Genomic DNA, 57385 nt, shown 5'->3' with positions numbered 1-57385 from the left:
AGTTTGTAAAAACAAACGGCAAAACCCTTACTTGGGAAGGCGGCAACAACCATACTTACACCGCTCCTTCCAACGGGACTGGAACCGTGACGGTAAACTGGCAGAATTAACTCGTTGTCGCAACGGATTTGGCGCCTCCCGGCCGAGCTTGGTATAATGGCTTTGTATCTTCATAAATTTGTGCAGCATGAACTTGCTCAGGGAACGGAGGAACATTTGTGAAGCTGAAAGCGATACCAATTCAAAAACGCGGTCTCGAGGTCAGCCAATTAGTGCTGGGATGCATGCGCATGGGCGGCGACTGGGACAAAAACAGCCCGATCACGGATCAGCATTACCGCGAGGGACAGGAGGCGCTCGAAGCCGCCCTGGAAATCGGCATTAACATGTTTGACCATGCCGATATTTACACGGCGGGGAAAGCCGAGAAGGTATTCGGCCGTCTTTTGAAAACCAATCCGGGGCTTCGCGAGAAAATAACGATTCAATCCAAATGCGGCATCCGCTTTGCGGAAGGGACGAGCCCGCATCGGTTCGATTTTTCCGAGCGGCATATTTTGAACAGTGTGGACGGCATTTTGGAGCGGCTCGGCACGGAATATCTCGATATTCTGCTGCTGCATCGGCCCGACGCTCTGATGGAGCCGGAAGAAGTGGCCAGCGCTATCCATCAGTTAAAGGCCTCGGGAAAAGTCCGGCATTTCGGCGTATCGAACATGAGCCAGGGGCAAATCAAACTGCTGCAGGCCTACTGCGAGGAACCTTTCATCGTCAACCAGCTCGAAATGAGCCTGCATAAGTACGGCTTCCTGGAGGTCGGCACGCATGTCAATCAGGAGGAGGCCAAAAACAATGTGTTCCCCGAGGGCACATTGGAGTTCTGCCGCCTGGAGGATATTCAGTTGCAATCCTGGGGGCCGCTGGCCCAGGGATTATACTCGGGACGGCCGCTAGAGGGACAGAGCGAGAGCGTCGTCAAGACGGCGGAGCTTGTCCGCAGGCTCGCCGACGAGAAGGGCACGACCGCGGAAGCCATCGTGCTGGCCTGGCTGATGACCCACCCGGCCGGCATTCAACCGGTCATCGGAACGATCAATCCCGAGCGGATCCGCGCCTGCCGCGACGCGACGGAGCTTCGTCTCAGCCGGGAGGAATGGTATTCCCTTTATATCAGCACGCGCGGCAGAAATTTACCGTAACCCCGCTCCAAAGAAAGAGCAGCCGATTCCATCAACGGATCGGCTGCTTTTCTCTGTTATTGGACTTCACTTCCACGACCCGATACAGATGGCTTTGTCTTACCGGTTCAGCAAACTTCCCACATACCGGAGCAGCTCATTCGCGCAAACCGGGCAGTACCCGTGCTCGTCGATCAGCCGCTTGCTGACTTCATTGATGCGTTTCAGCTGATTTTCATCCGGCGTTTTCGTGGAGGTCGTTATTTTTACGATATCTTTCAGATCGGCGAACAGCTTCTTCTCGATCGCCTCACGCAAACGGTCGTGATGAATATATTCAAACTTCCTTCCCTTGCGGGAATAGGCCGAAATCCGGATCAAAATCTCCTCGCGGAACGCTTTTTTGGCATTTTCGGAAATCCCGATCTGCTCTTCGATCGACCGCATCAGCCGCTCGTCGGGGTCCATCTCCTCGTCCGTCAGAGGGTCGCGGATTTTCGTCCAATTGCAGAAAGCCTCGATATTATCCAAGTAGTTCTCGAACAGCGTTTTGGCCGATTCTTCAAAAGAATACACAAACGCCTTCTGGACTTCCTTCTTGGCCAGTTCATCATACTCCTTGCGGGCGATCCCGATAAAATTGAGATACCGCTCCCGCTCTTCTTTCGTGATGGAAGCGTGTTGGTCCAGGCCGTCCTTGATCGCCCGCAAAATATCGAGCGCGCCCATGCAGTGCAAATCCTGTTTGATCAGCGCGCTGGAGATCCGGTTGATGACATACCGCGGATCGACCCCGGACATCCCTTCCTCCAGATACTCGTTCTGGAGTTCCTTTAAGTCGGCGTCCTTGTACCCCTCCACCTCCTCGCCGTCGTAGAGCCGCATCTTTTTCACCAGATCGACGCCTTGTTTCTTCGTCTCTTTCAGCCGGGTCAGAATAGAAAAAATAGCCGCGGAACGCAGGGCGTGCGGAGCGATGTGGACATGGTTCATGTCGCTCTGGCCGATCAGCTTGGCGTAGATTTTTTCTTCCTGGGACACTTTGAGATTATAGGGGATCGGCATGACGATCATCCGGGATTGGAGCGCTTCATTCTTTTTATTGGCGATAAAGGCTTTGTACTCCGATTCGTTCGTATGGGCAATGATCATTTCATCCGCGCTGATAAGCGCAAACCGGCCCGCTTTAAAATTCCCCTCCTGCGTCAACGACAGCAGGTTCCACAGAAATTTCTCGTCGCATTTCAGCATCTCCTGAAATTCCATGAGCCCGCGGTTGGCTTTGTTGAGCTCACCGTCAAACCGGTACGCGCGGGGGTCCGACTCCGAGCCGTATTCCGTGATTGTGGAAAAATCGATGCTTCCCGTCAAATCGGCAATGTCCTGGGACTTCGGATCGGACGGACTGAAAGTGCCGATGCCGATCCGGCCGTCTTCGGACAGAACCACCCGTTCCACGGCCACCTGTTCGATATCTCCGTCAAATTCCGTTTTTAGCCTCATTTGGCATACGGGACAAAGATTGCCTTCAATGCGTACGCCAAGCTCCTTCTCCACCTCGGGCCGCAGTTCGTGCGGGACCAAGTGAAGCGGATCCTCGTGCATCGGGCAGCCGGATATGGCGTATACCGCCCCTTTGTCCGTACGCGAAAATTTTTCGAGTCCCCGTTTCAGCAGCGTGACCAACGTGGATTTGCCGCCGCTGACCGGTCCCATCAGCAGCAAAATCCGCTTGCGGACATCCAGCCGTCTTGCGGCGGAGTGAAAGTACTCCTCCACCAGCTTCTCAATGGCACGGTCCAGGCCGAATATTTCCTGCTCAAAAAATTTATACCGCTTCCGGCCGTTCACTTCCTCTACGCCGTAAGACTCGATCATTTCATATACCCGGGCATGGGCCGTCATGGCAGGCGCAGGATCTTTGGCGAGCAGCTCGATATACTGTTTGAATGTGCCGTTCCAAGCCAGCGAATCGCTTTCCGCCCGGTATGCCGCTATACGTTCAAAAATATCCATGTTCGGTACCTCCTGTCCCCTAGCTCTACACCGTTGCCGGCGCGGCAGTCCATCACCGCGATTTTTGGAAAAAGTGTATTACATACCTATGCAAAAAGGGCGGATAAGTTGACCTGCGGATATGATATAATTTTCGGATAAGACCCATGGCATAATATTGTGGAAAAGGAAGATCCCGATGGCTGTTCAGCATGAGACGGAATTATACCCGCCTTTGAAAAAGTTTTTTGAGGAACGGGGATACAGCATCAAAAGCGAGGTAAGGCACTGCGATCTGGTGGGGATTCGGCCGGGGAGCGACCAGCCGCTCATTGTGGAAATGAAAAAGACCTTCAACCTCCCCCTGCTGCTGCAGGGCCTGGAGCGCCAAAAGCTGAGCGCCGATGTTTACCTGGCCGTCGAACGCAACCGGGCGAAGCGCGGGGCCCATAATCAGCGCTGGAGCGAAATCACCCTGCTGTGCCGGCGGCTCGGGCTCGGGCTGATCACCGTGACGCAGTACAAGACCAAGGCCCCGTTCGTGGAAATCCTCTGCTCGCCCGGCGACAAGGTGATCGTGCCGTCGGCCAAAGTCATCAAGACGCGGGCCAGCCGGCTCATCACCGAATTCAACGAGCGCAGCGGCGATTACAACGTCGGCGGCAGCCACGGAACCAAGCTGGTCACCGCGTACCGCGAGAAAGCCCTGCGCGTGGCCCTCGCCCTCCAGGAGGGCGGCGAGATGGCGCCGCGCGAGGTCCGCGACCGCAGCGGCATCGGCAGCGCCGCGGCCATCCTGCAGCGGAACTACTACGGGTGGTTCCGCCGCATCGCGCGCGGCCGCTACGCCTTGACGCCGGAAGGGCACGAGGGCCTGGCCCTCTACAGCGGCGTCACCGAAGGCTGGGCGCGGGTCGCCGGCGCGGCGGAGGAAGCGGCCCCTGCGGCGGAGCCGCCGTACCGCCCGGGCGCACATTAATCGCCCGAGCGCGCGGTAAACTCCGCGAGGGCGGCCGCGATCCGGGCCAAGCCCTCGCGGATCCGCTCCGGCGGCAGCCCGGCCATGTCGAGCGCGATGGCCTCGCGGCTCTCTGCGGCCATCGCCGCCTCCTCCGCCGCCTCCTCCGCCTCCGGCTCCGCGGCCTTACCCCGCGCCGCAGCGCCTGCCTGCCGAAAGGCCACCCCTTTTGGCAGGCAGGCTTTCAGCAGCGCTTCGGCCGGCAGCCCCGGCGGCAGGAACAGGACCAGCCGTTCGCCGAAGGGGGATGGCGGGGGATCGGAAATCTTCCCCTCTCGATCCGGTCCCCAAACCTCCGACGCACGAAGTATGTCGAAAACCTCCCGTACCTTCCCTTCCGTGATCGGCCCTTTCGCACCTTCTTCGGTAAGTTCGTTGTTGACCCAATCCTCCTCTGAATCCGCCACACCGAGAAACGAAATGAAGTCCCCCTCTCCGATCATTCTTAGTGCCTCTTCCCTCAATAGCGGCGGCAGCCCGCTGACCAGCCGGTCCAGCTCTGTTTTTGCTTCCTTCATGCCTGTTCCGCTCCTTCCGAATGCGTCTCTTGAAGCGATTTTACAGGAGGACAACTTTTTCCGGCAATGCCCTGCCATGCTTCTGAAAAACCGCGAGTTTCCGCCCGAAATCCGGATTTGTCCGAATCTAGCAATTTTTGCGATAATAGAAGCCCCGTGATAGAATGTAGTCTGGAAATAAGAACACCGAGGTGATCAAATGTCTTACAACACGGAGCTCGCGACCGGACCAACCCGCAGCAGGAAAACCCGCAAGCCATCCGCAAAAGGGATTATCCTGATCTGGTTTCTGCTCATTGGAGCGGGAGGGACCTCCGCTTATTTATACAGCAATCATTTAAAGGATGCCATGATCCGGCAGATGGATGCCCGCGTCCAAGAGAAAACGGCGGAGCTCAAGGCCGATTATACCGCCCAACTGTCTGCCCTGAATACCGAAATCGCCACGCTGCAGAGCAAAGTGCAAACCTTTAACGAACTGCTGGAATTTACGAAGGACAATACGACGAACAAGACGGACAACAGCAACAAGCTTTACACGCAATTAAACGAAGTGAAAAAACAGCTCTCCGTCCTGCAAAAGAAGATGGATTTACTGAAATGATTACACCGATGAAGCGAATCAACCGTTTTTTTCTGCTTGCGACAGGGCCGTTGCTCGGTCTGCTGATCGCCATGCTCGTCAGCGGCTCCGCCCTGAGTTGGCAAGAGGAGAAGGTGCCGTTCGCTCCGGCTTCAGACCTGCCCGCGGTCACCGGAGCAATCGGCAAGAAGCTGGACGAGGCCGAAGGCGCGGCGAGACTCACCTCCTCATCGCTCAAGAAGACCGCCGAGCTTTACCGGAAAACGACGTCCACGATGTCTTCCATCGTCAATACGGCCCAAAATTCGGCAAAACGGCCGGAACAGATCTACAACCGGAGAATTACGCTGAAGCTGGGGACACCTTACCAAACGATTCAGAGCGATAAAATCCGGATCGAGCTGTACAAGGTCAACCCGGGGACTTATAAAGGCTACGCCATGAAGGTCAAGCTGAAATCGCCGGACGCGATGAAGATGACGCTGGGCAAGGACATGCTCGGCGGCGCGGAAACGACGCTGCGGGCCGCCGAGCGCCATGGAGCGGTCGCCGGAATCAACGCCGGAGGCTTCGCCGATTCCCAAGGGAAACGCTATCCGCTCAGCACAACCGTGTTGGAAGGAAAGTATGTAACCGGCTTTGAGCCTTCCTACAAAGACTTGTTCTTTGTCGGTTTGAACCGGTCTGGGAAGCTGATCGGCGGGGAGTTCCGGAACAAGGCGGACCTGGACCGGCTGCAGCCCTCCTTTGGCGCATCCTTTGTGCCGGTGCTGCTACAGAACGGTCAAAAGACAACTATCCCGTCAAAATGGCTGACCTCTCCGCTGCGCGCTCCCCGGACCGTCATCGGGAATTATAAGGATGATCAGTTGATCATCCTCGTGATTGACGGGCGCGACGAGAACGGAAGCTCCGGCGCAACGCTGACCGAGCTGCAAAATAAACTGCAGATCATGGGCGTCCAGGATGCCTATAACCTGGACGGAGGCGGCTCCTCCTCCCTTGTCGTCAACGGGAAGGTCGTCAACCATCCGTCGGACGGGCAGCTGCGGCCCGTGCCCACGCACTTTTTATTTTTTAAGTAAACCGTCCAAACCAAAGAGCCTCTCTTGCAATGAAATAAATCACATTGAGATTTATTTTTGCGCAAGGTACGGGTATAATGTAAGCAGGAATTATCCGTAACATGGAGGTGTTCGCCTTGAGTTTCTCGCTGACTTTCTGGATTATCACGCTCGTGTTTGCCCTGTTCCTGTGCGGCATTCTGACCTCAGCCTACAACGATGACAAAACAAAAGGCCTGTAAATAAATGAGCTTCCCGACCGGGAGGCTTATTTATTTGCAGGCCTAATGACAACCGGCGTTTAACGCCACAGAGTTTCTTGGTGTTCACGCCGGAATTAGTGATCGGCTAGGTCAATCGGTTCATTTCAATCAGACATTGGTTGCAAATGCAACGCTCTCTGAAATCGCTCACTTGTTCCATAGAACCGCAGAACACACATTTGGGACGATATCTTTCGAGGATAATATGATCGCCCTGTACCAAAATTTCAACAGGGTCCCCTTCATTCATTTGATATCTCTTTCGCAGCGATTTGGGCAGAACGATTCTTCCCAGCTGATCCACTTTTCGGACTACACCAGCAGGTTTCATAAAACTTACACCTCTCCTGAAAAAATAATATGCAAAAAAATAGAACCAAATACCTATGCCTATTTATTTCGCTATTTTTTTCAGGATTCCTGCTGTTCTCCTACATCTCGACGTATTTTATTATTTTCGCCGGATTTTCGCAGACCACCGCTCCGTAGGGAACATCCTTCGTTACGACCGCACCGGCGGCGATAACGACATTATTCCCGATGGTTACACCCGGAACGATCACCGCCCGGCCGCCGATCCATACGTTGTCGCCGATCGTCACGGGTTTGCCGAACTCCGCTCCCGAATTGCGCTCCGCCGGAACCGAACAGTTCCTTGAGGATGGCGTTCCGTTTCTCCCGCTCCTCCGTCGTCTGGTTATACAGGCGCGTCAGTTGACGGGCTCTCTGTCTGTCCGCCGTTGTGAGTTATAAGATCATTTGAGACATAAACAGCCCATTTTAGGCTGTTTTTTTTAACATCAATGTATAGACTGTTTATAATATCCGATTGGACAAACCTTATATTTTTATAAGATACCCTTAGACAAACATCATTTTCTTAGTCATCTTGATGCTTGCTTCCCGACATAGGAATCAGGTTCGGCAGTGGCAGCTATCATCCGGGTTTATGCGATGATTCCAAGTTCCAAAGCTTTCATAACAGCTTCTTCCTTGTTGCTGACGCCAAGCTTAGTATTTACTGAGCAGGCGTAGTTTCTGACCGTGCCGACCGACAAATACAATTTGGACGCTATCGTCTTGTACCGGTGACCTTTGGCGACAAGCTGCAATATTTCGATTTCTCTGGGTGTCAAATGATAGGTATCGGCCGTATTCGATTGCGGTAATGCGCTGCTCTCATCGGGCTTTTCAAATATTTTGCGGGAAATTCCCTGTTCGATTAACGTGTCTCCACGGTGAATAATCCGTATCTTATTGGCTAACTCAAGCGGCTCCGTCGTTTTCAGCAGGAAACCGTCCGCGCCGTTGCGCAGTAAATCCCGCGCTTGCTCGCTATCCTGAAACGTGGTGAAAATCAATACCCGGATATGAGGCCACTGCTCCTTGATGATCGTGGTCGCTTCCGCTCCACCCTTGCGCGGCATGTCCAAATCCATAAGCACCACGTGAGGCTGAAGACGTCCGCACAAGTCGACAGCTTGCTCGCCGTCCTCAGCCAAGCCGACTATGACCAAATCCGGGAATTTGTCCAGCAGCATCCGCAAACTTTCTCGAATAAACGGTTGGTCATCGACAATCAGCAAGCGTATCTCCTCTTCCAACGTCTCCGCTTGTCGGGGCAAAGTACAAGCGACCCGTGTCCCGTCCCCCGGTTTCGTAAAAACGGATACTTGGCCCTGCAAATTCATCGCTCGTTCCTTCATCGCGTTAATGCCAAACCCCTCCCGCCACTCTTCCATCCCTCGCCCGTTGTCCTGCACCTCGAGCCTCGTAAATTGCTGTTCGAATTGTAGTGAAACGGTCATTTCCGTCGCCTCGCCGTGACGAACGGCATTTGTAAGCGACTCTTGCATACAGCGAGTCAAGGCCATTTTCGCTTGACGTGACAACATATACTCCTCTCCCAACACTCGGAAAATGACATTGACCTGGGCATGCTCCTGAAATTCATCTCCAAGCAGTTGCAGAGACTGAATCAGCGAATCCTCTGCTGATCCCATTTGATGCAAATAGCCCCTCACTTCCTCGATGCTTTTGCGGCCCAGTTCAAGCAAGGAATCTAGTCTTTGTATGCCTGTTTCGGTAACAAGCTCGGCACGCAATGTCTCCATTCCCATGATGATGGAAGTATACGCATGCCCAACCGTATCGTGGAGCTCCCGCGACAGCCTATTTCGTTCTTCCGTCAGCGTAATGCGCTCGATCTGAGACATATATTGCTCGAGCACCGCGTTTTGCTTACGAATCGTTTCATTTTGCCGATGATTGACGATCAATAAATGAAAGGCGAAGCCCATCATATAAGCAAACCCATAATAACTGATCGTAATCCAGTAATTGTTGCTTTGCGCTACCGTATAGAACAAGGCGGGGAAAATAAGGATCGTGGCCGGAGCCGTCCAACGATAAGATCGGTGGGCGCTATTCGCCGCGATGAGAAACGCAGAGACAAGAAATGAGACGAATGCAACAGGGAACAATGAAGTTAAATAGATGCACAGTCCGCCATAGATCAGCATTTCCGTGAACAGGTAGTATTTATAACTGAGCTGCAAGCAAAGCCACGGAATGGAGAAGGCAGCGATTCCCCAGAAAACAACGATCCAAAGCGGTAGTGTCAAACCTTCCTGAACACTGATCATCGTGATGATGAGCGTAGTGCTGTTTATAAAGCGGGTCGCCAACATAATCCAGTCATACCATATCCACTGTTTAACGATGTCCAACAATTCGTTCCACCCCCTGTATCCAACGTCTGATATTTTTCATAGCTATCATTTTAACTGTCGAATCATGATGCGAGTATAACCTCCGATCGATTTCACCAAGCGATCGGCTAGCTTGAAGCTGATCAAAGCAAATGCGGCTCCGACCGCCATCACAATGAGCGATTTTGCCAAAGTATCTACACGCATGAAAATAACATTCATATTAATGTAACGATACAGCAGTGGAGTCAGGAGTAACATAAAAGGAGTTACATAGAGCGCTGCGGCACTGACGAGGCTGATAAGCCCAATTACTAATTTCTGCATCAACCAATAGACGGCGACCCAATTGCGACGATCCGTCAGCTCGGATTTGGCTTGAGTCCACACCGATCCTTCCGTTGTCGCTTTCTTGTCGTATGGGGCAATCGTAACATCGGTATAAATTTTTGTTTGCGTTCGCTCAAATTGAATAAACGTTGCAGTTGTTCGTAAAACATGAGTGACTAAAGGAATGCCAATGACTGTAAAAGAAAGGCTTAAACTAAAAGATAGAGCAACCAGATAGAAGCAAAAGTAAAACAGACCTGTAGCAAAAGTCAATAATAAAAAATAACCATTTTGGATGAAACCTGTCACAATGTTCTTCATAGGTTCATCGCTCCTCTCCAGGTAATACCCGCATCATACAGCTTCCTGTGTCATTTGCGCCAGTGTAAAAATGTCATGTGATATTTTCCAAAGAGAGGATTATCCCGAAAACAAAAAACGGCCCACTCCGCTTCGGTAATTTGAGGTATGTGCTTCAATGGATCGTTGACTCCTCTCTGGATAAATTGACTACTTGCGTAATCCAAAATAACATATTACAAACGTAGTCCTGGATTGTCAAATGATAAGTTATTTGGATTCAGTCAACGAAATGGATTCAAGCCCAACTTGAGAATACGAAGCACGAATGGTCCGATTAGCTGATAGGCGTTCTCATGACAGGTTGATCCTCATTAGTTCATCTGCGATGCCGTCACATTCTGAATATGGACGACAATATCGAACACTTGTTCCAAGGCTATGTTGACGTAATCCGGCTTATCCGGATTTTCGCCGGCGAAACCAAAGACGAAACGACGCTGCTCGTTTAGCCAAGATTTAGCCGCTCTGCTTGATTTGTGAAGATCGATGGCATATTGCGGGAACTCGACTTGGCCGAATGCGTAGTTAAAGCTTTCCGGGTGGTTCGCATTAACTGGAAACGGAACGATGGTTTTGTCATTTCGTCTTCCGCTTGATATTGGCCTGTAGTGACTGAAGTTCCGATCGATACGTATTTAGGGCCGTAATGCTTTGCCAGATGTTGTCCGGCGATCTCGTCATATACTTGCGGGAGCAGATTTGTTTTCGCGGTGTGGCCGTTGTGCGCCCAGACGATCGACTTCCCAAATTTCTCCTCCGTCCATCTGGCATTTTCGTACATCGCAATATCATACTGATTGTAAAAGTCTTTAGGTTTCTCCGGTAAGTATCCCATCATTTTGGTAAACTGTTCGATGACGGCAGCATGTTATACTCTATGATCGTTCATAGACATTTTCGCTAATCGTTTTCACATGCCTATGATACGCACTTTTTGATCATTGTCTGGATTGTTATTATAGACCCGAATCCATTCAATCAGATCGGTCATTTCTTTCGTATTAAATATAAGGTAACCCACTGCTCCGGACGACAGCGTATGCCTTGCCGCAAACGGTTCCCAGCGTGACGACCTCTGCGTCGACGGCCAGTTGCGAATCGCCGCTAGAAGATGTCGGATCGAGCCGTCCGAGACCGAGTCCGACACGCCCACCTTCACCTGCTTTCGAACACATCTCCCACGCTGCCGCATCAACGATGACGGCAACAAGCGTCTCCCGCCAACCCAACTCTAGCAGCCGCTTCAGAACGAGGGTCAAATCCATGCTAGCGCCTGCCGCGGGTTATCGCCGGTATCCGACAAAATGACCGATCTCGCCGCCTCCTCTGCCGCCGCTTGTAACGCTTCATCCAAGGAATAAGCTTCTGTCGTGAAGCCGAATTGCTCACTTCGGTCCCAGAAAGCATTGGGCGATAAGCCGTCATATGACAGTAATACGCAGCATGGTGACATAATGGCATCTTGGCAGTATGACAATTACTTTGCAATACTCGGGGAGACAAATCGCTTCGCAGTGAATGTCAAACAATAACCCTGGGGAGGAAAAAAATGAACAAGAAATTATTAACGAGGCTGGCGCTTACTACAATATGTAGTATAAGTTTGGCCGGTTGTTCCACAGAAGAAATCCCATCAACACCATCCAGTTCGGGCAATACGCCTGCATCTAAACTTGAAACTGCCATGAAGGACAAACAGACTCCATTACAGTGGCTGGAGAAGAATGCAAGCAAATTAACAACAACAGAGCCTCGTGCTTCTTTGGAAGATTTACAACCACTTAAAGAGATGATAGGATCTGCTTCTATTGTTGGTTTAGGCGAAGCTTCTCATGGCATGCATGAAATATTCACGATGAAACACCGTATCGTACAGTATATGGTTACGGAATTGGGGTTTACAAACCTTGTCTTAGAGGAGAACTGGGGGAACGGATTGATGCTTGATCAATATGTTCTTACAGGTAAAGGGCATCCAGGCAAAAATCTTAGCCCCGTGTTTAACAATAAAGAAATGACGCAAATGTTGGAATGGATTCGTGACTACAATGCCAATCCCAAACATGCCAACAAAGTACGTGTAATCGGGATGGATCAACAAAAATTAGATGAACATGTGTTTAACAAAATTTCGGACTATATCCAACAATATCATCCGAATTTGATTTCTCAATTAAATGACAAAATGAAAGAGCTTATTCCCGCAACAAAAGATGATCAAAGTTTTGCGAAACTGCCCAAAGATGAGAAAGAAAAGCATCTTTCCAATGCCCGGTCTATTATTGAGCTGCTAGAAAAAAATAAAGCTAATGCCGGCAAGCAAAAAGAAGCTTACGCATGGGCATTGCATAGCGCCCGTATTATCGAGCAATTTATTCATATGCTTTCAGCTGAACAACAGCCGGAGTTCTTCTTAAGACATGATATTGCAATGTATGAAAATGCGAAGTGGACACAAGAACAATGGGGGAAAACCATTGTATGGGGTCATAACGGACATATAGCCAAAACCAATATTCTTCCATTCGTATATCCGGAGATGTCAGGACAACATTTGGCTAAACATTACGGCGACAAATACGTATCCATCGGGACTTCAATCCATTCAGGTTCATATAACGTTGTTAATGAAAGCGGCAAATTCGGTCCTTACGGAACGGTTAGAATCGATGACCCCAATAGCATTAACTATACCGTCGGACAAGTCAAACATGATCAATTTTTTGTAGACTTGCGCAAAGCAAGCGGTTCGGTGAAAACTTGGTTAGATGAATCCCGTCCTCTAGTTGCCGGAATAACAACATTGGGACCCGAAATACCTTTGTTTGTAGACGTTGCATTCGGCAAGACATTTGACATCTTTTTCTATATCAAAAAGGTCACTCCATCACAAATGAATGAATAATACGATTCCTTAATCAAAAGGAGAAAAACGAAATGAACAAAATTTCTATGCTCACTGTATCGACAATGATTACCGCGACTTTATTACTGCCATTATCAGGAACCGGTTTTGCAAATCAGACGGATCCCCTCGTTACTACTTACAGTCAAGATTCGCAGACCAAAGCCAAGCAACTTATCGATGAAGCTGCTAACCATCAAAATATACCGGGCATAATAGTAGCTTCCTCAAACAAAGGATCAAAATGGGCATATGCTTCCGGTGAAGCAAGCATTTACGGTACTGACCCGGTTAAGACGAACTTTACTTTTCGGATCGGTAGTCTAACAAAGACGTTTACTGCAATGGTCGTTCTTCAGCTTGTTGATGAACAAAAACTGAACCTGGATGACACGATAGAAAAATGGCTGCCTGATGTTGTTAAGGGTACTGAATATGAAGGGGAACATATCACGATTCGGCAACTATTAAACCAAACAAGCGGTATTCCTGACTATTCAGAACACAAGGATATTCTCGATAAATTACTCCCAAACCCGTTACATTCCTTTACTGCTGAGGAATTAGTTCGTACTGGACTGAACATGAAGGCAACCTCTAAGCCTGGAGAGAAATGGGTTTATTCCAATACGAATTCGGTACTGGCAGGGATGATTATTAAGAAGGCTACTGGAGAAACATACGGGGAACATATTAGGAAACGTTTCATAGCTCCCCTTAAGCTAACGAACACTTATGTACCCGACGACTACTCGTTTATTCCAGGTGAACATGCACGAGGATACTTCGTACTCGACGGTCAATTCATAGACAGAACTGAAATGAATCCCTCTTGGGCCGATGCTGCGGGATCTATGATCTCCACAGCGGATGATATGAATACATTCTTCAGTGCTATACTTAGTGGCAAGCTGTTAAAACCAGCTACTTTAGATCAGATGTTAACTGGGGTTGAAACTCCAGTAGGTGAATACGGCTTGGGGATCATGGGAACAAAGCTGGCGAATGGTATTACGATTTGGGGGCATGGCGGCAACTTTCCAGGATTCGCTACGTTCGCAGGTGGAACTCGCGGCGGGGATTATGTACAAACCCTTAATATCAATGCGATGCCTTCTGAAATTAATACCTTGCCTCTTTCCAAAAGCATTGCCGAGCAACTCATTGGCTCTTCATCACATTAAGAACACCAGCAAGCTGGCACCGAAAATTTCCTGTTCCGGTGCCAGCTTGCTGCCATCTCGGCCCCGACCGTTTCCTCTGCCCATGACGGAATGTCCGAGCGATCCGTAAACGGCAGTTCGTTCGCTTCCGCCCCGGAGGACAAGCACCCGTAGCAGCATGGCCGCAAATTCCTCCCGCGTCACCACCCCGCCCGAACGGAGTGTGACAAACATGACCGATTATTCAAATTTCCATGGGAATTATCATTAAGGCGCATTAAATGATGCCCTCCTTCAAGTACCCTACCTGACCTTGTAGTCTTTGAGGATTCCATCCGAATCTAAGACACGTATGAATTTATCACCGTTTGGCTCTTCTCGAATGTATTTCCCATTTTCCACATAAAATAGCGGGGCGCTTGCTTCTTTCGCTTTGGAGCGCACCGCTTGTTTTACCCTTTTAAATGCCTTCTGTAAATCATCGCCAGTAATAGCTGGCATAACAAGTCACCACCATTCCTATGACGGGCTCAATTTCGTTACCCGCTTTCTTTTTCTTGTACTATTTACTCCCTTGTTCCTTTTTCTTACCTGATATTCATTCTTAAGAGTTTGCATCTTCTTATGGTAAGCATCAATTCTCGCATCATACCACTCACCGGCAAGCATTTTCTCTTTTTCCGTTTTCGATTGAGGCATCTTGATCCCTTCATCCTATTGTTTATGCTTTGGTCGCCCCATCTATTCCATTCCGGGAAAATCGAGCTGCCGCAGCGCTTCATATACGATGATCGCCGCCGAATTGGACAGATTCAGCGATCTGACCTTGTCCGTCATCGGCATCCGCATCAATGTTTCCGGATGAGCCTCCAGAATTTCCGCAGGCAGGCCCTTCGTCTCCTTGCCGAACACGAAGAAATCGCCGTCCTGAAACTTGAAATCCGTGTACCGCTTCCGGGCTTTCGTCGTCGCAAAGAAAAACCGGCTGCCGCTATACTTCTCCTCCACCTCGCGGAAGGAATCATGATACTCGATCTTCACCGCATACCAATAATCCAACCCCGCCCGCTTCAACGTAGCGTCATCAGTCCGAAATCCGAGCGGACGCACCAGATGAAGATGGATCCCGGTCGCCGCGCAAGTTCTGGCAATGTTTCCGGTGTTGGCCGGAATTTCCGGCTCCACCAGCACGATATGCAAAGCCATGTTGTCAAACACCTCGAGTCAATTTTTTTTCGCCGTCCGGATGAACCGTACGGAATTGCTGTCTGTTTATTATACCAGTTTTTTGATTCCCCTGTCCCGCAGCGCCGATTCATAAAAAAACAGCGGACAGAGGGTTTCCCTCTGCCGCCGTTTATCGAAAATGGTATATCAGCGCAGTATACCGGCCGCGTTAGCCGTTCGCCTTCTGAAACTCGCTCATGAAGTCAACCAGCGCTTTGACGCTATCATAAGGCACCGCGTTATAGATGGAAGCACGAAGTCCTCCAACGCTGCGATGGCCCTTCAGCCCGACAAAGCCTGCCTGCTCCGACTGCTTGATAAACTGTTTCTCAAGCTCTTCGGAAGCGAGGCGGAAGGTGACGTTCATCAGGGAGCGGTCCGACGTGTTCGCCGCGCCGCGGTAGAAGCCGCCGCTGTTGTCGATCGCCTGGTACAGGAGATTCGCTTTTTCCCGGTTCTTCGCTTCGATCCCTTTCAGAGCCCCTTGCTCTTCAATCCATTTCAGCACTTCGTTCACCATATAAATGCCAAAGGATGGCGGAGTGTTGTACAGAGAGTTGTTATCCGCATGCGTATCGTAACGGAAATAAGTCGGCAAATGAGCCGGCGAATTTTGCAGCAGTTCTTCCCGGGCAATGACCACCGTGACGCCGGAAGGTCCCAGATTCTTCTGAGCGCCCGCATAGATGAGCCCGAATTGGGTCAAGTCGAACGGACGGCACAGGATGTCGCTTGACATATCTGCGACAAGCGGAACGCTACCGGTATCCGGGAAGCTTTGGAACTGGGTGCCTTCGATCGTTTCGTTCGAGGTCACATGCAGGTAAGCCGTGTTCTCGGGAAGGACCAGGTTGCCGAGGTCCGGAATGGACATATACTTGTCCGCCTCGGAGGAGGCGGCCACGAAAGTTTCCCCGATCAGCTTGGCCTCTTTGATCGCCTTATTGGCCCAACTGCCCGTTTTGACATAACCGGCTTTCTTGCCCTCGGTCAGCAGGTTCATCGGCAGCATCGCGAATTGTGTCGTCGCGCCGCCTTGCAGGAACAGCACTTTATAGCCTCCCGGATTGCCCAGCAGGTTCAACAGGCGGCTGGCCGCTTCGTTATGAACCTCTTCGTATACCTTACCGCGATGGGACATCTCCATGATGGACATCCCCGTCCCCTTAAAATCGACGAATTCCGCCTGGGCGCGTTCCAGCACGGCCAGCGGCAGCGCTGCCGGTCCGGCATTAAAGTTGTATGCTCTGTTGCTCATTACTCCCCATCCTTTCTGGTGCTATTCTAGTCATGTTCGAAGTTTGATAAGGACTATCATAGCAACTAAACCGCCGCCCAGCAAGCTGATATTTCGTAAAAATACGACAATTTATAGAATTGACACATTAACGCTTCATCTAATCAAAGAATTGGGTTTTTTTGACCTTTTTTTATATCAAACATCTCAACAAAGAAATCCGGTTAGTATAGATAATCCATAGTGTTACACGAAAAATTAGTAACTATATTTTTTCCATTAATATTAATCACCCCCAAAATTTAGGATTAAACTAATTTTGAATTGAGATATTACGGAGGTTTGGGCGATTTTCTTAATCTGTTGAACGATATTAGTTCGCGGATCGGTCGCTATTTCCTCCTTTGGGGTAGTATTGCCATCGTTTCGCCGATAGCGGCTTACATCATATGGTACAGCCGTGGAGCTGGCTGGATTGCCGCAGTTTGCGCAGCTCTTCCTATTGGCGCCCTGGTGGCGACAGGATACGGTTTTTTTCATGCCTTTTCTGTGACACAAAGATTTGAACTGGTATTGGCTCTTTTGTTGTATGTGTTTATTCCAACCGGACAGAAATTCCAACGTTTGCGGCTGATTCCGCTTATTGTGGTAGTATGTTTCATTTTCAGAAAATTCAAGGTAATATCGCTGTTGCTTGGCGCTCTATATAAATGGATAATCTAGATTGTAGGCTTGTTGCATCGCAGATAAGGCTGACACCGATGCTTAAACCGGTGCCAGCCTTTTTGTTCGTCTTAATATTTAAAAAAATTCGTATATCCGCGTCCACCGTTGTTCTTCTCCCGGCGCCAACTCCACCTTAATAAAGATTTCCGGGGAAACGACATGCCCCTCCCCCCAAACTGCCGCTTTCGAAACGGGGAATTGGCTGAGCTCCCGGACGCCGGTTCCGCTCGGCTCATGAAGGAGTTCCCAAATCCACGGGTAACGGCCGCCTTCAAAGCCGGGGAGGCGGAAATAAAAAGGCGACTGCGGCTGGTCGGGAAAGCGGACTTCTCCCCGTTCGAAGCTTAGCCCGGCCATCGTCTGCTCCTCATCCGCCGTTGGGGTTAATTCAAACGGAAATCGCAGGACATAATCTCTCCCGATCTTATGACCGTCGATGCCAAGGAAGTTATGGCAGTATTCTTCGGTCGACAATACTTTTGTTCCCGTATTCCGCAGCGAGTACGCCACTTCAAGCCGGTTTCCGGCAACGGAAATCCTTTTGGACAGGCTTGCGGCAAAGCCGTTGCACTCCTTGGGGAGGCTGTGGAAGGTCAGACAGGCCTTATTTTCCCGGACGACCTTCACATCAAAGGGGCGAATCGGATAATCCCGGAAGAACTCATACTTCCGTTCATCAACCCGGGTCAGCAATCCGATCCCCAGCTTGGGGAATTGCCCGCCCGCAGCGATTTCGTCATAGCCCAGGGCAGTTTCTATTCCGAACTCATTGCATAATCCGGCGCCTCCGGTTCCCCGTCCGGGAACCAGGCTTTCCGGAACGCAAAAGGTATGATTTCCGTTGAGGAGGGTAATTCCCGTAATAAAGCCGGTCCAATCAAAACGCGCCCCCCGGTAAACCCCGGGTTCCGCAATCTCGATGCTTAAATGTTCGTTTTTCAATCGGTAAGTCATAGTTGGTCATGCATCCCTTCATATAACTAGAAAACCCTGGCTTAAGAAGTAAGCGGCAGGGTTTTCCTGTTCCAAGTACGTTGACGCAGTAACTTCAGGCCGAAAAATTAGCCTAAAAGGACTTCGAGCTGGTGAACCCCGTCTTTCGGCAGGTCTTCCAACACCGAGCGGCTGATCAGGCAGCCGTCCCCGCTCAAATCGCAAACGGCCGGTTTTCCGTTCAGCGCAACCGCCTTGATGCGGTAGCCGCCGAAATCGGCACCTTCTGGATTGCTGTAAACGATGCGGAACATCCGGTCCGCAAACAGCGTCTCCACGGAGGCCTTGCCGTCCTGGCCAAACTGCGGCTTTACCAGCTTTGGCTCAAGCTTCAGATCGCCGTAGAGCCCTTTGACGCCGTAAACTTCCGTCAATTGGGTCAGCAGCAGCCAGCTCGCCGAACCTGTCAAGTAAGGATACATGCCGCGGCCCTTCTCGTTAATGTATTCCGGAATTCCCGGGTACATCCGGCTCTTCCCAAAATCGACGGACAGGCGGTAAATGGAATCCAAAACCTCGAAGCCTTCTTTCACAAAGCCGCGTTTATATAGCGCGTTGGCGTACATCACGGTCATATGGCTGAACATCGCGCCGTTTTCCTTGTGTCCGAACGCAAATCCGAACGCGCGGCCCAAATCCTGTTGGATTCCGCCAAAGCGGGAATTCAGCCGGTAGCCGATCCGTTCGTCTTTCAAGTACCGGTCGACGGCCGCGGAAATTTTTTCGACCTGTTCCTCGGTCGCGACGCCGCCCATAATGCTGAATACCTGACCGGTGAGCGTCATGCGCACCCCTTGCGGATGATCGCCTTCCACCCGTTCGGCATGGTCGTTGTAGTATCCGTTGAACCATTCGTAGCCTTCCTGGCTCTTGATCCATTCGTTTCTGCGCAGGTGCTCGATGGTCCACTCGGCTTTACGCTTCAAGTCCTCGGCCGCTTGACGCAGATCCAGCTTCACCTTCGCGCCGGAAACGGCCGGTACGATCGCATCATAATAGCGGTCCAGCAGTGCGCGTTTCTCCGCAATGCGGTCGTAGGAGACGGGCGCTGCCAGCGTATCGAACAGGACCGCCATTTCCTCGGCGATCTCCAGCGATTCCAGACCGTTCTTCTCCCGCAAGGCATGCAGCAGGTTCGAAAGCTCCAGGAGGTTGCTCGCGTAAAAAGCGGTAAACGCCACGCTTTCGCCGCGGTTCGGCGCGAGATCCAGCCCGTCGTTCCAATCCGCCCCTTCCAGCAGGATGTTTCCGTTCTCGCCGACATGGAAGAAAGGCGTGATGTTTTGCAGCAAAATATGTTCCAGAATCGTACCTTCGTAAACGTCCCCGTCCTTGGTCAACAGTTTGTTTCCCTGCTCCGGAGTCCACGTCAGGTCGCGGTCCTTACAGCGTTTCACAAATACGTCCCGGAAATAGGTCTGCGGCTGCAAGAGCAGATCCAGATCACCGCTCTGGTGAATATACAGCAGCGTGGTCAGCAGCGGCCATGCGCCATGGTCCATCCAGACGCGCGGGATGTTGTTGCGGTCGGCGACGAACTCGCCGGGCTTCGTTCCGATGATGGTCGCGTTGCTTCCGTCGATCCGAACGCCCGCATAGTTGTTAAGCAGCAGGTGTCTGACTTCCGCCGGTTCCATCACCATAAGCGCCAGGCAGTCCTGCCATAAATCCCGCCAGCCCCGTCCGCCCCGGCCATAATCATGATAAGGCAGGAAGGAGTTCCCGTACAATCGGCGCAAAATCGGCTGCAGCGTGACCCATCTCATCCACAAATCCTGCTCGGAATCGCCGGAATGGAAGGACACGGTGTCGAGCTTCTCTTGCCAGTAACGCCGGTTATCCGCAAGCAGCCGGTCGAACTGCGCTTCCGACAAGTAACCCTCCGCGATCTGTTTTGGAGAGGTCCGGTCGTCCGTAATCAGCATGGCGATGATATAAGCCGCCGATTGTCCCGCTTCCAGCTGAATCGGGGCAAAGCGGAGGGCGCCGATCGCTTCGTAGCCTTCCAGGGACGCGCCGGCTTGCACGGTCGGCTCCAGATTTGCCACCACCGCTTCCGGCCAATCCAGGGCCCCGCCTTCTCCGGCGAACACCTCGGTTTCGGGGAAGAACCCGACGGGAGCTTCACCCGACGCACCGGATCCGAACACGCTGTAAGTCACCTTATTTACCCGGTGTCCGCGTTCATCGAAGGACAGCGCAGGCTGAACTTCGATCCCGTGATCCGAGGTGAACACCCGGTGCAGCAAGGACGTCACATGGCGATGATCGCGGAGATCGTCGGCCGAACGCCCATAGATCGGAATCGCCGCCGTCGGCGTCAGTCGAAGCGCGGTCTTGCCCGTATTGGTGAGCGTCACTTTCATCAGCTCGATTTTATCTTCCTTGACCGGAACAAAATTGACCGTTTCCGCACGCAGACCCGTTTCCGCGTTCTCGCGGATCATTTTATGCCAGAGGAACCCGGCTTCCACCGCGCTGTTTTCTTTGCCGTCCGAGAACAGCTCGGCATTTTGTTTGGCCGAATTGCCGCCGACCGACCAAGCTCCGGCGCCTTCGATATGAACCCAAAAATTCCGGGACGCCTTCGAGTTGTGCAAATCCAACACCGAAACCGGCTCCATTAGAAACGTATTATGGCTCGAGGTCATTTCCCCATGCAGGTTGGGCGTAACCGCGGACATCATGCCCGCTTCATTCACCAGGGGAAAATATAAAAAACTGCTCTTCTCCGGCTGCTCTAATCGGAACTCCCCGTTTTTTCCAAGGAACTTCCAACTGCTATTGTATGTCATTTTTCGATTCTCCCTCTCCCTTTATTTTCTCTAATCGATGCCAGATACAGGCATAAATGAATCCCGCTCCCCCGAAGGTGCACGGGATTCCTTATGAGGCGTTAGGACTTCACAGCACCCGCAAGAGCGCCGTCAACGAGGTATTTTTGGATGAACGTATAAAGAAGGATCAGCGGAGCGGCTACAATCGTAATTCCGCAGGCCAGCAGCGGCCAGTTGTTTCCGTATTGCCCCTTGAACTCCCTCAATCCGAAGGTGATCGGGAAATTTTCCTTGCTCGGCAGGTACATTTGCGGTCCGACATAGTCGTTCCAAATCCCGATTGCCGTCAAAATAACGCCCGTCGCGATGACCGGCTTCATGAGCGGCATGATCATCTGGAACAGATAACGGAAATAACCCGATCCATCGATCCCCGCAGCTTCGTCCAGCTCCCGGCTGATCGCCTTGATATATCCGACGAACATCATAAATACGACGCCGGTTCCCGAGGTTTTCAGGATGATATAGCCGAGCTTCGTATTATAGCCGAAGAAACCAACGTATTCATTCAGCGACAACATCAGCTTGTACTGGGCGACCATCGGATTCGGCAGGAACTGTGAGAGAAGAAAGAACAGGTAGATAAACCCGCTCCATTTCACATAACCGCGCGCAACCGGGAAGGCCCCCATGACGGAAACGATGATCGTTAGAACAGTCGCAATCCCTGTGTAGAGCACACTGTTCAGAAAGTAATTAGCAAAGTTGCCTTCCGTCCAAGCAGTAATGTAATTTCCCCATTGAAAATCTTTTACGATTCCGATCGGATTCATCAAGTATTCGGGGTATGATTTCAATGAAACATTCAGCACCAAAATCAAAGGAACCACATAGAGCACCAAAAGGACGGCGATGACGGCATACGAGAGAATCGAAAACGATTTGGAATTTTTCATGATTAATATTCCACCTCTCTCTTACGCGTCTGTTTGACAGCCACGATGACGAACACTAGGATGATCAGGAACTGCACGACGGACAAGGCCGAAGGCAAGCCCATCTCCAGACTTCCGCGGAACGTTTCTTTATACACGTCATAAGCCATCGTTCTGGTATTGAATTTACCGTCGGTCGTAGCCAAGATAATATCAAAGGTCGACATCGCGCCGATAATCGAAAGCAGCATATTCACGGTGAAGGACGGAGCGATCAACGGGAACGTAATATGGCGGAAAGCCTGCCATTTGTTGGTTCCGTCGATGTGTCCCGCTTCATACAAGTCTTTCGGTACGGACTGCAGCCCCGCCAGGAAGATTAGCATGGAATAGCCCATATACATCCAGATTTGTACAAAGATAATGTAACCGAACGCATGCGTAAAGCTGGCAAAAAACATATCTTTAAAGCCAAACAGCTTGTCGTATAGCATGTTGACCGGCCCGCTCATCGGATCGAACATCATGCCCCAGATCAGAGCAACAACGGCCACCCCCAGGACAACCGGGAGGAAAAAGACAGCGCGATAGAAGTAATCTCCGCGGAGACGTTGGTTAATCAGCACGGCGACGAACAAGGCGACCCCGTTCTGAACGATCGTCACGACAAACATGAAGATCAATGTATTTATAATGGAGCGCCAGCGTTCTCCAGAGTTTCCGGAGTAGAATAAATCATGGTAGTTATCCAGACCAACAAAATGCACAGGGCTTCCTGGGATTTGTTTAACATCCGTAAAAGAGTAAATCACAGTCAATACCGAAGGTCCGAAATAGAAAATAAGATACAAAGCCATAGGGATCAGAAGCAGTAAATAAGGTAAATATCGCGAAAAGCCTTTGCCAAATGGATACATCTCTCTCACCTCGCAGGTCCAAATCAAATAATGATCGGGGTCTGCCTACGCAGACCCCGAGGGCAGTATGGCCTTATTATTTTTCTCTATTTCTCTACATTATTTTGGAGCTGCGGCTTCCCATTCTTTTTGTTGTACGTCAGCCAATTCCTTAGCGGTCTTGAATTGTCCGCCCGGTGCCAGGTATTCCGTATGGACGCCTTCAGCAGCCAAATGTTCGCCCACGTTTTCGCGGTTGATCATCATAATTTCGTAAGCCAATTCAAAGTCGCCGAGGTAAGGAGTCAATTCTTTGTCGATGAACTCGCTATCCGTCGAGATATTGTCCTGGGTAGGAATGAAGCCTGCGGCTTTGACGAATGTCGTGTAGTTCTCAGGCTGGGAGAAGAACTCCAGCCATTTGAGCGCGCCCTCTTTGTTCGGGCCTTTCTCCGCAGCATACCAGGTCACATCATACTTACCTACGAAAGAAGCGTTTTTCGCAGCGTCTTCAGTCGCCGGAAGCGGGAAGTATCCGAATTTCAAATCCGGGTTCGCCGTAGCGATCGTCGGAGCGTCCCACGATCCGTCAGCCAGCATCGCCGTTTTGCCTGCAGCGAAGATGGATGGAACGGAAGCGTAATCAATACCCATAAATCCGTCGATCATGTAATTGTCTTGGATCGTTTTTGCCTTTTCCAGCACTTCGATGGCTTCAGCGTCGTTAAATGCGGTTTCGCCTTTCCAAACACCTTCGATCCATTTTTGCTGGTTGCCGCCGCCCAGAATTTTCGACTGGAGGGCGAATACAGGCAGCTTCAATGGCCATACGTCTTTACCTGCAACCGCGATTGGCGTGATGCCTTTCGCTTTCAAAGCATCGTTGAGCTTGATGAATTCAGACCAGGTTTTAGGCACGCTCAATCCGTTTTCTTCAAAAATCTGCTTGTTGTAGAACAAGCCCGACATTGCCACTTTACCGGTAGGAATCGCGTACACTTTGCCGTTGTATGTACCGGCTTTTTCGATGTCGTTAGCGTTCCAGTTTTTCACGAACGGTTGATCGGACAGATCCGCGATCAGGCCGGCGTCGATCCATTGCTGCCAGTCCGGTGTTTTCGCACCCGGCGTCCATTCTTGAGGCGAAAGTCTCATCCCCGAAAGGTCGGCCAAAATGTCTACGTCGTTAGCTGTAATCCGCGCTCTTTGCGCTTGTTTATATTCGTCGTCCGGACCTGTTGTGGTGTATTCCACTTTATATTCCGGATATTTTTTTTCGAAGGCATCGTTGATTTCTTCCATCGCTTTATTGATGTTTTCTTGCTTCCAGTGGAGAATTTTGATGACCTTCTTCTCTCCGCTTGCTTTGTTGCCACCGCTTTCACCGGCTGGTGCCGCGTTGCCTCCGCTACCGCTGCCGCCGCCGCAGGCCGCAAGACTAAGCGTAAGAGCGCCTGCAAGAACCAAGGCTGAAATTCTCTTGACCATGTGGTTACCCCCTAATATTGGTAAAAAATTCGACAGATCGCACTTTCGAAAGTTCCATCTAAATTTTTCGTAAAATTCGCTTATAATCAGCGTATTTCGCTAGAATATTCCGAAAGCGGTTTCGTCAAGACACATTATTACACCAAACATCCTGTTTGTAAAGAGAATTTTTTTAGGGATCCGGAAGGCCGGGAAGCCGCTTACTCCCTTGATGCTGCAAAAGCTCTCCTTCTTATCGGGATCCTGTTGGGGCGCAGGGTTTCTCCCCTCCTGTCCGACATTTTTCATTGACTTGATGAAGGTGAAGAATGTAAACTTATTTTACGAAAGTCATTTTCGTGGTTTCGAAACCCACAGAAAACGACAGTGTTGAGAAATCGTTTTAAACGAAGGAGGCATTATTTTGCCGGTCAATATTAAAACGATTGCGGAAATGGCGGGCGTATCCGTATCCACCGTATCCAAAATCATTAATAACTATAGCGACATTTCCGAAGAAACCAAGGCGAAAGTCCTCGAAATTATGAAGCAAACCGGTTATGTACCTTCCAATTCGGCGAAAACACTGGCCACCAAGAAATCCAATCTGATCGGGGTCATTTTCGCTGGGAAATTGAACATCGACTTTACACACCCTTTCTTTGTTGAGGTGCTAAACGCTTTTAAAAAGCAGATGGGCTTTTTGGGCTACGATCTTCTGTTTTTCTCGAATGAGAAGTCCCATGCGATCGATGGCGATTATTTGGCCAGATGCCGCCACTTTAACGTAGACGGTTGTATCATCGTGACCGGCCAACAGGTCGAGCCGTCCATCAGCGAACTGGATCACAGCGAAATCCCTTGCATCGGCGTTGATATCGAACTGAAGGGCAAAAGTTCCGGCTATATTATGTCCGACAATTACAAGATGTCATATAAAGTTGTCGAACACTTCTATCTGCAAGGCTATCGGGACCTTGGCTACATCGGAAGCACCCTGGAATCGGATATCTCGAATATGCGGGAAAAAGGCTACAAGGACGCGATCGAAAGCTTCGGGCTTCCGATCACCGAGAACTGGTTTGTTAACGGGGAGAACTTTTTCGAGGAGAGCGGCTATGAGGCCGTAAGTCGAATGATTGACGCGGGCGGCAACCTGCCGCGAGCGATTTTTGCGGCCTCGGATCTGCTGGCTATCGGCGCGATGCGGGCTCTGAAGGAACATGGGTACCGGATTCCCGAGGACATCGCCATCATCGGCTGCGATGATATCGAAGCCTGCAAATACACGAGCCCGGCCCTTTCCACGATCCGTCAGAACAAGGACAAAATCGGTCGTCTGGCCGCTTCCCTGCTGTACGACCTCATCAATTCCCAGTCCGAGACAAGCAACGTCGTGGTGGAACCGGAATTGGTCATTCGCGAGTCCTGCGGCAGTAAGGTGACCGTTTAAGCGCAAAAAAATAACGGCTGGAGAGGAACCTCGGTTCCCCGTCCAGCCGTTTGTTTGTTATTCTTACAGATCGTAGTAAAGACCGAATTCGTAAGGATGAACCCGGATCGCCACAGATCTTGCCTCAGCGCGCTTCAGTTCGATGAAGTTATCGATGAATGCTTTCGTAAATACGCCGCCTTCGGTCAGGAACTCGTAGTCGTTCTCAAGAGCGCTGAGCGCCTCGTCCAAAGACCCCGGAACGCTGCGGATCTCGGCTTTTTCCGCATTCGAAAGCTCATAAATGTTCTTGTCGAAAGGACCGTAGCCTTCTTTTCTCGGATCGATCTTGCGCTTGATCCCGTCGAGTCCGGCCATCAGCATGGCCGAGAAGGCCAGGTATGGATTCGCCGTCGAGTCCGGCGTGCGGAATTCGATCCGGCAGCCTTTCGGCGTTACCGCCGCAACCGGAATCCGGACAGCCGCCGAGCGGTTTCCTTTGGAATAAACCAGGTTCACCGGAGCTTCATAGCCCGGAACCAGGCGTTTGAAGGAGTTCGTGCTCGGGTTCGTGAACGCGATCAAAGCGGGGGCGTGATAGAGAATCCCGCCGATATAGTGCAGCGCCGTTTCGCTCAGGTTGGCGTATGCGCCTTTTTCGTAGAACAAAGGAGTGTCTCCGTTAAAGATCGATTGGTGCACGTGCATCCCGCTGCCGTTGTCGCCAAATAGCGGCTTCGGCATGAAAGTAGCGGTTTTGCCGAACTGGATCGCCGTGTTGTGCACGATGTATTTGTAAACCATCAGGTTGTCGGCAGTTTTTAACAAAGTATCGAAACGGAAGTTAATTTCCGCCTGGCCGGCCGTAGCCACTTCGTGGTGGTGGCGTTCCACGCGGAGGCCCGCCTCTTCCAGAAGCCGGCACATTTCGCTGCGGATGTCCTGCTGCTTGTCAGCCGGAGCTACCGGCACGTAACCGCCTTTAACCGGAATCTTGTAACCCAGGTTGCCGCCTTCCTCACCGCGCCCCGTATTCCAGGCCGCTTCTTCCGAGTCTACGGAATAATACGTTTTGTTCATTCCGCTCTCATAGCGCACGTCGTCGAAAATAAAGAACTCGGACTCGGGAGCGAAGAAAGCCGCCGTTCCCACACCGCTCTCTTTCAAATACTCTTCGGCACGAACCGCGATGCTGCGCGGATCTCTTTCGTATCTTTCACCGTCAGGGGTGTAAATGTCGCAAAATACGTTCAATGTCGGATGCGCCGTGAACGGATCCACAAAAACTGCGCCATGGTCCGGCATCATGACCATATCGGACTCTTCGATTCCGCGGAACCCTGGAATGGAAGATCCGTCGAAAGCGACGCCATTGATAAACGTGTTCTCGTCAACTTCCTTTGCCGGCAGGGTAATATGATGCGCGCGGCCGGACAAGTCAACAAAACGAAAATCGACCCACTCAATTTGCTTTTCCTGAATTGTTTTCATAACCAATTCTGCTGACATAATGACTTCCTCCCCAAATCACGAACATTAAAACACTTAATGTTGTTTAACGTTCATCCTTTATATTTAGTCTGTCGTCATTATAGAACTGACACGTCTTGTCGTCAATAGCTATGTAAGGTATTTTTATATCCCATGTAAGCTATTATTACACTAAGTACAAATTAATCGACAAAAAGTATAAAAGCCCTCCCGTAATAAGCACGGGAGAGCTTTGAACTGGGGGGGGATAAGCAAGTTTTTCCTTACCGTTGCAGGGCTGCTTTCGGCGTGTCGAACCGTTTGCCGACCAGCGGGGCGAGCTTCTCCAGATCCTGCAGCAAGGCCGCAAACTGATCCGGGAACAACGACTGCACCCCGTCTCCCGTCATCGAATTATCGGGATCCGTATGCATTTCGATGATGAGCCCATCCGCTCCGGCAGCCACCGATGCTTTGGTCATCGGCTCCACCAGCTCACGTCGTCCGGTTCCGTGACTTGGATCGGAGATGACCGGCAGATGGCTAAGGCCCTGCAATACCGGAATCGCCGACAAATCGAGCGTGTTCCGCGTGTAGGTTTCAAACGTGCGGATCCCGCGCTCGCACAGCATAACGTTCGGGTTGCCGCCGGCCAAAATGTACTCGGCGGCGTTCAAGAACTCGTCGTACGTGGCGCTGAAGCCGCGTTTCAGCAGCACCGGTTTGCCGCAAGTGCCGAGCTTGCGCAGCAAATCGAAGTTTTGCATATTCCGGGTCCCGACCTGCAAAATATCGGCATACTCGGCACACACGTCGACGTATTCCGGCGTCATGACCTCCGTGATCGTCAGAAGGCCATGCTTCTTGCCGGCCTCGGCCATCATGACAAGACCTTCCACGCCGATGCCCTGGAAGCTGTAAGGACCCGTGCGCGGTTTAAACGCCCCCCCGCGGAGCACCTGGCCGCCAGCCGCTTTAACGAGGCCGGCGATTTCATCGATTTGCTCGGGAGATTCCACCGCGCAAGGCCCGCCCATGATCACGAGATCGCCGCCGCCGATCTGCACGTCACCGATCTGGATGACCGTATTTTCCGGGTGAAAGTCACGGCTGGCCAATTTGTAGGATTTCGATATTTTAATGACATTTTCCACGTCTTTCATTTGACGAAGGTGTTCGGCCAATTTCGGTTCAATCGCCCCGATGAGTCCGATAACGGTACGGTCCTTGCCGCGCGAGACATGCGTCTGCAGTCCTTCCTTCTCGATAACGGCGATAATTTCCTGCACCCGCTCCTCGGGCGTTTGATTGGACGTAATTACGATCATGAATGATTCATCCTTTCTTTATTAAACGGCGTTCGGCACTATCGCACTTAAACGCTTGTTCGCTTTTAAGCTTTTATCCATTAAAGCAACTATACCCGATAGCTCCCTGCACGTCAACCTTTTCTTTTAGCCAAGAGCTCGTGTGGCGTCTTTCGAAGATTATTTTTTTAACGGATTGGTCTTTTTGATTGCGGGTGGGGCTTTGTACATGGAGCGCGTCAATGAACGGATTGTAAGGAAGCCGTGGTGGTTGCGGATCGGAACCCGCTGCGCCATTCTAATGCTGGGCATATTGGCGGCGTTTGTAATGCCCCTCATTTACGCTTTGTTCCAGGGGTGATCGAAAGCGGGCCGTAGCCACCCTGTTTCTTTATGTATGGTTCTAACTAAAGGGAATTCTTCCCGGTATTTTGGTGCTTGTTCGACCGCAAAAGGTACTTAGCTGGAAAACCTCCTGTTATTTAGCCTGAAATAGAGTATATCGGCCATAGGGCCGCGAATTAGATGGAGCTTTTCCAGCTAAATCAGACTCCAGGGCCAAGAGTGCTGCATTAACAGGAGGTTTTCCCGTTAATTAATGTGTAGACTCCGCCGGTGGCGCTTTATTCTTTACCTAACCCTTATATAAATGTAAAATAGGAGGCCGAAGTGACTTCGGACCTCCTATTCAACGGCTATCTAAGACCTTATCTCCCTACAAATTCCTGCGCCCAATACCCGTTATAGTATCCGACGCCAATCAGCGTAAAGTTGGGGCTCAAAATGTTGGCGCGGTGCCCTTCACTGTTCATCCAGGCCTTTACGACTTCAGTCGGCGTTTTTTGGCCCATGGCGATGTTTTCCCCCGCGTAACGGTAACTGATGCCAAACTGCTTCATCATGTCAAACGGCGATCCGTACGTTGGCGACGTATGGCTGAAATAGTTGCCCTGGCTCATGTCCTGGGCTTTGGCCAAAGCCATCTTGTTCAAAGCGGCATCTCCGGACAGCGGCTTCAGGCCTTGTTTCGCCCGTTCCTGGTTGACCAGGGTGATCACCTGAGTGGCGAATTGGGACTTGTCCGCAGCCGTTCCGGTTTGATTCTGCGCCGGCTCTGTCGGCTTGACCGATGGAGTCTGCTCAATCGGCTTAGAAGGCTGGGCTGGCTGAACCGGATTGGCCGGTTGTGCCGGTGCAGGTGTAGTCGAAGGTTGCTTATAAAATTCAATCCAAGGAATGGTATTAAAGTACGTTTTCCATGTCGTTGTATTCTTTACGGTATATGTGCTGTAGGATTGAGCCGAAGCTCCGTTAGGCAGGATTAGAGCCGCGGCGAGGACAGCCGTCAATCCTCCGGCCATCCATAACTTGTTCTTCCGGTTTGATTTCATCATGTCATCTCCTCTGAAGTCATTTGGTTACATTTTTGTAACCACTCTAAAAGGAGTATAACAGATTTTTTGCCCGGAAGGACCCCGCAAAACTTGGAAATGAAGCTCGATGACGCTAAGCCGGCTTGCTTAAGGTTTCGTCTTTACGCCTTCCTTTACTGGAGGCAACAGCTTCTGCATATTGACGGTACGAACGATCTCCCAGGTCGCAGGATCCGCGGGGTCATATTGCTCAAGGTAAGCGATGACTTCCTTCGTAATCGGCGTCGGCGTCGAAGCGCCGGATGTCACGGCTACTTTGCCCACCCCTTGCAGCCATTCGGTATCCAGTTCGGTAATATCCGCAATCCGGTAAGCTTTCACCCCGGCGATTTCCTCGGAAACCTGGGCCAGCCGATTGGAATTGTTGCTTCGCGGGTCGCCGACCACAATGACCAGATCCGCCTGTCCCGCTTGCTCTGCCACCGCTTCCTGACGGACCTGGGTGGCGAGGCAAATTTCATTATGGACCTCGGCCCCCGGAAATTTCTCGAGCAGCTTTTTCATAATATGCTTGATATCCCATTGGCTCATCGTGGTCTGATTCGTAATGACGATGCGTTCCGCGGAAACTTGCAGACCGGCGATTTCCTCTTCCTTCTCGATTAGATGCACCTTCCCCGGCGCCACGCCGACGGCGCCTTCCGGCTCGGGATGCCCTTTCTTGCCGATATAGATGACCTCGTATCCGTCCGCAACCTTCTCTTCGATCAGCACATGCGTCTTGGTGACGTCCGGGCAGGTCGCATCCACTGTCGTCAGGCCTTTGTCCCGGGCCAGTTTCCGCACTTCCGGCGACACGCCGTGAGCGGTAAAAATAACCGTTCCCTTCTCCACTTGCTGCAAAATGTCCATCCGGTTCGGGCCGTCCAGGGTGATGATCCCTTCGTCCTCAAACGAGTGGGTGACATGACTGTTGTGCACAATCATGCCGAGTATATAAATCGGTCGCGGCAAATCGAGGTTTTTGGCCGCCTGCCGGGCCAGCACCATCGCATCGACCACTCCGTAACAGTAACCGCGCGGCGATATCTTAATGACTTCCATCCTTTGCTCTCCCTGCTTTCTGTTCCCGGTTTTTCTTGCTCATAGGGAATCCCTTTTATTATAGCCTATTCGGGAAGCGCATTAAAGACGGCGGGAAGCCAGATCACAAACGTGGTGCCTTCGCCCCGCTTCGTCATTACCTCGACCGAGCCATGATGTTCGTCAATAATCCATTTGGCGATCGACAGCCCCAATCCGGTACCCGGTGTCACGCCGCGGGAGGGATCCGCCCGGTAGAATCGTTCGAAAATCAGCGGAACCTCGCCGCGGTCCATACCGATGCCCGTATCGGCAATCCGGATACCCACCTGGTCGCCCGCCCGAACCGCATCCAGCTTGACGCTTCCCTCAGGGGTGTATTTAAAGGCATTCTCAATAAAAATAAACAGCATCTGCTGCAGATAGTCCTTACTTCCCCGGACACTTGCCCCTTCGATCGCTTCCAGGTCGCCCTGGAGCCAAACGGCTTTGCGCGGTAAAAACTGAGCGCGGCGAATCACCTCTTCCACCAGCGGGCGCAACGGGAGCGGTTCCATCTCGATCGTCTGTCCCGCATCGGCCCGGGCCAGGGACAGCATGTCATTCACCAGCCGGCTCATCCGCTGGGATTCATCCGCGATATCGCTGACCGCCTCCAGGGATAATTTCTGCAGCAACTCCTCATCCATCCCCGGCTGCCCCGTCTCTTCGGAGGAGGACCAAACCTTCTTCAGCAGATCGACATTGCCGCGGATCGTCGTAAGCGGGGTCCGCAGCTCGTGAGACGCATCGGAGACAAATCTGCGCTGTGCCGAATAAGCTTCGCTCAGTTCATTGTAAAAACCTTCGGTACGGGCAAGCATACGGTTCACCGTGCCGATCAAACGGCCGATTTCATCGTTTGGCCCGTCGTAATCGATCCTGACGCTGAGATCGTTGCCGGTTTGGATCCCGTTGGCCGCCTCAATCACTTTACTGATCGGAGCCATAGATTTTCGGGCAAGGAACAAGCCCAAAGTGCTGGCGACCACAAGCGTGATAAAGGAACCAAATAAAAGAACCGTCTTCATTTGAGCCAGCATCCGATTTTCCGCCGTCGTGTCGGCCCCAAGCTGCAGCAAGCCGATGATCGTATTTTCATAATAGACCGGACGCTCGTAGAGAATATAAGATTTGCCGTTTAAAGTGATGCTTTGAAAAGCGTCCTTCTCGCCGACGTCCTGCAGGCCGGGGACGGGAAAGGAAATCCCCCGCTCCTGCAGGCCTGGCGAGAGGCGCTTCACACCCATGACATAGTTGTTCAATTGCCAGAATATCCGCGCATCCTCCAGTCGGATCGCCTGGCTCCGGTTCAACTGGAGGTCCCATCCTTGGGAGAGGGTCACATTTTGGGAACTGAGGATTTGATCCGCCTGGTCATCGACTTTTTTCCGAACCTCACTAAAAGTGTTGTACCCTACAATATAGTAAATCAAGGTGCCGAACAAGATTAGCGTGATGGCCAAAATACCGGTATACCAAGCTGTCAGCCGCCACCGTATCGACATTTCTAGGACTCTCCCCTCAAGATGTATCCGGCGCCGCGGATCGTCTGAATGATCCTTTTCCCGCCGTGCTCCTCCGTTTTTTGCCTGAGCATGGCGATATAAACCTCCAGTACATTGGACTCGCCGCTGTAATCGTATCCCCAGATTTTATCCATGATCATATCCCGGGTCAGCAGCCGTTTCGGATTCTGCATAAACAGATGCAGCAAATCGAACTCCTTCGCCGTCAATTCCAAACGCTGTCCGGACCGAAGGACCTCGCGGGAATCCATGTCCATCACGATGTCTTCGAATACAAGGCGATGCTCCGCCGTATCGCCCGTCGGTTCTCTCCGTCTGAGCAACGCGCGTACCCGCGCTAGCAGTTCCTCCAGCGCAAAAGGCTTGACCAAGTAATCGTCCGCCCCCGTATCGAGGCCCTTGACGCGGTTCTCGACCTCATCTTTGGCGGTAAGCATCAGGACGGGAACACTGCTCCCCCCTTCCCTCAGCCGCCGGCAAACCTCAAACCCGTCGATTTGCGGCATCATAACGTCCAATATGATCAAATCGGGATCCGCCGACATCACCATTGACAGTCCTTCCGCTCCGTTTCGCGCCGTATGCACGTCATAGCCTTCAAAAGCGAGGCCCCGCCGCAGCATGGACGTGATTTTTTCATCGTCATCTATGACCAGAATCGAGGATCTCAACAATCATCTCTCCTTTAATAATAAGGCTCTACCATCTCCATTTTAGCAAAAAAACGTCCCGCCTTGCCGACCGCCTGCGATTCCTTTTCACGTATTTTAAAAAGACGGCCGGGACAAGCCCTGCCGCCTTGAAGTTGTTCGTAAAATCTTTCGTTTCGGTTACTCGATATTGGCAAATTCATTTTTATCGCCGATCTTGATTTTCAAGTCGATCTTCTTGCCGTTGCGGATCACATGGAACGTGACCTCATTGCCGACTTTTTGTTTCTGGATATACTCGATTAGCCCCTCTTTAGTGGCAAAGTTATTCCCGTCCGCACCGGTGATAATGTCATAGGGACGAAGGTCTGCGTTATAGGCCGGAGATTTAAACACGATGTCGGAAACGACCGAGCCTTCCTTCACATCGGTTCCCATCTGTTTGGCCACCTCATCAGTCACGGTCATCAAGGTCGCGCCGATAAACGGCACCGGTTTTTGCGGGATCTTCTCATTGTTCTTCAGCTTGTCGAGCACTTCCGTGATCGTGCTGGTCGGAATCGCGAAACCGATCCCTTGGGCGTCCGAGCTAACGGCCACGTTAATGCCGATAACTTCACCGTTCAGGTTCAACAACGGCCCGCCGGAGTTCCCCGGGTTAATCGAAGCGTCGGTTTGCAGCAAATGCTCGTATTCCCGATCCTTCTCTCCGTTTTCGCCCGCAATCGTGATGCCGCGTTCCTTCGAGCTAAGCACGCCGGCCGTAACCGTATGATCGAAGCCCTGCGGGTTCCCGATAGCGACCAGCCATTCGCCAACCTGCGTGTTGTCGGAATTGCCCAGCGGGATCGAAGGGAAGTTGCCGTTCCCTTCAATTTTCAGCACGGCAAGGTCCAACTCATAGCTCGTTCCCAGTACCTTTGCTTCGTAAGGCTTCTCCGTGTCCTGAACCGTGACCTGTACCACATCGGCGTTATGCACGACATGCTCATTGGTCAGAATATATCCCGTTTTATCGAAGATAAAGCCGGAACCGATCCCCGTCGGAACGAGTTGATCCGAGCCGGAGGAGGAGCCTCCGTTACCGGAACCCTCCGATCCGCCGTAAACATCGTCCCCGAAGAAATAACGGTAGAACGGATCGCTGCTGTACGGATTGCTGCGCGTACCCTGCTTGCTGGATTTAACCAGGGTTTCGATTTTAACAACCGCGGGCCCCGCCTGCTTGACCACATTCGTAACCTCGCCCTGATCAGTGATCGGATAGAGCGCCTGCGTCGCCTTCGGAGAGGAAGAGTCGCTATTGGCCGCTCCCTGCACCGAATTGCCTCCGGAGGAATTGACCTGTGCGGAGGCGGTCGTCGTAGGCGCGCCCGGCGTAAACAGGTTCTGGCGATCCGCAAACACCATGGCTCCCGTAATAATCAGCATTCCCGCCAAAGCGCCGGCGATCACCAATTTAAATGACGAGCGCTTTGAGGGCTTGTTAAACTGCCAGTTTCCCGTGTTTTTTGCGGCTGAGGCGGATGCCGTTTTTCCGTCCCCGTTCGATCCGCCGCTGAGGGAACCTCCGGTGACTTGGCTCATTTCGTAAACATTCGGCATCGGCTTGACCGGTTCCGGACCGGTAATCTCCACTTCTTCCGGCTGGCGGCGCAGCTCGCCTGTGTATCCGCCGTTCTCTCCATTTTTCCCATAAGATTGAAATGGGCCGTACGCATAGTAGTAGGTTGATCCCGAATTCTCTGTCGGTCCGCCGTACGAATCCGCGCTTTGGTCTTTATGATGTTCTTTGTGGTTTGAACCGCTCCCGCCGTCCCCTCCGAAAGATTGATTTTGTTTGTATTTTTCCTCATCCATGATGTTAACCCTCCTTCCCCTGATATTCAGGGGTTCTCTTGTTTTCTTGTCTTTATTTTGTACTATTAACCTTAAGCGTACATTAAAAACAATTAAAAAGGAGATAAAAGCGATAGAGTAAGGGAACACGAAGAAAATGAGGAAGGACTAATGGGTTACCCAGCCTTGCCTGTGGGCGTAAATCGCGAGCTGCGTCCGGTCTTCAAGCTCGCACTTCATTAACAGGTTGCTGACATGCGTTTTCACCGTTTTGATGCTGATATGAAGCTCTTCGGCGATATCTTTATTCGTCTTGCCTTCCGCGATCAGGAGGAGCACCTCTTTCTCCCGTTCAGTCAGTCCGGAATCATCCCCTTGTACGGAACGCTGGCGCAGGCCCCGCGTCAAAGCCTGGGCAACATCCCCGGTCATCACCGGCATCCCCCGATACGCTCCTTGAAGCGCGTAAATCAGTTCCTCCGCGGAAACGGTCTTGAGCACGTAGCTGACCGCACCCGCTTCCACGGCCTGAACCACGAGCTCATCTTCGAGAAAACTGGTCAAAATGACGATCTTCATTTGGGGAAACCGGCTTAGCACCGCTTTTGTGGCTTCCGCTCCATTCATCACCGGCATCATCAAATCCATCAAAATGATGTCGGGGTGATGCTCCCCCCGCTGAAGCAATTCCAACGCCTCCTGCCCGTTTCCGGATTCGGCGATTACCTCGAATCCCGGATCCAGCATCAGATACGTTTTTAATCCCATCCGGACCATGTCATGGTCATCCACGATCATCACTTTGATCTTTTCGCTCATTTCCGTTCTCCCCTTTAGCGTTCTCAAACTTTGGTATATGTACCCGTATCGTCGTCCCCGCACCCGGCTTGCTGATAATTTCGACTTGGCCTCCCAGCTTCTCGGCCCGTTCCCTCATCGTTGTCAGTCCATAGGAGCCCTGTTTTTGCGAGGTGCCGCTGAAGCCCTGACCATCGTCGCTTATGCTGAGAACAACCTGCCTTGGCCCTTCCCGGAGCGAGAGGCTAACGAGGTTGGCCCCCGCATGCTTGACGATGTTCGCCATAGCCTCCTGGATGATCAGAAACAGCTGATGCTCCTTCGCTTCCGATAGGTCGCCCTGCAAGTCCATGTCTTTCATGCCCTTCAGCCCGTTCTGCCGGCAGTAATCCGGGAACCAGGCGTCCAACGCCTCCGAGAGCGTCTTGCCGACAAGCTCCATCGGGCGCAGTTGGGCGATCAGCGCGCGCATTTGCTTCTGGGCGGTGTTCGACATCTGGATTAACTGATCCATGACGGCCTGAGCCTGCTGCTCGTTATTTTCCAGCACCTTCGGGAGCGAAGAAGCGGCCATGTGAATGGCAAAAAGCTGCTGGCTGACCGTATCGTGCAAGTCCCGGGCCAACCGCCGCCGTTCTTCCAACACCGCTCTCTCCGCCGCCTGCTCCTTCTCAATCACTTCCTGCTCGCCAAACTGCTGCAGCAATTGCAGCTTCTTTTCCATCGCGTTCGTCATGTTGTTAAATTCATGGTAGACGCCGGCGAATGTCTGGTCGACTGTCTCCGGCATGCGTACGGACAGATTGCCTTTTGCCACTTGCAGCATATTTAAGTGCAGCAGGTCGATCCGGCCCTGGATGCGCCGTCCGGCGATATAACCGATAATGAGCGTCAAAACGACGACACCCGCCATGTCATAAAGCCAAAACCGGGGATCAAGGACCACGATGACCCCGGTTACGGTACCGACATAGTGGACCATCGCCGCCAAGCTGCCCGTTATCAGGAAAAAGAGCAGCAGTTCCCATTTTGTATTTTTTAAAATTCGCTGTACGATCATTGCGCTATCCCACCATATTCACTTTCACGTCGCCGATGAATACGCTGACCACGAGCTTGACGCGCTTGCTGGCCTCGCCGTAATGCGGCGAATGCACCTGCACATTGGTCATAAACCCTCCCCGCTTCTCGTTCAGCACCTTCAAATCACCGATAAAAGCGCTGGAATTCGCGGTAATTCCGATATCCATATCCTCGGGAATGAACACCTTGACGTCCCCGATAAAGGCCGATACGTTGATTTTCGTTTCCCCGTAAGGAATTTGCGCTTTGGTCAAATCGATAACCGTATCGCCGATAAAATGGGAAATATTCGTCGGATGCAGTTCAAAATAATCCTGTCCCAGATGAACGTCGCCGATAAAGCCAGACTTGTTGATCTTTTCCCGTTTGCCGGAAGCAGCTCCCGTTCCCATGCCATAGGAGTTGTAATTGTAGTCGTAATCGTGCTTGTTGCTATGCTTTGAATTCGGTTTTGTTTTCGATTTCGTTTCTTTCGGCTGGTCCTTCTCTTCCATATCGCCAAAGATCGAATCCAGCGGGGACTCCATTTCCGGAATATAGTCGTCATGAAGCGGCGGTACGGGCGGTCTGGGCGGCGCAGGCGGCGGAAAATCCGGGTTTCGATCCTTCGCTTCGCTCCTCGGCTTAAACAAAACCGCAATCCCGCCGATAATCAGGGCGATCGGGAAGAAAAACTTGAAGAAATCGCCCGGCGACAAATAGATCAGTCCTATATTTCGCGCCAGGAAATAACCGCCGATCGCGATCAGAATTCCGCTTCCGATCAGGCTGGAACCCCTCCAACCGCCATTGGACAGTTGGGCAAGCCCGCCCAGAATCAAAAATACCGGCCAATAGGTCGCAAACAAATAGCCCAAACTCAGATCTGTAATTCCCAACTGATTCAATAAAAACAAGGCTCCGATCCCGATCAAGACCAATCCACCGATCAGCCTTCCGCCTAATCCGCTACGCATTTGCAGTTCCCTCCAATTGTTCTTTCGCTGAATGATTTAAATTCAGTTTACCTTAAACAAGGAATGGACAACAGCGCCGCGGGTTGGAAATGAGCCTCGGTCCCGGGACCGAGGGGCTCCCATTTCTATCCAGTCACAGCGGACATAAAAGAGGCTGTCCCTTTTAGTAGATTCCTACCTCGGGGACAGCCTCGCGCTTCTTTATTGTTGATTTTGTTGTCCGGCAGTCGGGTTAGTTACGGCATTACGGGAAGCTTTTGCTTTTTGGGCAACCGTAGCCATTGATTCTTCAGCGAACTCTTCATTGTACTTCTCGTTTGGTGTTTTATAACCAGGAGAAGCCGCTTTATTTTTTTGATTTGGCATGAGATTCACCTCCCTTTGCATAACACGCACTCACGTACGTTTTCCGGCAGCGAGCTGTACGCTTTACCGCCTTACCTATTATGCTTCCGGGCAGGTTCAAATATGCGAATAATCAAATCGCCTGATCCCATACATTTTCAGGAATTTCTTTGCTGACTTCCATCGCTTTACCCAGCTTGCTTAGCATCGCTTCCGTCAGCTTGCCGTCCCCTTTCCGGATCACCTGGACCTCCACTTCCTTCTTGCCCCATTCCTTAAAGACCTGCTTGGTCGTCGCAAAATAAAGGTCGATCTTGTTGCCTTTAATCGCGGAACCCTTGTCCGCCACAACCCCGTAACCGTAGCCCGGGATATAAAGAATGGTGCCGAGCGGAAAAACTTTCAGGTCCGCGGCGATCGTCGAGACGGTATCTTTGTCCCGGCGCACCTTTACACCGGAATAAGTAATTCCGTATTGCGGATGGCTCGGATGCTTCCCGGTGGATTCATAGCCGGCCGTATAACCTGTTGCCATAACTTTTACCGTTTTTGCGGTTTTTCTGGCTGCCTTGGGTTCATCCTGCTTTGTTGATTGTTTCTGAACGAACAGACTCCCCCGGGAATGGGGCAAGCCAGAACGTTCAAGTATCCGGAGATGAAGCTGATATTCCCGGAGCAAATAATGTTCATATTGAATCGTGGCTGTTTGCACAGCTTTGGCATAAGTTTTGCTATCAGCGGCTAATCCTTGGCTGAAGAGAACCAAAACTAAAATTATGACTGTGGTCCTCCGCCACAATATAAATCGGCGCATATGAAAACCTCCCCCTTATTTCGAAGGGTTTCCACATGCGCCGCAGTTTATACATATTTCTGAGTTATCAAACCGAAAAGGATTAATCTTAAACTCGTTATATCTTGTGGTTGCGAATTTCGTCTTGGAGAAGAGCGAGTACCTCTTCCACCGATTTTGCGCCCAAATCGCCTTCCCCGCGCTTGCGGATCGACACGCTGCCGCTGTTCTGCTCATTCTCGCCGACGACGAACATATAAGGGATTTTTTCAAGCTGGGCTTCGCGGATTTTATAGCCGAGCTTTTCGTTGCGCAAGTCGCTCTCCGTCCGGATTCCTCCGGCCCGCAGCTTGTCTTCCACCTTGCGTGCATACTCTTCGAAAGCGCCCGATACCGGGATGACCTTCGCTTGAATCGGGGACAGCCACAGCGGCAGATTCCCGGCGAAGTTCTCCAGCAGGAACGCGGAGAACCGCTCCATCGTTCCCAGAATCCCGCGATGCAGCACGACCGGACGGTGCTTCTGACCATCGTCGCCGACGTACTCGAGCTCGAAGCGCTCCGGCAGCAGGAAGTCGATTTGTACGGTGGAAAGGGTCTCTTCTTTGCCGAGCGCCGTCTTGACCTGCACGTCCAGCTTAGGACCATAGAACGCGGCCTCGCCTTCCGCCTCGAAGAACGGCAGCCCCGCTTCCTCCACGACTTCGCGGAGCATGCCCTGCGCCGTGTTCCACATCTCGTCGTTCGGGAAGTATTTCTCCGTATCCTGCGGATCCCGGTAAGACAAGCGGAAACGGTATTCCTCGATGCCGAAATCGCGGTACACCTGGCTGATCAAATCCAGCACCCGCTTGAACTCATCCTTGATTTGGTCCAGACGGCAGAAAATATGGGCATCGTTCAGCGTCATGGAACGAACGCGGTGCAGGCCGGTCAATGCGCCCGACATTTCGTAACGGTGCTGCATGCCGAGTTCGGCGATCCGGATCGGCAGATCGCGGTAGCTGCGCAGGTCGCTTTTGTACACCATCATGTGGTGAGGACAGTTCATCGGACGAAGGACAAATTCCTCAACATCAATTGCCATCACCGGGAACATGTCTTCCTGGTAGTGCTCCCAGTGGCCCGACGTTTTGTAAAGGTCCACGTTGCCGAGCACAGGAGTGTACACATGCTGATACCCCAGACGTTCCTCGATATCGACGATGTAACGCTCCAGCGTACGGCGCAGCGTAGCGCCTTTGGGCAGCCAGATCGGCAGCCCTTGTCCGACCAGATTGTTGAAGGTGAAGATGTTCAACTCTTTTCCCAGCTTACGGTGGTCGCGTTTCTTCGCTTCCTCCAGCATAAGCAGATGGTGATCCAGCTCGGCCTTTTTGACGAATGCCGTACCGTAAATCCGCTGCAGCATTTTGTTGTTGCTGTTTCCGCGCCAGTAAGCGCCAGCTACGCTCAACAGCTTAAACACCTTGATTTTGCCGGTGGAAGGAACATGCGGTCCGCGGCAAAGATCAAAAAACTCGCCTTGGTCATAGATCGAAATAACGCTGTCCTCCGGCAAATCGCGGATCAATTCCAACTTGTACGGATCGCCCAGCTCGGTAAAAATCGCCACCGCTTCTTCACGGCCGACCTCGCGGCGGGTAATCGGCAGATTCTCCCCGATAATCCGCTCCATTTCCTTCTCGATCTTCTGCAGATCTTCGGGATTCAGCGGATGCTCCAGATCCATATCGTAATAGAAGCCGTCTTCGATCACCGGTCCGATACCGAGTTTAACTTCCTTACCGCCAAACAGCCGTTTGACCGCCTGCGCCATCAAGTGCGCCGTACTGTGGCGCATAATCTCCAGCCCATCCTTGGAATCGAGCGTGATGATTTCCACCTTAGCCCCGTTGTTCAGTTTGGTGTTCAGGTCTACCGCCTTGCCGTCGATTTTGCCGGCCACAGCGTTTTTGCGCAGGCCGCTGCTGATCGAAGCCGCCACATCCTCCAGCGTGCTTCCTTCCGCATATTCCCGGACGGAACCGTCCGGGAGCGATATTTGGATTGCCATACCATTTCCTCCTTGATCAAAATATGTGCTTGGGCAACAAAAAAAGCCCGTCCCGGAAAGGGACGAGCGTTCATTTACCCGTGGTTCCACCCTTATTCAGCCATCTGCATCTGATCAAAAATGGCCCTTAATAAGCATTTTGTAACGGAAATGACCCGGTGATTCCTAATGCTGCCGCAAAAAACGGCAGGTTCAAAACCACAGCTGCAAAGGGGTAAACCAAAACCGGAGCACAAGGGAATTTCAGCCGGGTTCCCTCTCTCTGGATATGTCCTTTTGTTTCGGCTCATGTCTTTGTCAACGCTATTGTGGTAATTCTTGATATGCAAAAACAGTCACATTAATCATGTGTAATTATAAGCCTTCCCCCTTGGAATCGTCAAGAACCCGATGTTCCCTGGTCCCGCGGCCTGGATTCCTTGCGAAGTGAACGGCAGTGGACGCATTGAAGACAGAGCTGCACCCGATCTCCGAAAATCCGGGAAATCGTGGCTATAATCTGGGCGTCCGGATGAGAGGTGTGAATGTGAATCCGCTGCGGGGACAAAGAGATTAAAGCGCTGACCACCATATCTTCCATCTCCATCTCCTGGTCCGCCATTTGCGCGATAACGTAGCCGACGGAGGGGGGCGTAATTTTGGCAAACTGCTCATTATAAATGCCGAACTCTTGCCCTTCCTTATGAATGAGATGAATGAGCGGAGTTAACGGCTCCTGAAAGTGAACAAAATATTGCAAAAGGTGGATAAACTCCTCATACTGCTGATCCAACAGATATTCTTCCATCGCCAGGTCCACCATTTCGCGCAGCTTGTCTTTGTAGCCTCTTAAGCGGAACTCGATAAAACCATCGATATCCAGATAATGCGCTTCTTCCAGGTAAAAAGTAAGGGCCCTCCGAATTTCATTCGTTCGGTGCCGTTTCGCCGCCCGATCCCCCTCCTCTTCGCCCGATAGCATTCTGGCGCAAAGTTCCATCACCGCCGCTTCCTCCTCGCGGGAGGAGAATCGATACAGCTTGGAGGCGATATCGCCGGCCAGTTCCGCTTCCTTGACTTCCACAATAAAACGGGAGATACCCCGGGCGAGATCGTCTTTAATTTGACACCGCAGTTCGTCCGTAGCCCGTTCTCCCTTCCCGGTGGCCGACAACACCATACGCATACCGGGTTCATCAGGGGGATAATAAGTCTTGATCCGGGCAGTCCCTTTATGTACCGCGCTCTCCTCATCGCAAATATAGTTCAGAAACCGTCGTTTCTGTTCTAAACTTCGGGTGGCCATGTGCAGCGAAAAAAAATCCATAAGTCCTCCCCCTTTCGTATCCTTCACAAAGTATATGGTGGGAAGGATACGGATATACAGGGGCGGACTTATGGAAAGATAGCCAAAGCTGCCAAAAGAAACAGCCTTTAATTCTGCATGATAAAATCGCGCTCGATGCTGGAATTTTGATCGAATACGCGCAAAATGTCGTACTTCGTATTCCGTTGGGCCGGCGTCTTCCCTGCGGAACGGATAATCGACAGAATCGACTCGATGTTCACCTTATGGGTCGCTCCCGCCGAGGAAACGACATTCTCCTCGATCATCGTACTGCCGAAATCATTGCAGCCGTACTGCAGCGACAGCTTCCCGACCTCAGGCCCCATCGTGACCCAGGAAGACTGCAGGTTCTTGATGTTATCCAGCACGATCCGGCTGATCGCCACCGTTTTCAGATAGGATTCCGGCGTTTGCCGCTCGGCCTTCAAATTCGTATTGTCCGGTTGGAACGTCCACGGGATAAAGGCCAGGAAGCCTTCGGATGGATATCCGTTTTGAATGCACTCGTCCTGAGCTTCACGGACACGCAGCAGGTGAAGGGCACGTTCTTCCATCGATTCGCCGAAACCGATCACCATCGTCGCCGTCGTATTCATCCCGATCTTATGAGCTGTCTGCATTACGTCCATCCAGTCCCGCCAGGAGCCTTTCAGGCGGCTGATTTTGCGCCGGGTGCGGTCGTCCAGGATTTCCGCTCCCCCGCCGGGCAGGGAATCCAGGCCGGCGGTATGGATTTCACGCAGTACTTCTTCCAGCGACAAGCCTTCCGACACTTCTTTCATTTTCATGATTTCCGCAGGAGAGAAGGAATGCATCGTGATATCCGGGAACCGTTCCTTGATCGCGCGAAGCAGATTGGTATAATAGCTGAACGGAAGATTCGGGTTCGTTCCGCCCTGCATCAGAATTTCGGTGCCGCCGACATCGATCGTTTCCTGAATTTTCTGGAAAATCGCTTCATCCGGCAAAACATAACCTTCCTCCGAACCCGGACGGCGATAAAACGCGCAAAACCGGCAGTACACATCGCAAACATTGGTGTAGTTTACGTTCCGCCCGATGACGAAGGTGGTAATGGGATCGGGATGCTTCCGCTCCATCAGGATGTTTGCGGCATGGCCTATTTTCTCTACTTCCTCCGACTCAAATAGTGCGATCGTATCTTCAAGATCCAGACGCTCGCCTTGTAGCGCCTTGTCTAAAATAGGGTTGATTGCAGTCATGATCACTGCCTCCTTAAAACTATAAATGCAAACCAAATTGCTGAAAATTTAAGATGATAGTTCAATCGTAACACAATCCGGGCAGAAAAACAGCACTCGATCTTGTACCCTTCCGCCATTTCGGGCGTTTCCCGGGTTGACAACACATGCAGAAATGGATATATTCACCACTATATTTACCACTTTAAATCCATGTGTTATGTGAAAATAAACGAAAACCGTCGGAGACACTTGCGTTCTCCGACGGTTTTCGTCATGTAAGGCCGCGGTCTAAAATCAGCTGTTCCGCAGGGCCTCATCCAAATCGGCGATCAGATCATCTATGTCTTCGAGGCCGACGGAGAAGCGGAGCAACCCGTCGGTAATTCCCCGTTCGAGCCGGACTTCCGGCGGCATGGACGCATGGGACATCATGGCAGGGTAAGAGAGAATGCTTTCGACGGCCCCGAGACTGACGGCGACGAGCGGGAGCTTTACCTGGCTAAGCACCCGTTTGGCCCGCTCGCCGGAACCCACATCGAAGGAAACGACAGCGCCGTATCCGGCGGACTGCTTTTCCTGGACCTCCCGGCCGGGATGATTCGGCAGGCCGGGGTAATATACGGCCGAGATATCTTGACGGCCGTCAAGCCAGTCCGCCAGCTTGCGGGCGCTGATTTCGCTATGCGCCATCCTTGCGCCCAGCGTTTTCATCCCCCGCATCAGCAGCCAGGACTCCTGGGCGCCAAGCACAGTGCCGAGGCCGTTCTGCACAAATTTCAGGCGGCTGGCCAACGCTTCGTCCCGGGCTACGGCCAGACCGGCCAGCACGTCGCTGTGTCCGCCGAGGAATTTGGTCGCACTGTGCAGCACGATGTCGACGGAAAGCTCGATCGGACGCTGATAGTACGGCGTCATAAATGTATTGTCCACGATGCTGATCAAATCGTGCTTCCGGGCCCATTCGGCCACCGCTCCGATATCGGTGATTTTCAGCGTAGGATTTGACGGCGTTTCCATGTATACTGCCTTCGTATTGGGCTGCAGCGCGGCCTTGACCGCATCCAGGTCCGTCATATCGACGAAGGTCGTCTCGATGTTCATCCGGCTTAAAATCTGGGTAAGCAGCCGGTATGTCCCCCCGTAAACATCCTCCGTCACGATGAGGTGGTCGCCGGCCGAAAACAGCATGAACGTCGAGGAAATGGCCGCCATTCCACTGGCGTAGGCAAAGCCGCCAACCCCGCCTTCCAGAACTGCGATATACTCCTCCAACGCCTGGCGGGTCGGATTACCCGACCGGCTGTAATCATGCGTCGGCGGATTAAAAATATCATGGTGGTGGAAGGTCGAAGCCTGGTAAATCGGCACGCTGGAGGCTCCGGTCGCCGAATCCACTTCGCTGCCGAAATGGATCAGCCGCGTATCGAATTTGTGAGGCCGCTTTTCTTCCCGGTTCCGCTCATTCATTTTGCGCCCCCCTCTTCCACTTCGCGGCGGGCCGCTTCCAAAGCCCGGCCCAGATCCTCGATCAAATCCGCAGGGTGCTCGATTCCGACCGAGAAGCGGAGCAGCCGGTCGTCCACCCCGACGGCATCGCGGATTTCCGCCGGAATATCGGCATGCGTCTGAACGGCCGGATAGGTCATCAGCGATTCCACACCGCCCAGGCTCTCGGCAAAAGCGATGAGCTCGAGGTTCCGCAATACCGGCTCCACGTAACGGGCATCGCTTACCTTAAAGGAGAAGATGCCCGTATTTCCGCTGGACTGCCGCTTCTGGATGTCATAGCCCGGATGATCGGGCAGACCGGGATGATACACCTCGGCGATTTGCGGATGCTGCAGCAAATACTCGGCGATAGCCAGCGCATTGCTCTCGTGGCGTTCCATCCGCAGTGCCAAGGTCTTCATGCCGCGCATAAGCTGATAGGAGTCGGAGGGGCTGAGCACCGCCCCGATCGAATTATGCAGAAAGGCGACTTCCTGGGAGAGTTCTTCGCCTTTGGTTACAATCAGTCCGGCCAGCACATCGTTATGGCCGCCCAGGTACTTCGTCGCGCTGTGTACAACGATGTCCGCGCCCAGTTCCAGCGGGCGTTGAAAATAAGGGGTCAACAGCGTATTGTCCACCACCGTAAGCAGCCCATGGCGCTTGGCCCACAGGCCCACGGCTTCAAGATCGGTCACCATCATCAGCGGGTTGGTCGGCGTCTCGATGAAAACGGCTTTGGTGTTCGGTTTTCGCACGCTTTCCAAGGCGTCCAGATCATTCGTATCGACATAGGAGGATGTAATTCCGAACCGGGAAAGGATCCGCTCAAGCAGCCGGTAAGTTCCGCCGTACAAGTCCAGTGATACGATCAGATGATCCCCTTGCGAGAACAGGCTGAACACCGTCTGCAGCGCCGCCATGCCCGAACTGCAGGCGAAGCCGGCATCTCCGCTTTCCAGCGCGGCCGCGGCCTCTTCCAACACGGTCCGCGTCGGGCTTTTGGTCCGCGAATAGTCAAACCCGGTACTCTGCCCCAGGCGGGGATGACGGAAGGCGGTCGCCTGATAGATCGGATAAGTGACCGCTCCCGTAACCGGCTCCTCGGTCGACCCGATCTGAGCCAGTCTGCTGTCCAAATGCCATTCTTTATTTTTTGCCACTGCGTACCCCTCCACTAATCAAATATGGTATATAAGTTCAGCCATTTCATCGATATCATACGGTGTTTCCTGATACACATAGTAGTTCAGCCAGTTGGAGAATAATAAGTTGGCATGCGCTTTCCAAGTCGATCTGGGGGTTTTGGCGGGATCATTGTTCGGATAATAGTTCACCGGGAGATCGATATCCAGCCCTTTGGCGGCGTCGCGATCGTACTCCCATTTCAGGGAACCCGCGTCATACTCCGAGTGACCGGTCACAAAAATTTGTTTTCCGTCCCGTGAAGCCACGAGATAAATCCCGGCTTCCTCCGATTCGGCGAGAATCTCCAACTCCGGCGAGCGCTCGATATCCTCTCTGGATACGTCCGTATGGCGGGAATGCGGAACCTGGAACACTTCATCAAATCCGCGCATTAACTTAACACGAGGATAGTTGACAGAATGGGAGAAGACACCGAAGCATTTTTGCTCGAGCGGAATTTTACGGACTCCGTAATGATAATATAAGCCGGCTTGGGAAGCCCAACAAATATGCATGGTCGAAGTCACGTGCGTCTTGCTCCATTCGAAAATTTCCTTCAATTCCTCCCAATAGTTGACTTCTTCAAAATCCAGTTGTTCGACAGGAGCGCCCGTCACGATCATTCCGTCAAACCGGCGGCTCTTGATCTCGTCAAAGGTTTTGTAGAACATCTCCAAATGCTCCGCTGAAGTGTTCTTCGAGATATGGGAGCGGGGGTGAAGCAGTACGATTTCTACCTGAAGGGGTGTGTTGCTGAGCAGACGCAAAATTTGCGATTCCGTCGTTTCCTTGGTCGGCATCAGGTTCAAAATGGCAATTCTGAGGGGCCGAATGTCCTGCTGGTAGGCCCGGCTCTCATCCATCACAAAAATATTCTCGTTCGCAAGCACTTCCTTGGCCGGCAGATGATCCGGTACTTTAATCGGCATTACATTCCAACTCCTTTTTACTTTAGATTTTGCGGGTTATTCGGGTGAAAGCGGGCAATAACAAGAAAAAGACCTCTCTCCAAAGAGAAAGGTCATCATTTATTCCTGAATGCGCCTCTCTCATCTCTCAGAAACCTAAGTGCATCACATCATGCTCTTTAAGCTCTGCAAGAATTAGCACCGTGCGACGTATCGCCGGTTGCCGGGTATCATCGGGCCAGTCCCTCCACCTACTCTTGATAAGAAAATCGTCTCAATATTCTGTTTTTAAAATTCAAATTGAAACAGGTTGATTTCATTATACATGAATTCTCTTTTTTAACAAGCTGTGCGTCAATTTTTATCCACAACTTTTTGGCTTGAAACAATTCAATCCCCGGCGTTATACTAGACAAGTGCTTAAGAGGCACCCCATAAACCCATAGTAAAGAGGTGAATCCGAGAAATGGAAGGCGACCCGAGTCCGCAGCGCATGGACCTGAAGAAACAACCGCATAGGAAACCGATCAGCAGGCGCCGCGTGGAGAGTAACGGGCACTTTCTTTTCCCGGTGTTTTCATAAAACGCCTTTTTTCGGCGTTCGCCGTGCTGATCCCTTTCCTGTGCTCACAAAAAATGAGCATATCCCGGCTGCCTAAGCCGGAAAAGGGAGTGATTGGTATGAAAATCCGTCATGTGGTGGCCGGTGTATTTAAACCGGTCGAAGACGTGGAACTCACGACAACCCCGCCTGAGGAAGGCTTCTACTGGATCGACGCGGACGTTGAGGACCTGGAGCTGCTTCAGCCGCTGTTCTCGCTGCATGATCTTGCCGTTGAGGACTGCCTGTCCGAGGAGGAGCAGCGTCCGAAAATCGAAACTTACGACAACCATTACTTTATTGTAGTTAACAGCATCCGTTATGATGACGAGGAAATCTTTCTGCGGGCGCTGAACATCTTTCTGGGAAGACACTACATCATCACCGTGACCAAGCAGAAAATCAACGAACTCCGGGCCGTCAAGCCGATTCTCTGGGAACAGGAAGTCAGCGAGCCCGACCGTTTTCTTTATTTTCTTATCGACCTCGTGGTCGACAACTACTTCTCTGTCGGCGACCGGATCGAAGTCAAGATCGAAAAGCTGGAAGAGGATATTTTGATGCACACCAAACGTTCGCACCTGAACGAGATCATCGGTTTGCGAAGCGAGATTTTGTGGTTGAAGAAAATGCTTGGCCCTCAAAAAGAAGTCATCAATATTTTAAATAAAAAAGATTTGCGCCTGATCGACGATCAATTGCAAAAATATTTTAGCGATATATACGAAAATGCAGTTAAAATTTCCGAAAACTTCGATACTTTTCGGGAATTGATCGGGAACTTGCGAGAAGCTTATCAGGCGGCGATCGCCAACCGGGCCAATGAAATCATGCGCGTATTTACCGCCATCACGACGATTTTCATCCCGCTGACCCTGATTACCGGTATATACGGGATGAATTTCAAACACATGCCAGAAATCGATTGGAAATACGGTTACTATGTTGTCCTGGGCGTCATGGTCGTCCTGGGTGCCGGAATGTTCTACTTGTTCCGCAAACGGGACTGGATATAATACGAACCTGTTTATAATATACAGCGCCTTTTCTCCGCCTCACCCTCCTTTCGGGTTGGATGGAGAAAAGGCGTTGTTTTGTTTTTGAAAGTTAACCGGCTTTCTGCGCGTTATCCTTATGCCGACGGTAGGAGAGACGCAGCAGACGGATGCGCTCATAGAGCTGATCCAGGTTCGCCGCATCGATCGTCTCCTGATCGTAGGCCCGCTGCAATACGGGCTTGAGAAAACCGTCCCCCAGTTCCTCAAACGCCTGCCAGACCGCGTTTTTCTCTTCCGCCGGCATGTCTTTCAGCTCCAACTGAACCAAGGCCTCGGTCGTGTATCCATCTTTCTCGAATTGCTCTAGCAATTCGACGGCATCCCTCCGTTCAAGCCCCGTCCGCTCGCAGACCCCTCCCAAATTTTGGCCTTGGGCCATGGCCTCCAGAGCCTGGCGCCGCAGGCTGAACTTCTCCATCTCCATGCGGAATTTGACTTCCTTCTGCTTATACATCCAGGAACGGAAGGTGTCTTCGTCGATGACCCGTTCAACCCAATCGAGCGGAAACTCTCCCGGCCGCTCTCCGTCCTGCGCCCCGGTTAAGGCAAGCAGTTCGGGTCCGTATTCGGCCGCCTTGTTCTCCCCGACGCCGGGCAACTGAAGCAGTTCGTCCGTTGTCCGCGGCCGGAATACGCTGATCAGGCGGAGCAGCCGGTTGCTGGCGATGAGATAGGGAGCCTTCCGCTCTGCGGAGGCTTTCTTCCGCCGCCAGCCGCACAGTTCATTGTACAGCGGTTCGTTCTCATGAAGCTCGCTGTAACAAATCAGCCTCTGTGCGGCCATGCCCCTTCCGTGAAACTCCTCCCTCTCATCCCATATCCCTTCGATCACCGGACGGAAGCCTTCGCCCAGCTTTATAACCAGCCTGTGCCGATAAATATGGAGCATTTCCGACCAGGAGCCGCCTTCGTACCAAATCGTCTCACTCTCCCCCTCTCCCGTCGATTCGTTCCAGCCTATCCTCCAAATCCCATCCTCTTCGCCGATCCACACCTGGGCATCGCCGGCGGTTACTCCGCTCTCCTTCTTCTCCAGGCTGTTCAGAAAAACAATCCGCATCCCTTCTAACCTCCTTCGACTGTCAGCAACGACAGGCGTTTCCATCCATTCCCAAAACGCAAAAAGCACCTCTCCTGAATGATTCAAGAGAGGTGCTTCCTCAAGTCGTATACTGTTATTCCTAATGATACCATTTTTTCGGAGATTGTCAATCCGGATTATTTTGACCCCCCTTCATTTCCACGAGCGACCGATTATCCGCTATAATGACAGAAGACAACTCGTTTCTTAGGAGGCCATGCTATGACCGTATCGAATCAGGATTTGGACTTTTTATCCGACAGCACGGAAAGCACATCGACCCGTTTTGTCACTTTTATCGGTAATTCCTTAAAACGCTTTGACCTGGCGATTACCACGACTAACCGTTTTTACGGCAAGAAACTTGTCACCGATCTCCAGAACGGAAAGACCGCAATCTTAGGCACCGACGACCTGGAGGAAGAAGGGTACCTGGAGCATGTTTTCGCGCTAAATGAAGAAGAGGGCGGCGAACTGCGCAGCTTTTTGTACCAGGTTGTCGGAGACGCTTATTTCACCGATTAGACCCGGGTGGTTATTCCTTTCGTTCTGCCCGCGGGCCAAAGCACGCCAGCAGCAGGAATGAAATCAGTACCATCCATCCCGCCCAAGCCCAGGCTGACGCGGTATCGCCGGATTCCACGGCCATGTAAATGGCCGTCGGCAGCGTCTGCGTTCTTCCCGGGATGTTGCCGGCCAGCATTAGGGTCGCTCCAAATTCGCCAAGGGCTCGGGTAAAGGACAGCACAAATGCTGTCGTCAGGGAACGTCCGGCAAGCGGGATTGCGACCCGCAGCAATAGCTGGAGCTCGGAGGCTCCCAGCGACCGGCCGGCGGCCAACAGGTCCCGATCGATGGAGGCAAAGCCGGCCTTGGCCGACTGATACGCCAACGGGAACGCGACGACGGCGGCGGCCAAGACGGCCGCTCCCCAGGTAAACACGATCGGCAAGCCGGATAGCGCTTCGAACCACCGGCCGATAAAGCTTCTGCGTCCGAAGGCCATAAGCAGCAGGAACCCGACTACGGTAGGCGGGAGCACCATGGGAAGCATAAAGACCGTTTCAAGCACGATTTTCCCGCGAAATTTCTTTCCTGTCATGATCCAGGCCAGATATCCGGCAAGCAAGAAGGCGAGCGTCCCCGCCAGCAAGGACACTTTGAGGGACAGGACGACAGGAGACCAGAAAGAAGCGGGGTTCATGGCCGCTTACTCCGGAACCGTGAACCCATGGTCCATAAACACTTGACGCGCCTCCCGGGTTTGTAAAAATTGCAGGAATTGGCCGGCTTCCTCTTGGAATTCGGAGGCGGTCACGACACCTGCCGGATAAAGAATAGGTGCATGGCTTTTTTCGTCGACGACAAGCCCGGTTTTGATGTTCGGGGATCCTTTCGCATCGCTCTCATAAACGAACCCGGCGTCCACATTCCCGGATTCCACATAGGTCAGCACCTGGGTGACATCTTTGGCGAATACCATTTTGGGAGAAAGAGATTCCCATAGTCCGTTGTGCTCCAAAGCTTCACGGGTATATGCCCCCGCGGGGACCACCTCGGGCTCTCCAAGCGCGATCGTCCCGAAATTCGCGTTCTTCAAATCCGCCAAGGAGGCAAGCTTGCCCGAAGCGTCGGCGGGCAGAACCAAAACGAGTCGGTTGCAGAGCAGGTCCATTTTGCTCTCGGGCTTGATAAGCCCTTTGTCGATCAGGGCGTTCATCTGTTTTTGGCCTGCCGATAGAAACAGATCCACGGGTGCCCCCTGCTCGATCTGTTTTTGCAGGGAACCCGAAGCTCCGAAATTCATAGTTAGGCGAATATTCCGGTGTTCTTTTTCGAAGAGCGGCGCAATCTCTTCCAGACTCCCTTTCAAACTGGCCGCCGCCGAAACGGTGAGCGTCACGTTCTCTTTTGTTTCGGAGCTTGCCGCCGCCTGTTGTATGGCCGCTTGTTGGGTCGGTGTTCCGCAGGAGGTAATAACACCGGTGATAAGCAGCAAAATAAAAACGAGGGTTCCCGCGCGGAAACGGGAATCAAGGAATCGCAGCATATATGTATGCCTCCCATAGTATTAGTTAAATATATTCTATTCTATTTTGTTATATTTGAATATAACCAGTTATAATTAGACATAAAATCGTCAATTGGAGGTCTCCGGATGAGCGAGATTTCATATACAGCCGAGGAAGTTGCCAAGCTGTTAAAAGTATCGAAGTTAACGGTGTACGACCTGATCAAAAAGGGCAGCCTGCCCGCGTACCGTGTCGGGAAACAAATGCGTATCGATGCGGATGATTTGGAGCAGTACAAAAGAATAGCCAAAGGCGGGGCTCTCCATCCCGCGCCTCAAAGCGAGACGTTACTGTCTGGCGGCAGCCTTCCGCCGCAGCCGGCGGCGGCTGAGAAAAGACGCCAGTCCACGGACGTTTCGCGGGTTCCGGGCACCCTGGTCATCACCGGGCAGGATCTGAGCCTCGATTTACTGGCCAAGCATCTTGAACGCGCCAATCCGGAACTGCGTCCGCTCCGCTCCCATGACGGAAGTCTCGACGGGCTGATCTCCATGTATCAAGGGAACAGCGACATCGTCAGCACGCATCTGCTGGATGGGGACACGGGGGAATACAATCTGCCATACATCAACAAAATTCTTACCGGCCATTCTTATCTTGTGATCAACCTGCTGCTTCGCCAGGCGGGACTCTATGTACGCCGCGGGAACCCTAAGCAGTTGAAAACCTGGAGCGATCTCGGACGCAAAGGCATCAGACTGATCAACCGCGAAATCGGTTCCGGGGCCCGGGTGCTCCTGGACGAGCAACTGCGTCTGCACGGCATCTCCCGCACCGGAATCGACGGGTATGGGGAGGTAGAAACGAGCCATTTGGCGGTCGCCGGCAAGGTTGCGGCAGGGCAGGCCGATGTCGGCGTCGGCATCGAAAACGCCGTGTCCCTGATCGCCGAGGTCGATTTTATCCCCTTGATTCAGGAAAGATACGACCTCGTTGTTCTCAAAAAGAAGGAAACGGCTCCTTGGATCGACCGGTTCCTTGAAACCGTCAAATCACCCGAGTTCCGTCAAGAGCTGGCCTCCATTCAAGGATACGATTTGTCTTTAAGCGGACAGGTTTTGTACGATAGTGAAGTTTGATAACTCACACACTAGAAGTGCACCGCCGTCAAATTAAAGAGGGTTCCTCACGCCGATCGCCCTTGACCGCTTCCCTTTGAAGCCGGGCAGGTGAATAAGAGCCTTAAGCGCCTTAAGCGGCGCTATTTTGTCGAATTTGGCTCCTTCGTACGGAATAGCGGAGTTTTTGGTCCTTATTTTGGGAAAATGAGGGTCGAAACCAGATTTTGGGCTCCACTTTAGGGAAATAAGGCCTTTTTGAACCGCTATTATCACCCAAGAGCCGAATCGGACCGAAATAGCGCCGCAAAAGGCCGCTAACGCAGTGAACGGCCGGAGAATTTGCGGGCACCGGACACCACAAAAAAACAGCGATTCCCCCGTAAGGAAGAATCGCTGCTTTTCATTTACACGAAGTTGCCGCAACTTGTTCACTCATTACGGCGTGGCCGCCAGTCCCATCCACGAAACGATGCTGGCCATTTCGAGCTCCTCGAATTTGGAAGCGACCGAGGCCGCGTTCATTTCAAACCGGCACTCGTCGATACAGCACTCCAATTCCACATCGCAGCGGATCTCCGCCAGCCGTCTCGACAGATGCAGCATGTCCAAGTCGTTCTCGATTTTGGTACGGACCGATTTGGACAAGGCGGAAAGATTGTCCAGAATCCCCTCCACCGAGCCGTGCTCCTGTACAAGTTTCAACGCGGTTTTCTCGCCGATTCCGCGCACACCGGGATAGTTGTCGCTGGTGTCGCCCATAAGACCTTTCAAGTCTATGATCTGGCGGGGAGCCAGCTGCTTTTCCTCCATCAGGGATTCAGGCGTATAGACCATATAATTCCCGTGGCCTTTTTTCATAATGATAACGCTTGTCCACTCGTTCACCAGCTGCAGCATGTCATGGTCCCCCGTAAGGATGAAGACCTGCATGTCGGGGCTGAACCGGGCGGCCAGTGTACCGATGCAATCGTCCGCCTCATAGCCCGGGCTGCTGACATTGGGGATGCCCAAGCTCTCCATGACGTCCCGTATGATCGAAAACTGCGGAATCAGTTCATCCGGCGCCTCCGAGCGGTTGCCTTTATAAGCCGAAAACTGCTCCGTCCGGAACGTTTTGCTGCCCAAATCCCAGCAGCAGGCGATATGCGTCGGGGAAAATTTTTGCACCGCATCCCAAAAATAACGCATAAACCCATAAACCGCATTCGTAGGCAGCCCCGCCTTCGTGCGCCGGATATATCCCGTAGCCGCCGAAGCATAATAGGCGCGGAACATCAATGCCATCCCGTCAACCAGCAGAATGCTCTCCCGTCCGCTTTGTCCGGTGTTCATAATTTCGCTCGCTTCCTTTCGTTCTATGGGATACCTCCCATGATTATTGCTCTCGCCAAGTCTTCTCGAACATGTCTTCCTTGAAGCCTACGGTCACCTGCTTGCCGTCCGTCACCAACGGGCGCTTGATCAGCATTCCGTTCGAAGCGAGCAAGGCCAATTGCTCATCCCGGGACATGGCGGGCAATTGATCTTTCAGCCCCATTTCACGGTAGGCATCGCCGCTGGTATTGAAAAATTTCTTCAATTCCAGGCCGCTCAGCGAGACCATCTCCACCAGCTCTTCTACGCTTGGGGGCGTCTCTTTGATGTTCCGCGAGTCCAGTGTGTAGCCCTGGCCCTCCAGCCATTTCACCGCTTTGCGGCAGGTGCCGCAGGGCGGATATTGGTAGACTTTCAATTCTTTCATCGTATGATTCCTCCTACTTGCTAACTCACTACCTAACTAACTCTTGCAGCTTTCGCCGCAGGTTCTCCATATCCTCGGGCAAGGGCGCGCGAAAAAGCAGCGTCTCCCCCGTAAGGGGATGGCGGAACCCCAGTTCGGAAGCGTGCAGGGCTTGACGCTGAATAACGCCGTCGAACGGCAATACATCCCCGGGCGTTTGCCCCTCAGGCTCCAGCCCTTTGCCGCCGCTCCCCGTATACATCTTATCCCCGATCAAAGGATGCCCGATCGAAGTCATATGAACGCGGATTTGATGCGTTCTGCCCGTCCCGAGCCGCAAATCTACCATCGCTCCCGCCCGGTAACATGCGGAGACTTTGTAAAAAGTCAGCGCCGGATATCCGGTTGGAGTAACGATACGGCGGTGCGGCTCCGCGGGATCCCGGTCGATCGGGCCGTCGATTACCCCTTCGTCCGGCCGGGGACAGCCGTAAACGAAAGCCGTGTACTTTTTTGTCACTTTTCCCGCGATGAGCTGTTCGGAAATATGCTGGTGGATATAAGCGTTTTTCGCAATCGCCACCAGCCCGCTGGTCTCTTGATCCAGCCGGTGAACGGGACGAAAGCGGACCTGCTCCCCTTTTTCCCGCCAATAGTGCACGACCCCGTTCGCCAGCGTATCCGTATAATGGCCATGGGTCGGATGAACGATCACGCCCGGCGCCTTGTTGACGATCAGAAGCGCATCATCTTCAAATACAATCTCAAACGGTATCGGCTGCGGCAAAATATCGTCCGAGACCTCCTGCTCCAAGGAGATGGCGACCAGATCGCCCGTTTTAACGGGTACGCTGATATACACCCTTTCTCCGTTCAGCATGACGCCCCGTTCCGTCAGCTTGATGCGCGACAGCAGCTTGCGGGAGACTCCGAGCTTTCGCTGCAGGACGGTTTTGAGCAGCCAGCCGTCTTCATTTTCAGTAACGGTATACGTAATCGGTCTATAATAAGCGGTCATGATTTTCTGCCGAACACCTTCGCACTTCGCACATATTCCACATCCGGGGTCTGCTGACGGACATTAGCGGTCCGGGCGGCCGCAAAGAAAAAGTCCGAAAGGCGGTTCAGATATTTGATCGCTTCCCAGTTCACATCCATCTTCTTGCTCAGCGATACCGCTTGCCGTTCGGCCCGGCGGCAGACCGTTCTGCACACATGCAGCGCGGAGGATAGAGCCGTTCCCCCCGGCAGAATAAACCTCTCGAGCGGAGGATTTTCCGCTTGGTAGCGATCGATCCAGGATTCCAGACGCTCCGCCAAATCGGCTCCGACCTTATACGGCCGCTCTTCGAGCTTGGCATAGGCAAGATCGGATCCGCAATCAAACAATTCCTGCTGAATCTGCTCCAGATCTTCCTTCAAATCGGCAAAAAGTGCGTCATCGGCATAGCTCCCCGCCAAACCGACAAAGCTGTTCAACTCGTCGATCGTGCCATAGGCTTCAACCTGGATGTCATCCTTGTCAACCCGCCCGCCAATCACCGAAGTATGCCCCTGGTCACCGGTTCGTGTGTATATCGCCATTTCAATAGCCCCCTTTTTCTTAAGTTCCAATATACCACATATTTAAAAAAGAAGATCCTTGAAGGATCTTCTTTGGTATGCTCTGGATATCACGTTATTCCGGTTCGCGGTCAGCCTGCAGAAAGGGCTATTTGCCGTCCCGGCGGATCCTCATAAACTCATTGATTTTCAAATCCAGCAAACTGCTGATTTCAATCACGATGTCCGAAGTAAACGAATTTTCCTGCTGAAATAGCATCTCCATTTTACTCCGCAATAAATGGATTTCATCCTCCAAGGAAATTGCTTGTGGTGAAGCCTTGCAATCGACTTCGTTTATCCATTGGTTCGATTGATTGCCTTCAGCGATCACAATCCCGGCCATGTCATAAGGCATATCGTATTCACCACAACCCAAACGTATCCCTCCCTGAGAAATTAAATCTCTTCCAAAATGAAATTATACCATGCCAATTGGACAGTAATCAATTAAAAAATGAAAGAAATGTTAATTAACCCCATTTCCCGGGTAGGTTCCCTTCGCTTTAGCCCATTTTTAATTTGTGAATGAACTCTCCCATACGATGCAGCGCTTCGCTAATCTGCGATACGGAAGTCGCATACGAGCAGCGAAGGAAGCCTTCGCCCCCCGCACCGAACACATTCCCCGGCACGGCAGCTACCTTCGCCTCAAGCAGAAGCTTCGTCGCAAATTCATCCGAGCTCAAGCCGGTCGATGAGATGCTCGGGAAGGCATAGAATGCGCCCTGCGGTTCATGGCAGGTCAGACCGATATCCCGCAGCCCCTGCACGATCAATCTTCTGCGCTGATTGTAGGATTCGACCATATGGTCCTTCTCCTGCAAGCCGTTCTTCAGTGCCTCCAACGCTGCCACCTGCCCCATCACGGGCGCGCACATCACGGTGTATTGGTGGATCTTCAGCATGGCGTAAATCAGATCGGGATGCCCGCAAGCATAGCCCATCCGCCAGCCGGTCATCGCGAAGGCT

The 57385-nt window shown here is 52.1% G+C and carries 55 protein-coding genes, 2 pseudogenes and 1 riboswitch (2 of these 58 only partly in view); of the genes and pseudogenes, 13 read left to right on the top strand and 44 right to left on the bottom strand.

Annotated features, from left to right (window positions below; all coding sequences use genetic code 11):
- Positions 1-110, top strand: the 3' end of a protein-coding gene (locus V4U88_RS14065; RefSeq protein ID WP_334073871.1) for an alpha-amylase family glycosyl hydrolase. It extends 2038 nt beyond the left edge of the window; the window shows 110 of its 2148 coding nt (coding positions 2039-2148); its start codon lies beyond the left edge, outside the window; its stop codon occupies positions 108-110.
- 114 nt (positions 111-224) lie between these two features.
- Positions 225-1199 carry an aldo/keto reductase gene (locus V4U88_RS14060; RefSeq protein ID WP_334073981.1) on the top strand — a complete coding sequence of 325 codons (975 nt, stop codon included), beginning with the start codon at positions 225-227 and terminating at the stop codon, positions 1197-1199.
- A 99-nt stretch (positions 1200-1298) separates the two neighbouring features.
- Here V4U88_RS14060 and V4U88_RS14055 read toward each other — a convergent pair whose 3' ends face one another.
- Entirely contained in the window at positions 1299-3194 is a 1896-nt protein-coding gene (locus tag V4U88_RS14055; protein ID WP_334073870.1) for a PrkA family serine protein kinase, read from the bottom strand.
- Positions 3195-3372: 178 nt separating this feature from the next.
- On the opposite strand from V4U88_RS14055, the gene V4U88_RS14050 reads away from it, so the two are divergent.
- Complete coding sequence (locus V4U88_RS14050) at positions 3373-4152, top strand: DUF2161 family putative PD-(D/E)XK-type phosphodiesterase (RefSeq protein ID WP_334073869.1); 780 nt, start codon at positions 3373-3375, stop codon at positions 4150-4152.
- Here V4U88_RS14050 and V4U88_RS14045 read toward each other — a convergent pair.
- Positions 4149-4709, bottom strand: a complete 561-nt coding sequence (locus tag V4U88_RS14045; RefSeq protein ID WP_334073868.1) for a hypothetical protein — start codon at positions 4707-4709, stop codon at positions 4149-4151. The two genes, V4U88_RS14050 and V4U88_RS14045, sit on opposite strands and share 4 nt — an antisense overlap.
- Before the next feature lie 199 nt (positions 4710-4908).
- On the opposite strand from V4U88_RS14045, the gene V4U88_RS14040 reads away from it, so the two are divergent.
- Together V4U88_RS14040 and V4U88_RS14035 are read left to right on the top strand one after the other, a co-directional pair.
- Entirely contained in the window at positions 4909-5313 is a 405-nt protein-coding gene (locus V4U88_RS14040; RefSeq protein ID WP_334073867.1) for a hypothetical protein, read from the top strand.
- Complete coding sequence (locus V4U88_RS14035) at positions 5310-6377, top strand: phosphodiester glycosidase family protein (protein WP_334073866.1); 1068 nt, start codon at positions 5310-5312, stop codon at positions 6375-6377. Before V4U88_RS14040 ends, V4U88_RS14035 begins: the two co-directional genes overlap by 4 nt.
- 327 nt (positions 6378-6704) lie before the next feature.
- Here the strand turns inward: V4U88_RS14035 and V4U88_RS14030 are convergent, their stop codons facing one another.
- The 6 genes and pseudogenes from V4U88_RS14030 to V4U88_RS14005 form a co-directional block, all read right to left on the bottom strand.
- On the bottom strand, positions 6705-6950 hold the full coding sequence (locus V4U88_RS14030; protein ID WP_148450596.1) for an AbrB/MazE/SpoVT family DNA-binding domain-containing protein: 246 nt from the start codon (positions 6948-6950) through the stop codon (positions 6705-6707).
- Between the two features lie 100 nt (positions 6951-7050).
- Positions 7051-7260, bottom strand: a pseudogene (locus tag V4U88_RS14025) (DapH/DapD/GlmU-related protein); the annotation flags it as partial.
- A gap of 306 nt (positions 7261-7566) precedes the next feature.
- A complete protein-coding gene (locus V4U88_RS14020; RefSeq protein WP_334073865.1) occupies positions 7567-9351 on the bottom strand; it encodes a hybrid sensor histidine kinase/response regulator transcription factor in 1785 nt (594 codons plus the stop codon).
- 45 nt (positions 9352-9396) lie between these two features.
- The gene (locus V4U88_RS14015; RefSeq protein ID WP_334073980.1) at positions 9397-9972 is read right to left on the bottom strand and encodes a sensor domain-containing protein; all 576 of its coding nucleotides are present in this window, start codon (positions 9970-9972) and stop codon (positions 9397-9399) included.
- A 362-nt stretch (positions 9973-10334) separates the two neighbouring features.
- A pseudogene (locus tag V4U88_RS14010) lies at positions 10335-10858 on the bottom strand (erythromycin esterase family protein).
- A gap of 166 nt (positions 10859-11024) precedes the next feature.
- Positions 11025-11288, bottom strand: a complete 264-nt coding sequence (locus V4U88_RS14005) for an MlrC C-terminal domain-containing protein (RefSeq protein ID WP_416367217.1) — start codon at positions 11286-11288, stop codon at positions 11025-11027.
- A 284-nt stretch (positions 11289-11572) separates the two neighbouring features.
- Between V4U88_RS14005 and V4U88_RS14000 the strand changes: the two genes are divergently transcribed.
- Positions 11573-12928: an erythromycin esterase family protein gene (locus V4U88_RS14000; protein WP_334073863.1), complete on the top strand. Its 1356-nt coding sequence runs from the start codon at positions 11573-11575 to the stop codon at positions 12926-12928.
- Positions 12929-12960: 32 nt separating this feature from the next.
- Positions 12961-14112 (top strand): serine hydrolase domain-containing protein, encoded by a 1152-nt coding sequence (locus tag V4U88_RS13995; RefSeq protein ID WP_334073862.1) that lies wholly within the window; start codon positions 12961-12963, stop codon positions 14110-14112.
- Here the strand turns inward: V4U88_RS13995 and V4U88_RS13990 are convergent.
- The 4 genes from V4U88_RS13990 to serC form a co-directional block, all read right to left on the bottom strand.
- Complete coding sequence (locus V4U88_RS13990; RefSeq protein WP_334073861.1) at positions 14104-14325, bottom strand: hypothetical protein; 222 nt, start codon at positions 14323-14325, stop codon at positions 14104-14106. The two genes, V4U88_RS13995 and V4U88_RS13990, sit on opposite strands and share 9 nt — an antisense overlap.
- Before the next feature lie 69 nt (positions 14326-14394).
- Entirely contained in the window at positions 14395-14592 is a 198-nt protein-coding gene (locus V4U88_RS13985) for a hypothetical protein (protein WP_334073860.1), read from the bottom strand.
- Positions 14593-14832: 240 nt separating this feature from the next.
- Positions 14833-15297: a tRNA (uridine(34)/cytosine(34)/5-carboxymethylaminomethyluridine(34)-2'-O)-methyltransferase TrmL gene (trmL, locus tag V4U88_RS13980; RefSeq protein WP_334073859.1), complete on the bottom strand. Its 465-nt coding sequence runs from the start codon at positions 15295-15297 to the stop codon at positions 14833-14835.
- Between the two features lie 190 nt (positions 15298-15487).
- Positions 15488-16576: a 3-phosphoserine/phosphohydroxythreonine transaminase gene (serC, locus tag V4U88_RS13975; RefSeq protein WP_334073858.1), complete on the bottom strand. Its 1089-nt coding sequence runs from the start codon at positions 16574-16576 to the stop codon at positions 15488-15490.
- Between the two features lie 342 nt (positions 16577-16918).
- On the opposite strand from serC, the gene V4U88_RS13970 reads away from it, so the two are divergent.
- On the top strand, positions 16919-17278 hold the full coding sequence (locus V4U88_RS13970; RefSeq protein ID WP_334073857.1) for a hypothetical protein: 360 nt from the start codon (positions 16919-16921) through the stop codon (positions 17276-17278).
- Between the two features lie 78 nt (positions 17279-17356).
- Here the strand turns inward: V4U88_RS13970 and V4U88_RS13965 are convergent, their stop codons facing one another.
- The 5 genes from V4U88_RS13965 to V4U88_RS13945 all read right to left on the bottom strand — a co-directional run bounded on the left by V4U88_RS13965 (position 17357) and on the right by V4U88_RS13945 (position 24370).
- Positions 17357-18235, bottom strand: coding sequence for a hypothetical protein (locus V4U88_RS13965; protein ID WP_334073856.1), 879 nt, complete (start codon positions 18233-18235; stop codon positions 17357-17359).
- Positions 18236-18342: 107 nt separating this feature from the next.
- Positions 18343-21069, bottom strand: a complete 2727-nt coding sequence (locus V4U88_RS13960) for a GH36-type glycosyl hydrolase domain-containing protein (protein WP_334073855.1) — start codon at positions 21067-21069, stop codon at positions 18343-18345.
- A 101-nt stretch (positions 21070-21170) separates the two neighbouring features.
- Positions 21171-22007 carry a carbohydrate ABC transporter permease gene (locus tag V4U88_RS13955; RefSeq protein WP_334073854.1) on the bottom strand — a complete coding sequence of 279 codons (837 nt, stop codon included), beginning with the start codon at positions 22005-22007 and terminating at the stop codon, positions 21171-21173.
- 2 nt (positions 22008-22009) lie between these two features.
- Entirely contained in the window at positions 22010-22903 is an 894-nt protein-coding gene (locus V4U88_RS13950; RefSeq protein WP_334073853.1) for a carbohydrate ABC transporter permease, read from the bottom strand.
- 99 nt (positions 22904-23002) lie between these two features.
- Positions 23003-24370 (bottom strand): ABC transporter substrate-binding protein, encoded by a 1368-nt coding sequence (locus tag V4U88_RS13945; RefSeq protein ID WP_334073852.1) that lies wholly within the window; start codon positions 24368-24370, stop codon positions 23003-23005.
- A gap of 433 nt (positions 24371-24803) precedes the next feature.
- On the opposite strand from V4U88_RS13945, the gene V4U88_RS13940 reads away from it, so the two are divergent.
- On the top strand, positions 24804-25802 hold the full coding sequence (locus V4U88_RS13940; protein ID WP_416367223.1) for a LacI family DNA-binding transcriptional regulator: 999 nt from the start codon (positions 24804-24806) through the stop codon (positions 25800-25802).
- A 63-nt stretch (positions 25803-25865) separates the two neighbouring features.
- Here V4U88_RS13940 and glnA read toward each other — a convergent pair whose 3' ends face one another.
- Both glnA and aroF read right to left on the bottom strand, forming a co-directional pair.
- On the bottom strand, positions 25866-27290 hold the full coding sequence (gene glnA, locus V4U88_RS13935) for a type I glutamate--ammonia ligase (RefSeq protein ID WP_334073850.1): 1425 nt from the start codon (positions 27288-27290) through the stop codon (positions 25866-25868).
- A gap of 245 nt (positions 27291-27535) precedes the next feature.
- Positions 27536-28579: a 3-deoxy-7-phosphoheptulonate synthase gene (gene aroF, locus V4U88_RS13930; RefSeq protein WP_334073849.1), complete on the bottom strand. Its 1044-nt coding sequence runs from the start codon at positions 28577-28579 to the stop codon at positions 27536-27538.
- A gap of 142 nt (positions 28580-28721) precedes the next feature.
- Between aroF and V4U88_RS13925 the strand changes: the two genes are divergently transcribed.
- The gene (locus tag V4U88_RS13925; RefSeq protein ID WP_334073848.1) at positions 28722-28919 is read left to right on the top strand and encodes a hypothetical protein; all 198 of its coding nucleotides are present in this window, start codon (positions 28722-28724) and stop codon (positions 28917-28919) included.
- Positions 28920-29265: 346 nt separating this feature from the next.
- Here V4U88_RS13925 and V4U88_RS13920 read toward each other — a convergent pair whose 3' ends face one another.
- From V4U88_RS13920 to metA, 16 genes are all read right to left on the bottom strand, one after another.
- Positions 29266-29949 carry a CAP domain-containing protein gene (locus tag V4U88_RS13920; protein ID WP_334073979.1) on the bottom strand — a complete coding sequence of 228 codons (684 nt, stop codon included), beginning with the start codon at positions 29947-29949 and terminating at the stop codon, positions 29266-29268.
- 129 nt (positions 29950-30078) lie between these two features.
- Positions 30079-31035: a 4-hydroxy-3-methylbut-2-enyl diphosphate reductase gene (locus V4U88_RS13915; protein ID WP_334073847.1), complete on the bottom strand. Its 957-nt coding sequence runs from the start codon at positions 31033-31035 to the stop codon at positions 30079-30081.
- Between the two features lie 65 nt (positions 31036-31100).
- Positions 31101-32561, bottom strand: a complete 1461-nt coding sequence (locus tag V4U88_RS13910; RefSeq protein WP_334073846.1) for a sensor histidine kinase — start codon at positions 32559-32561, stop codon at positions 31101-31103.
- 2 nt (positions 32562-32563) lie between these two features.
- Positions 32564-33253 (bottom strand): response regulator transcription factor, encoded by a 690-nt coding sequence (locus tag V4U88_RS13905; RefSeq protein ID WP_334073845.1) that lies wholly within the window; start codon positions 33251-33253, stop codon positions 32564-32566.
- Between the two features lie 159 nt (positions 33254-33412).
- The gene (locus V4U88_RS13900; protein WP_334073844.1) at positions 33413-35092 is read right to left on the bottom strand and encodes a S1C family serine protease; all 1680 of its coding nucleotides are present in this window, start codon (positions 35090-35092) and stop codon (positions 33413-33415) included.
- A gap of 147 nt (positions 35093-35239) precedes the next feature.
- A complete protein-coding gene (locus V4U88_RS13895) occupies positions 35240-35890 on the bottom strand; it encodes a response regulator transcription factor (RefSeq protein WP_334073843.1) in 651 nt (216 codons plus the stop codon).
- On the bottom strand, positions 35856-36929 hold the full coding sequence (locus tag V4U88_RS13890; RefSeq protein WP_334073842.1) for a sensor histidine kinase: 1074 nt from the start codon (positions 36927-36929) through the stop codon (positions 35856-35858). Before V4U88_RS13890 ends, V4U88_RS13895 begins: the two co-directional genes overlap by 35 nt.
- 4 nt (positions 36930-36933) lie before the next feature.
- Positions 36934-37908, bottom strand: coding sequence for a cell wall-active antibiotics response protein LiaF (gene liaF, locus V4U88_RS13885; RefSeq protein ID WP_334073841.1), 975 nt, complete (start codon positions 37906-37908; stop codon positions 36934-36936).
- A 201-nt stretch (positions 37909-38109) separates the two neighbouring features.
- A complete protein-coding gene (locus V4U88_RS13880) occupies positions 38110-38274 on the bottom strand; it encodes a hypothetical protein (RefSeq protein ID WP_170287030.1) in 165 nt (54 codons plus the stop codon).
- 112 nt (positions 38275-38386) lie between these two features.
- On the bottom strand, positions 38387-39067 hold the full coding sequence (locus V4U88_RS13875) for a 3D domain-containing protein (protein WP_334076968.1): 681 nt from the start codon (positions 39065-39067) through the stop codon (positions 38387-38389).
- A gap of 97 nt (positions 39068-39164) precedes the next feature.
- The gene (gene thrS, locus V4U88_RS13870; protein WP_334073840.1) at positions 39165-41102 is read right to left on the bottom strand and encodes a threonine--tRNA ligase; all 1938 of its coding nucleotides are present in this window, start codon (positions 41100-41102) and stop codon (positions 39165-39167) included.
- A 379-nt stretch (positions 41103-41481) separates the two neighbouring features.
- On the bottom strand, positions 41482-42408 hold the full coding sequence (locus V4U88_RS13865) for a putative sporulation protein YtxC (RefSeq protein ID WP_334073839.1): 927 nt from the start codon (positions 42406-42408) through the stop codon (positions 41482-41484).
- A gap of 107 nt (positions 42409-42515) precedes the next feature.
- Positions 42516-43652, bottom strand: a complete 1137-nt coding sequence (mqnC, locus tag V4U88_RS13860) for a cyclic dehypoxanthinyl futalosine synthase (protein WP_334073838.1) — start codon at positions 43650-43652, stop codon at positions 42516-42518.
- Positions 43653-43928: 276 nt separating this feature from the next.
- Positions 43929-45101 carry a trans-sulfuration enzyme family protein gene (locus tag V4U88_RS13855; RefSeq protein WP_334073837.1) on the bottom strand — a complete coding sequence of 391 codons (1173 nt, stop codon included), beginning with the start codon at positions 45099-45101 and terminating at the stop codon, positions 43929-43931.
- Complete coding sequence (locus V4U88_RS13850) at positions 45098-46285, bottom strand: PLP-dependent transferase (RefSeq protein ID WP_334073836.1); 1188 nt, start codon at positions 46283-46285, stop codon at positions 45098-45100. The genes V4U88_RS13855 and V4U88_RS13850 overlap by 4 nt, the downstream gene beginning before the upstream one ends.
- A gap of 18 nt (positions 46286-46303) precedes the next feature.
- Positions 46304-47239 (bottom strand): homoserine O-acetyltransferase MetA, encoded by a 936-nt coding sequence (gene metA, locus V4U88_RS13845; protein ID WP_334073835.1) that lies wholly within the window; start codon positions 47237-47239, stop codon positions 46304-46306.
- Between the two features lie 117 nt (positions 47240-47356).
- A riboswitch (SAM riboswitch) is annotated at positions 47357-47485 on the bottom strand.
- A 414-nt stretch (positions 47486-47899) separates the two neighbouring features.
- On the opposite strand from metA, the gene corA reads away from it, so the two are divergent.
- The gene (corA, locus tag V4U88_RS13840) at positions 47900-48835 is read left to right on the top strand and encodes a magnesium/cobalt transporter CorA (protein WP_334073834.1); all 936 of its coding nucleotides are present in this window, start codon (positions 47900-47902) and stop codon (positions 48833-48835) included.
- A gap of 91 nt (positions 48836-48926) precedes the next feature.
- On the opposite strand, the gene V4U88_RS13835 is transcribed toward corA, so the two are convergent.
- Entirely contained in the window at positions 48927-49937 is a 1011-nt protein-coding gene (locus V4U88_RS13835) for an HRDC domain-containing protein (protein ID WP_334073833.1), read from the bottom strand.
- A 243-nt stretch (positions 49938-50180) separates the two neighbouring features.
- Here V4U88_RS13835 and V4U88_RS13830 point away from each other — a divergent pair, with 243 nt between their 5' ends.
- On the top strand, positions 50181-50483 hold the full coding sequence (locus V4U88_RS13830; protein WP_334073832.1) for a DUF3055 domain-containing protein: 303 nt from the start codon (positions 50181-50183) through the stop codon (positions 50481-50483).
- Between the two features lie 10 nt (positions 50484-50493).
- On the opposite strand, the gene modB is transcribed toward V4U88_RS13830, so the two are convergent.
- Both modB and modA read right to left on the bottom strand, forming a co-directional pair.
- The gene (gene modB, locus V4U88_RS13825) at positions 50494-51162 is read right to left on the bottom strand and encodes a molybdate ABC transporter permease subunit (protein ID WP_334073831.1); all 669 of its coding nucleotides are present in this window, start codon (positions 51160-51162) and stop codon (positions 50494-50496) included.
- Between the two features lie 6 nt (positions 51163-51168).
- Positions 51169-52008: a molybdate ABC transporter substrate-binding protein gene (gene modA / locus V4U88_RS13820; RefSeq protein ID WP_334073830.1), complete on the bottom strand. Its 840-nt coding sequence runs from the start codon at positions 52006-52008 to the stop codon at positions 51169-51171.
- Positions 52009-52116: 108 nt separating this feature from the next.
- On the opposite strand from modA, the gene V4U88_RS13815 reads away from it, so the two are divergent.
- The gene (locus tag V4U88_RS13815) at positions 52117-53109 is read left to right on the top strand and encodes a helix-turn-helix transcriptional regulator (RefSeq protein ID WP_334073829.1); all 993 of its coding nucleotides are present in this window, start codon (positions 52117-52119) and stop codon (positions 53107-53109) included.
- 417 nt (positions 53110-53526) lie between these two features.
- Here the strand turns inward: V4U88_RS13815 and V4U88_RS13810 are convergent, their stop codons facing one another.
- The 6 genes from V4U88_RS13810 to V4U88_RS13785 form a co-directional block, all read right to left on the bottom strand.
- A complete protein-coding gene (locus V4U88_RS13810; protein ID WP_334073828.1) occupies positions 53527-54423 on the bottom strand; it encodes a 5'-3' exonuclease in 897 nt (298 codons plus the stop codon).
- 43 nt (positions 54424-54466) lie between these two features.
- A complete protein-coding gene (locus V4U88_RS13805; RefSeq protein WP_334073827.1) occupies positions 54467-54832 on the bottom strand; it encodes an arsenate reductase family protein in 366 nt (121 codons plus the stop codon).
- A 28-nt stretch (positions 54833-54860) separates the two neighbouring features.
- Positions 54861-55829, bottom strand: coding sequence for an RluA family pseudouridine synthase (locus tag V4U88_RS13800; protein ID WP_334073826.1), 969 nt, complete (start codon positions 55827-55829; stop codon positions 54861-54863).
- Positions 55826-56395: a cob(I)yrinic acid a,c-diamide adenosyltransferase gene (locus V4U88_RS13795; RefSeq protein ID WP_334073825.1), complete on the bottom strand. Its 570-nt coding sequence runs from the start codon at positions 56393-56395 to the stop codon at positions 55826-55828. The genes V4U88_RS13800 and V4U88_RS13795 overlap by 4 nt, the downstream gene beginning before the upstream one ends.
- Before the next feature lie 127 nt (positions 56396-56522).
- The gene (locus tag V4U88_RS13790; RefSeq protein ID WP_416367224.1) at positions 56523-56771 is read right to left on the bottom strand and encodes an aspartyl-phosphate phosphatase Spo0E family protein; all 249 of its coding nucleotides are present in this window, start codon (positions 56769-56771) and stop codon (positions 56523-56525) included.
- Between the two features lie 148 nt (positions 56772-56919).
- Positions 56920-57385 carry the 3' end of an aminotransferase class I/II-fold pyridoxal phosphate-dependent enzyme gene (locus V4U88_RS13785; RefSeq protein ID WP_334073823.1) on the bottom strand. It continues 746 nt past the right edge of the window, so only the last 466 of its 1212 coding nucleotides appear in the window; its start codon lies off the right edge, out of view; the stop codon is at positions 56920-56922.

This window comes from Paenibacillus sp. A14, from assembly GCF_036864815.1.
Lineage (GTDB): Bacteria > Bacillota > Bacilli > Paenibacillales > Paenibacillaceae > Fontibacillus > Fontibacillus sanfengchensis.
The sequence above is the reverse complement of the archived record's forward strand: the minus strand, read 5'-3'. Positions and strand labels throughout refer to the sequence as shown.

What these genes read in the sequence shown, in the direction of transcription:
- V4U88_RS14055 (WP_334073870.1), bottom strand. Translation starts at nt 3,194, where the DNA reads ATGGATATTTTTGAACGTATAGCGGCATACCGGGCGGAAAGCGATTCG.
- V4U88_RS14050 (WP_334073869.1), top strand. Translation starts at nt 3,373, where the DNA reads ATGGCTGTTCAGCATGAGACGGAATTATACCCGCCTTTGAAAAAGTTT.
- V4U88_RS14045 (WP_334073868.1), bottom strand. Translation starts at nt 4,709, where the DNA reads ATGAAGGAAGCAAAAACAGAGCTGGACCGGCTGGTCAGCGGGCTGCCG.
- V4U88_RS14040 (WP_334073867.1), top strand. Translation starts at nt 4,909, where the DNA reads ATGTCTTACAACACGGAGCTCGCGACCGGACCAACCCGCAGCAGGAAA.
- V4U88_RS14035 (WP_334073866.1), top strand. Translation starts at nt 5,310, where the DNA reads ATGATTACACCGATGAAGCGAATCAACCGTTTTTTTCTGCTTGCGACA.
- V4U88_RS14030 (WP_148450596.1), bottom strand. Translation starts at nt 6,950, where the DNA reads ATGAAACCTGCTGGTGTAGTCCGAAAAGTGGATCAGCTGGGAAGAATC.
- V4U88_RS14005 (WP_416367217.1), bottom strand. Translation starts at nt 11,288, where the DNA reads ATGGATTTGACCCTCGTTCTGAAGCGGCTGCTAGAGTTGGGTTGGCGG.
- V4U88_RS14000 (WP_334073863.1), top strand. Translation starts at nt 11,573, where the DNA reads ATGAACAAGAAATTATTAACGAGGCTGGCGCTTACTACAATATGTAGT.
- V4U88_RS13995 (WP_334073862.1), top strand. Translation starts at nt 12,961, where the DNA reads ATGAACAAAATTTCTATGCTCACTGTATCGACAATGATTACCGCGACT.
- V4U88_RS13990 (WP_334073861.1), bottom strand. Translation starts at nt 14,325, where the DNA reads ATGTTTGTCACACTCCGTTCGGGCGGGGTGGTGACGCGGGAGGAATTT.
- V4U88_RS13985 (WP_334073860.1), bottom strand. Translation starts at nt 14,592, where the DNA reads ATGCCAGCTATTACTGGCGATGATTTACAGAAGGCATTTAAAAGGGTA.
- trmL (WP_334073859.1), bottom strand. Translation starts at nt 15,297, where the DNA reads ATGGCTTTGCATATCGTGCTGGTGGAGCCGGAAATTCCGGCCAACACC.
- serC (WP_334073858.1), bottom strand. Translation starts at nt 16,576, where the DNA reads ATGAGCAACAGAGCATACAACTTTAATGCCGGACCGGCAGCGCTGCCG.
- V4U88_RS13965 (WP_334073856.1), bottom strand. Translation starts at nt 18,235, where the DNA reads ATGACTTACCGATTGAAAAACGAACATTTAAGCATCGAGATTGCGGAA.
- V4U88_RS13960 (WP_334073855.1), bottom strand. Translation starts at nt 21,069, where the DNA reads ATGACATACAATAGCAGTTGGAAGTTCCTTGGAAAAAACGGGGAGTTC.
- V4U88_RS13955 (WP_334073854.1), bottom strand. Translation starts at nt 22,007, where the DNA reads ATGAAAAATTCCAAATCGTTTTCGATTCTCTCGTATGCCGTCATCGCC.
- V4U88_RS13950 (WP_334073853.1), bottom strand. Translation starts at nt 22,903, where the DNA reads ATGTATCCATTTGGCAAAGGCTTTTCGCGATATTTACCTTATTTACTG.
- V4U88_RS13945 (WP_334073852.1), bottom strand. Translation starts at nt 24,370, where the DNA reads ATGGTCAAGAGAATTTCAGCCTTGGTTCTTGCAGGCGCTCTTACGCTT.
- V4U88_RS13940 (WP_416367223.1), top strand. Translation starts at nt 24,804, where the DNA reads ATGGCGGGCGTATCCGTATCCACCGTATCCAAAATCATTAATAACTAT.
- glnA (WP_334073850.1), bottom strand. Translation starts at nt 27,290, where the DNA reads ATGTCAGCAGAATTGGTTATGAAAACAATTCAGGAAAAGCAAATTGAG.
- aroF (WP_334073849.1), bottom strand. Translation starts at nt 28,579, where the DNA reads ATGATCGTAATTACGTCCAATCAAACGCCCGAGGAGCGGGTGCAGGAA.
- V4U88_RS13920 (WP_334073979.1), bottom strand. Translation starts at nt 29,949, where the DNA reads ATGAAATCAAACCGGAAGAACAAGTTATGGATGGCCGGAGGATTGACG.
- V4U88_RS13915 (WP_334073847.1), bottom strand. Translation starts at nt 31,035, where the DNA reads ATGGAAGTCATTAAGATATCGCCGCGCGGTTACTGTTACGGAGTGGTC.
- V4U88_RS13910 (WP_334073846.1), bottom strand. Translation starts at nt 32,561, where the DNA reads ATGTCGATACGGTGGCGGCTGACAGCTTGGTATACCGGTATTTTGGCC.
- V4U88_RS13900 (WP_334073844.1), bottom strand. Translation starts at nt 35,092, where the DNA reads ATGGATGAGGAAAAATACAAACAAAATCAATCTTTCGGAGGGGACGGC.
- V4U88_RS13895 (WP_334073843.1), bottom strand. Translation starts at nt 35,890, where the DNA reads ATGAGCGAAAAGATCAAAGTGATGATCGTGGATGACCATGACATGGTC.
- V4U88_RS13890 (WP_334073842.1), bottom strand. Translation starts at nt 36,929, where the DNA reads ATGATCGTACAGCGAATTTTAAAAAATACAAAATGGGAACTGCTGCTC.
- liaF (WP_334073841.1), bottom strand. Translation starts at nt 37,908, where the DNA reads ATGCGTAGCGGATTAGGCGGAAGGCTGATCGGTGGATTGGTCTTGATC.
- V4U88_RS13880 (WP_170287030.1), bottom strand. Translation starts at nt 38,274, where the DNA reads ATGCCAAATCAAAAAAATAAAGCGGCTTCTCCTGGTTATAAAACACCA.
- V4U88_RS13875 (WP_334076968.1), bottom strand. Translation starts at nt 39,067, where the DNA reads ATGCGCCGATTTATATTGTGGCGGAGGACCACAGTCATAATTTTAGTT.
- thrS (WP_334073840.1), bottom strand. Translation starts at nt 41,102, where the DNA reads ATGGCAATCCAAATATCGCTCCCGGACGGTTCCGTCCGGGAATATGCG.
- V4U88_RS13865 (WP_334073839.1), bottom strand. Translation starts at nt 42,408, where the DNA reads ATGGATTTTTTTTCGCTGCACATGGCCACCCGAAGTTTAGAACAGAAA.
- mqnC (WP_334073838.1), bottom strand. Translation starts at nt 43,652, where the DNA reads ATGACTGCAATCAACCCTATTTTAGACAAGGCGCTACAAGGCGAGCGT.
- V4U88_RS13855 (WP_334073837.1), bottom strand. Translation starts at nt 45,101, where the DNA reads ATGAATGAGCGGAACCGGGAAGAAAAGCGGCCTCACAAATTCGATACG.
- metA (WP_334073835.1), bottom strand. Translation starts at nt 47,239, where the DNA reads ATGCCGATTAAAGTACCGGATCATCTGCCGGCCAAGGAAGTGCTTGCG.
- corA (WP_334073834.1), top strand. Translation starts at nt 47,900, where the DNA reads ATGAAAATCCGTCATGTGGTGGCCGGTGTATTTAAACCGGTCGAAGAC.
- V4U88_RS13835 (WP_334073833.1), bottom strand. Translation starts at nt 49,937, where the DNA reads ATGCGGATTGTTTTTCTGAACAGCCTGGAGAAGAAGGAGAGCGGAGTA.
- V4U88_RS13830 (WP_334073832.1), top strand. Translation starts at nt 50,181, where the DNA reads ATGACCGTATCGAATCAGGATTTGGACTTTTTATCCGACAGCACGGAA.
- modB (WP_334073831.1), bottom strand. Translation starts at nt 51,162, where the DNA reads ATGAACCCCGCTTCTTTCTGGTCTCCTGTCGTCCTGTCCCTCAAAGTG.
- modA (WP_334073830.1), bottom strand. Translation starts at nt 52,008, where the DNA reads ATGCTGCGATTCCTTGATTCCCGTTTCCGCGCGGGAACCCTCGTTTTT.
- V4U88_RS13815 (WP_334073829.1), top strand. Translation starts at nt 52,117, where the DNA reads ATGAGCGAGATTTCATATACAGCCGAGGAAGTTGCCAAGCTGTTAAAA.
- V4U88_RS13810 (WP_334073828.1), bottom strand. Translation starts at nt 54,423, where the DNA reads ATGAACACCGGACAAAGCGGACGGGAGAGCATTCTGCTGGTTGACGGG.
- V4U88_RS13805 (WP_334073827.1), bottom strand. Translation starts at nt 54,832, where the DNA reads ATGAAAGAATTGAAAGTCTACCAATATCCGCCCTGCGGCACCTGCCGC.
- V4U88_RS13800 (WP_334073826.1), bottom strand. Translation starts at nt 55,829, where the DNA reads ATGACCGCTTATTATAGACCGATTACGTATACCGTTACTGAAAATGAA.
- V4U88_RS13795 (WP_334073825.1), bottom strand. Translation starts at nt 56,395, where the DNA reads ATGGCGATATACACACGAACCGGTGACCAGGGGCATACTTCGGTGATT.
- V4U88_RS13790 (WP_416367224.1), bottom strand. Translation starts at nt 56,771, where the DNA reads ATGCCTTATGACATGGCCGGGATTGTGATCGCTGAAGGCAATCAATCG.